Source organism: Streptomyces luteolus (assembly GCF_029968015.1).
In the GTDB taxonomy this organism is placed as follows: Bacteria; Actinomycetota; Actinomycetes; order Streptomycetales; family Streptomycetaceae; genus Streptomyces; species Streptomyces luteolus.
Map to the genome: position 1 here is coordinate 1 of NZ_JASCIS010000004.1, position 55,056 is coordinate 55,056.

A 55,056-nucleotide genomic window follows, 5' to 3' on the forward strand; every position below is an offset into this window, starting at 1 on the left:
CTTAGAGGTTGTCTCACGTGGCGCTCGGCTGATGCGGCATGATGCTGCCCCGTGAGGGTTGATCAGTCTCGACGGCTCGTTCCGGACGAACTCTGGGAGCTGACAGCTCCGTTGCTGCCGAAGTTCACGTCGCGTCCGCAGGGCGGTGGTACTGCTCCGGTGGATGAGCGGGCGGTGTTCACCGCTGGTGTGTACGTGCTGACGAGCGGGTCTGGCGATATCTGCCGGAGTCTTTTGGCGCCTCGTCGGCCACCGCGCACCGCCGGTTCACTGCGTGGACCGAGGCCGGGCTGTGGCGGCGACTGCACCGGGCGGCGCTCGACGAGCTCGGTGCCAGAGGTGAGCTGGACGGGACGTCCGCGATCGTCGATGCCGCGTCGGTGCGGGCGAAAAGGGGGGCTCGCTGACCGGGCCGAATCCGGTCGATCGCGGCAAGAAGGGCAGCAAACTGCATGTGCTGTCCGAGGCTCAGGGCCTGCCGTTGGCCGTCGCTGTGTCAGGTGCGAACCTGCATGCCAGTCAGGCGTTCAAACCGCTGATCCTGGGCATACCTGCCATCCGCTCCCGGCGCGGACCATGCCGGAGACGACCGGTCAAGATCCGTGCGGACAAGGCATATCACTCCGCCGAACACCTCCGGTGGCTCCGCGGCCGGATCCCGCGGATTGCCCGGCCCGCCATCGAGTCCGGCGAGCGGCTCGGCCGACACCGCTGGAAGATCGAGCGGTCCATAGCTGGGCTCTTCGGCTACCGCCGCCTCGCCGTCCGGTACGAACGAAAGGGCAGCCACTTCCTTGCCTTCCTCGGCCTCGCCGCAGCCCTCACCTGCTACAAGAGACTCGCGAAGCTCGCTACGTGAGACACCCCCTTAATTCAGCCCCTCCCACATACCCAGCGGCCCGCCGGCCCAGCTCTCCGGGCCACGTCACATCGTCCACGCGGCCCGGAGGGGAAACCAAGGGAGGAAGCCTTCGGCGGCGCGGGCAGGTCAGTCGATGTCTCCCAAGGCACGAGCCACGTCGATGGTCCGGTGAGAGAACCCGGACTCGTTGTCGTACCACCCCATGACCTTCACCATGGAACCCCGCTGGTTGTCGCCGATGACCATGGTGAGTGGGGCGTCGAAGGTACAGGAGGCCGCGGTGCCGACGATGTCGGTGGAAACCAGCGGGTCCTCGCTGTAAACGAGGACGTCCTTGAGCGCACCGCCGGCCGCTTCCGCGAAGGCCGCGTTGACTTCCTCCACCGTGATGGAGCGTTCGAGTTCGACAGTCAGGTCGACGATCGAGCCGTCGATGACGGGCACCCGCACGGACAGACCGTCCATGAGTCCTGCGAGTTCGGGCAGGACCACGCCGATGGCCCGGGCGGCGCCTGTGGTGGTGGGGATGATGTTGTTGGCGGCGGACCGGGCGCGGCGGAAGTCGCGGTGCGGTGCGTCGTGCAGGCGTTGGTCGCTGGTGTAGGCGTGTGAGGTGTTCATCAGCCCGCGCCGGACACCGAAGTGCTGATGTAGCACCTGGGCAAGGGGGGCCGCGCAGTTGGTGGTGCAGGAGGCGTTCGAGACGATCTTGTGCGAGTCGTCCAGGAGGCCGTCGTTGATGCCGTAAACGACGGTGAAGTCGGCGTTCGTGGCCGGCGCGGAGATCAGGACGCGTCGCGCGCCTGCGTCGAGGTGCGCCGCGGCTGCGTTGCCGTCCGTGAAGACGCCGGTGGACTCGACGACGACGTCCACGTTCAGATCCGCCCAGGGAAGGTCGGCCGGGTTCTTCTCGCGCAGGACCGGGATCCTGCGCTCACCGATGACTAGTTTGCCGTCCAGGACGTCGACCGGCTCTTCCAGCCGACCATGGACGGAGTCGTAGCGCAGCAGATTGGCCAGGAGCTCGGGATCCGTCAGGTCGTTGACGGCGACGATTTCGATGTCCGGACGATTGAGCGCGACGCGGGTGACCGTCCGTCCGATACGGCCGAATCCGTTGATGGCGATGCGGGTTGCCATGGTGATGGTGCTCCTTGTGTCAGGAGGTCAGGCAGCGGTGCGCGCCTTTGTGTTACGCCAGGAGGACAGGGCGAGCAGGGCCGCGGCGAGGAAGGCTGCCGAGGCGATGAGCGCCGAGATGTGCAGGCCGGGGAGCAGGCCCCCGCCCGCGGTGAGGGAGGCGAAGAGGGCGACGCCGAGCGAGTTGCCGATCTGGCGTGCCACGTTGAACACCGCCGACGCCACACCCGCGTTCTCGGCGGGGGCGGCCTGCACGATGGCGGCGGTGGCCGCCGGGACCGTGCTCGGGGTGGCGAGGCCGGTCGCGATGAGGGCGGGCAGCAGCATCCAGTACGGGGTGTCGGGGCCGACGAGTAGCCAGCCGATGAACCCGGCGGACCCGAGTAGCAGGGCGCCGGTCATCGGTACGTACGGGCCGTAGCGGGCAGTCAGCCGGCCGGACAGGGGGGCCGCGACGACGGCCATGCACACCGTCGGCAGTAGGGCCAGACCGGCGCCGAGTGCGTCGTAGCCGCGCTCGTTCTGCAGGTAGAGCGTGGACAGGTAGAGCATGCCGTAGTAACCGAGGTTGAGCAGGACACCCACCGCGGCGGTGGAGGAGAAGCCGGGGGAGCGGAAGAGGGACAGGGGCAGCAGCGGCGGCTTCTGCGCGTTGCCGCGTGCCTCCATCTGCCGCTCGGCCAGGACGAACAGGATCAGCGTGACCACGGCGAGGGCCCCGGCGCCCAGCACCACGGGCGATGTCCAGCCCTGGGTGCCAGCCTCGTTGAGCATGCCCGCAAGCGCCAGCACGGCGACGATGCCCAGGACCTGGCCGAGGGGGTCCAAGCCGCGTGCCCCAGCCCGGCCTGCGGGTGCGGGAACGTGCTTGCGGGTGAGCCAGACGGCCAGCAGCGCGACGGGCGCGTTGAGCCAGAAGGCGGCGCGCCAGTTCAGGCCCGCCACCAGCAGACCGCCCACAAGGGGGCCTGCCGCGAATGCGACGCCCGAGATGCCGGCCCAGATGCCGAGGGCTTTGGCCCGCGCCGCCGGGGCCGGGTAGGCCGCGGTCAGCAGTGCCAGCGAGGTGGGTACCAGCAGGGCGCCGCCGGCACCCTGCGCCAGGCGCGAGGCGATGAGGGCCGCCGGGGTGGTGGCCAGGGCGCAGCCGACCGAGGAGAGTGCGAAGACGCCCAGGCCGGTGAGGAACACCTTCCGGTGCCCGAGCCGGTCACCGAATCCGCCGCCCATCAGCAGCAGACCGCCGAAGACGGCGCTGTAGCCGTCGACGACCCAGGCCATCTCGGAGACCCCCGCATGGACCGAGTCACGGACGACGGGGATGGCGACGGTGACGACGGTGACGTCCAGCATCACCAGGAAATAACCCAGACTGAGGGCGATGAGTGGGGGCCATGAGAGTCGGTCGGTCGCGGGGGGCGGCGCCGCATTCGCCGTTGCTGTTCCGGTCGTTGTGCTCATGCGGGATATCGTTGCCCTTCGATAGTTAGTGGTTGACCAAAGTGTGCTTGTATGGCGGGCATGGACGAAATCGCAGACCGAGCCGAGGACCGCGCCGCGGATCAAGCCGCCACGGACAGGACCGAGCCGGAACTGGCGCGCGCCGCACGCCTGCTGGCCAGCCCTTCCAGAGCCCGGATGCTCAAGGCACTGTCCGACGGTCGGCCGCTGGCGGTCACGGTCCTGGCGGCCGAGGCCGGCGTCAGCGTGCCCACGGCGAGCGTGCACCTTACGCAACTGGCCGAGGCCGGGCTCGTACACGCCGAACACATGGGACGGCACCGCTACTTCCGCCTGGCCAGTGCCGATGTCGCCGCTGCACTTGAGGCGTTGGCCGTCATCGCGCCGCCCGATCCCGCTCCGATGACCACCCTGCGTGCCCACAGCAGGAACCACGCGCTGCGACGGTCGCGCACCTGTTATGACCACCTCGCGGGGTCCCTGGGTGTGGCGCTCATGGGCGCCTTCCTCGATCAGGGGCTGCTGCGGGAGAAGAGTGATTCCGTGTCCGCTTCCCGCCCCGACCAGCCCGCCGCCTACGGCAGGCAGGCGAACTATCACCTGACTTCCCGAGGGAGCGAGCGATTTGCCGGGTTCGGTATCGACGTGGCCGAGTTGGTCCGCGGGCGGCGCCCTGCGGTGCGTTACTGCGTCGACTGGAGCGAGCGGCGCCATCATCTCGCTGGCGCTCTGGGAGCCGGGCTGGCTGCCCGCTTCTTCGATCTCGACTGGCTGCGCTACGGCATCTCGCCCCGCGTTGTCCATCTCACCGACGTCGGCAAGGATGGGGTGCGGAACGTTTTCGCGATCGACATCGCAGACTGAGCCCGAAACGGTGATGGGCGGGCCGGGAGACCCGCCCATCACCTCCTGGCGGCCCAGCTGCATTGTCCACGGCCGGGTCAGCCGACCTCGCGGGACACCGTGGGTGCCTCCCGCACCCCGAGCGCGGTGACGCCGGTCTCGGTTCGTACCCGGTGCACGCTGCCCGGGTCCTCGATGATCAGGTCGCCGACCGTGTAGCGGTCTCCGTTGTCGTTGATGAGCTCTCCGTCGAGGATGAACATCAGCTCGTAGCCGAGGTGTTCGTGCAGGTCACCGTGTGCGCCCGGGCCGAAGCGCACCAGGAACGCAGTCGCGCCTTGCGGTGCCTGGGTGGCGTACAACGGCCGTATCTGCACCCCCGCCCGGCCCGGCTCGTCCCAGCCGTACCAACCGAGGGCCTCGCGTCCCTCGGCCGTGAGCAGGCTGCGGAGCACCATGACGGTGCGCTGCTGGTGGGGTTCGGTCTGCGCTGCGAGCGTATCCCTCATACTGGAGCTCCTTGTTCTGATGCGGGGACGGTCTCTGCCGCGACCGTTACGGATATGGGTGCCGTGGCGACAGAGGTGGCCTTCGGCGCCACGTCGAGGGCCGCGGCGGCGACGGTGTCGGCATCGCGGATGAACTCGTTCCACGGCCCGGGGCGGCCACTGCCAACCAGCGTGAACCAGCGGGTGTGCTCGGTCGGCAGGCCCAGGACGGTCAGCCCGGTGTCCGGGCGGCCCTCGGCGGTCAACGGGTGGAACGAGGCGCGGGTGACAGCCACACCGCCGGTACGGAAGGCCGTCTCTCCCCCGCCGTTGACGAACTCCGTCCATACCCCGCGCCGGAGCAGGTTGACGGCGAGCGGGGATGGGTCGAGCGTCACGTCCGGGTTGGGGACGCGCGCGTCGATCAGGACGTCCGCGCGGATGGCCGAACCCGGGACGGCGCCGGAGGAGAGGACGAAGGAATCCGCCCCGGCGTCTGCGGTGAAGCGGGTCTCAGGCCCGACGACACGTAGCAGTCCGGCCTCAATGAGGGACATGGCGTAGCGCACTCGGATCCGCGGCGGTCCGGCCGCAAGGAAGGAGTGGCGCGGCGCGAAGTCGGCCAGGAAGCCACGATGGGCCTGCGGGTGGAACCCGGCGAAGTCCATCAGCTCGCGGATGACCCAGCGGGTGTCGCGCAGTACATCGAGGGAGGTCTTCAGGGCGTCGTCCACATTGCCGCGTTCGGCGTGCTCGAGATCGAGCCGCATCGCGTCGACCAGCGCCCGGTCGAAGTCGTCCACGCCGGTGAACGTCCGCCCCTCGAAGGGACGGCTGAGCTGCCACAGGTCTGGTGCCGTCGAAGTGTCCTGTACGCCGTACCGTTCCGCGAGTGCGAGTACGTCCGGCACGCCCTGCATCGACCGAGCGATGACCTCGTCGCGGAAGGCGTCCACCCGCTCCGGAGCCTCGAGGAGCAGTACCGCGGTGAAGTACGTCAGATGGATCTCGGCCAGCAGCCAAGGCAGCACGTCCCGGTCGAAGTCCAGGGGCGCGCCGGTGCTGTGCGCCCGGACGGTGTCCGGAGTGAACAGGGTGCTGCCGGACTTGTAGGCGGCCGTCTTCTGGTTGCGGCCGCGGGCCGGCAGCGGCACTCCGCTACGGGAGCCGACGACCATCCGGGGCTCGTCGCCGCTCGGCTCATAGCGGACCTCGCCATCCGGGCCCTCGATGAACTTGCCGCCGCGCCCGACGGTGAGCGCGTACATGATGTCGTAGAAGGACAGGCCGATGCCCACGATCCCGACGGTGGCCGTGGCGGGGATTTCGTCCAGCGGCATGTCGGCCGGGGAGTCGCCCCGTATGTAGCGCAGGTGCGGGCGGATGGCGGCAAATTCGGCGAGCTCGTGGTGCGCGCTGGCGAGGGCGGGTGTCGGGTGTCCCGTGGTGAGCACGACCCGGTCGGCTCTTAGCCAGCTACCGTCGGAGAGTCGGAGGGTGTACCCGACGGGGCTCGGCACGAGGTCTTCGACGGTGGCGGTGATGCGGTGCAGCGTCGCCGACGGCGGCAGACATGCCTCCGAGACGTCCACCACGTGGCGCATGTACTGCCCGTGAAGAGCGCGCGGGGCGTAGGCGTTGGGGTCGGCGTTCTCGGGATCGTGCTGCTCCCACCACTGAGCCAGCGACGGACCGGCGCCCGGGCGGGTGAGGCCGTCGTCCGGTGGTCCGGAGAACATGGTGACCTCGCCGCAGACGGTGTTCATCAGAAACCAGTCGGGCTGGTCGGAGCGCCAGATCCGGCCGCAGCCGACCTCCACGGCGTCCACCAGGAAGATGTCTGTCCTGCGGGGCGCGCCGTCGGCCAGCCGTGCGGCCAACCGCTCCAGTACCCCCACTCCCCGTGGGCCGCTGCCGACTATGACGATGCGATGTGAGTCTTCCACCACGTGGAACCTTTCGGCTTTTCGTCCGAGATGCAGCCCGGGCCCCTGGATCTTTTGGAATCAAGGGCCCGGGCAGGCTCCAAGGGATTCTGGGTGAACCCTCGAAGGGAAACGCGAATATCTACTCGCGGCGAGCAGGCTAGCGGAATTCCGGCAGGTGGATCAAACAACTTTATTCATGCCGTCATGAGTCTGATTCATGGAAATAGCGGAGGCTTCCGGGTGGCAGCTATTCTTACGCTGTACGTACTTGATTCGCCACAGGTGAAATCAGTCATTCGACTCCAGCAATAGTGGAGACACATCGTGGGACGCCCCGCACTCATTCTCATGGACCTCATCAACGACGTCGTCCACCCCGACGGCAGCTACGCCCAGGAGGGCTACGCGGAGCAGGTCGCCTCCCGTGGCGTACTCGAGCGAGCCGCCGCCGCGGCGGACCTCGCCCGGGAACAGGACATCCCGGTCATACACGTGACCGTCGGCTTCTCCTCCGGCTATCCCGAATGGCCCGCCGGCTCTCCCGTGTTCGCGCCGTGCCGCGACGAGAAGCGTCTTCAGCTCGGCGCATGGGGTACCGAACAGCATGAACGAGTGCGGCCGCGCCCCGATGAAGTGCTGATCGCCAAGCACCGGCTGAGCCCCTTCCACGGCACCCCGCTGGATGTCGTCCTGCGCGCCCAGGGCGTGGACCGGCTGCTGCTGGGCGGGGTGTCCACCGACCTCGTGGTGATGTCGGCGGCTCGTGACGCGCACGACCGAGACTTCCACGTAGAGATCCTGGAGGACGCCACTGCCGCCGCTAATACCGAGCTGCACCAGGCCGCAGTTAGGCTCCTGGCTCGTACTGCCACCGTGACCGGCGTCGCCCAGGCCCTGTCCCACTGACCGCCATCGCACGAGGAGCGCCCATGGGTTCGACCCTGGCCGAAAAGGTATGGAACGCGCATGTCGTCCCCTCTGGCGACAGCGGCGAGGACCTGCTGTACATCGATCTGCACCTGCTGCACGAGGTCAACACCCCGCAGGCGTTTGACGGCCTGCGGGCCTCCGGGCGGCGGGTTCGGCGCCCTGACCTGACGCTGGGCACCGAGGACCACAACATCCCCACCATCGCCGTCGACAAGCCCATCAAGGACCCGGTCGCCCGCCGCCAGTCCGAGCTGATGCGCAAGAACTGTGCCGACTTTGACATCCCGCTGCTGCGCATAGGCGACCCTAAGCAGGGCATCGTCCACGTCATCGGCCCGGAACTCGGCCTGACCCGCCCCGGCATGACGATCGTGTGCTGCGACTCGCACACCACCACCCAGGGGGCCTTCGGCGCGCTCGCTTTCGGCATCGGGACCAGCCAGGTCGAGCACGTGCTGGCCACCCAGACCCTCGCGATGAAGCGCCCCCGCGACATGGCCGTCACCGTGAACGGCACCTTGCGCCCCGGTGTGACGGCGAAGGACCTGGTCCTCGCACTCATCGCCGAGATCGGAACCGCGGGCGGCCAGGGCCACATCGTGGAGTACCGAGGCACCGCCATCGACGCCCTGTCGATGGAAGGACGGATGACCCTGTGCAACATGACGGTCGAGGCGGGCTCGCGCGCCGGGATGATCGCCCCCGACGCCACGACGCTGGAGTACCTCGCCACACGCCCGGGCATGCCGCAGGGCGCCGCCTGGGACGCGGAGGCTGAGCACTGGAAGGGACTGCGCAGCGATCCCGACGCGGTGTTCGACAAGGGGATCGTCCTGGACGGTGACGCCGTGTCCCCGTTCGTGTCGTGGGGCACGAACCCAGCCCAGAGCGTGCCGCTGAACGGCTTGGTCCCGGCCCCCGACGCCTTCGCCACCGAGTCGGAGCGCGCGGCGGCCCGCCACGCCTTGGAGTACATGGCACTGACCCCCGGGATGGCGATGCGGGATGTGCCGGTGGACTCAGTGTTCGTCGGCTCCTGCACCAACGGCCGGATCGAGGATCTGCGCGCCGTCGCGCAGACCCTCGACGGCCGCAAGGTGGCCGACGGAGTCCGGATGATGATCGTGCCGGGGTCGGCGAGCGTACGCCGACAAGCGGTCGCGGAGGGACTGGCCGACGTGTTCGACCGGGCGGGCGCGGACTTCCGGGCCGGCGCCGGCTGCTCGATGTGCGCGGCCCTCAACGAGGACCGGCTGCGCCCCGGGGAGCGGGCCGCCTCAACCAACAACCGCAACTTCGAGGGCCGACAGGGCCGCGGGTCGCGGACCCACATCGTCTCACCGGCGGTCGCCGCCGCCACCGCCGTGTCCGGGCGGCTGGCAGCCCCCGACGACCTGTAAGGAGGTTGCCTTGGAGAAGTTCACCGTCCATCACGGAACCGCAGTGCCACTGCGGCGCAGCGACGTCGACACCGACCAGATCATCCCGGTGCGGTTCCTTAACCACTCCGAGCGCACGGGACATGCCGACTCGCTGTTCGCCGACTGGCGCACGGATCCCGACTTTGTGCTCAACCAGCCCCAGTACCAGGGCGCCAGTGTGCTGATCGCGGGCAACGACTTCGGCACTGGCTCCTCCCGCGAGTACGCGGTGTGGGCCCTGCTGAACTATGGCTTCCGCGCCGTGGTCGCACCGCGCTTCGGCGACATCTTTCACGGCAACGCCCTGATGAACGGCCTGCTTCCGGTCATCCTGCCCGAGGGGACAGTCGAGCGGCTGTGGAACGAGGTCACCGATGAGCCGACCCGTCAGTTCACCATCGACCTCACGCAGTCCCACCTGAGCTGCGGGCAAATCAACGCCTCCTTCCACGTAGAGGAGGGGGCCAGGCGCCGGCTGCTGTCGGGCCTCGACCTCATCGCCGACACCCTGCGGCACGAGGACTCCATTGCCTCTTACGAGAGAACACGCCGGTCGGCCATGCCGACGACGTCGCTCTGAAGTCCGGCAAGAGCCCGCAGTTCGTTGATCCGCCGCCCGGCGACCTGCCGGGCGGCGGCGGCAAACGCCCGCACCCGGCCGTCGTCGCCCTCCTCAGCTTGGGTACTGATGGACAGCTGACGCGAGCGGCCGGGAACCAGCTCCAGGATCTGCAGATCGGGCAGCACCGTCGGCAGGACGGTGTCCGGCAGGATCGTCGCGCCCAGCCCCTCACCGACCATGCACAGCACGGTGTTCAGGTCGCGTATGTGGTGTGAGACCACCAACTCTCCGTCCGCTTCGCGCAGGGCGCGCAGTATCGCCGCCTCGGGGTCCCAGGAAGGAATGATCAGCGGAAGGCGCGCCACCTGCCCGTATGCCACGGATCGGGCGCCGGCGAGCGGATGGTCCCGGGCTACCAGGGCGTACAGCGTCTCGCGCACCAAGGGCGCCGTGGCTACCCCGGGCGGCGTGGAGTAGGTGATGCCCACGTCCACCGCGCCGGCCCGCAGCCAGCGGCATATCTGCTTGTCGTCGGACTCTCTAACTGTGATGGAGGGCTCCCGGCCCGTGGCAGCGAGCTCCGCCATCAGTCGCGGCAGCAGTTGCGAGGCGAAGCTAGGCACTGTCGCTACCCGCAGCGGACTGTCGGCGGTCCGGGCGCTACGTGCCCGCACCGCCACCAGTTCAGCGTGGTGGACCACAGCCCGGGCATGCTGCAGGGCCCTTCTGCCCTCGGGGGTGAGCAGGACCCCGCTGCGCTCGCGTTGCAGCAGCGTCACCCCGAGTTCTTTCTCCAACGCCGCCACCGCGTGACTCACCGCCGACTGACTGGTGCCGAGCCGCAGCCCGGCCCGGGTAAAGCTTTCCGTCTCAGCCACGGCAACGAAAGCTGAACACTGTGACAGTTTCACCAGGTCTCCTCAGAACAAATTCCAGGCGCCTTAAGCGAAGTTCTTCATGCAAAGGGCTCATGGCGCGGCGGCCACAGTAATCACAGTGTGACGACATCGGGTTGCGGCGTCCGCGAATGAAGGAGCGGTGCCCGAAATTCCTCCACCTTCCTGATGGGTGGCTCCACCTTTTGATGAGGTCCGTTGACGACCGCATTGGGCTCGTCGAATATTTCTTCCCGAATCCCCCACGTGGCCGTTGTCGGCATATACGCGTGGTGACTCTCGATCAGGATCAGGAAGCGAGCGATGCGCCCCATCCATGCGCTGGACAAGTCGGAACACGACGAGCTGTACAACCTCCTAGACTCCATTGGGAAGCATCCATACGAGGACTACCCGGCCTTCTCACAGGCGATCACGGACCTGATCGACCAGGGTCGCGTCCCCGCCTTCTTCACCGAGGTTTGCGGCCGCATCAAGGGTGAGCGCCACTCCGGTGTCTCGCAGGCGCACGTCCTGCGTAACGTTCCCATCGATGCCGAAGTGCCGGTCCTCGATCACGACGACCCGGTCAGTGACAAGCACAAGAAGAAGAAGACCTTCGTGGGTGAGGCGCTGCTGGAGCTGTTCAACCAGCTCGTCGGAGCGCCGCTGCTCACCTACGCCCGCAACAACGGCGACTTCTTCACCGACGTCGTCGCATACAATCGCTTCGACGGAATGTTCAGCGGTTACAGTGACAGCGAGCTCTACTTCCACAACGACCGCACGGCCCACCCGGTCCGCGCCGACTACATCTCCCTGCTGGGCATGCGCTGCCCCGATGATGTCATCTACACCGGGTATGTCGACGGCACGGCGCTGCTGGAACACCTCGACGAGGACACGCAGAAGACGCTGCGTCAGCCCTACTTCGTCACTGGCTTCGACGTCTTCTCTCGGGAGTTCAACCCGGCGCTGACCGAGTCCGAGAAGCACGCGATCATCTACAACCATCACAGCTTCCGGTACATGGACACCGCGACAACCGTCGCCCCTGACGCTCCCGTTGAGGCCCGGGACGCGCTCATCGCGGTCAAGGACGCGCTCGCGAAGGCCACCAAGCAGCGCCACCGCATCCTCACCGGCGACTTGTTCGTACTGGCCAACCAGGACGGCATGCACAGCCGGGAGAAGATCGAGATCCACGACCCAGTGAAGGCCAAGTCCCGCTGGCTCCTCAAGACGTACGCCTTCCGCGACGACGACACCGCCGACTCCTACGCCGAGGCGTGGGTCGACGGCGTACGGGGCCGCGTAGCCCACTGACACCGGACACGTCCGGAAGCCCCTGGGCGTCAGCACCTCGTCCCGCGCCGCCCGCGCATCATCCCCGTGCGGGCGGCGCCGCCTCATCTTCGTGCGCTACCGACAGGAGAACCCCTGTGCCCGTCTCTCGCGTGGCCTCCCGCTTCGCTGGGATCGAGAAATCCCCGACCTACGCAATCCTCGACCTAGCCTCGGAACTGCGTGCCCAGGGCGAGTCGATCCTCGACCTCAACGGCGGTGAGCCCGACTTCGACACACCTAGCCACATCACCGCCGAGGCCACGCAGACGCTGAACAGCGGCTTCACCCACTACACGCCCAGTCGTGGCCTGCCCGCGCTTCTGACAGCCATCGGGGACAAGCTGCTGAAGGACAACGGCGTGGCCGTGGACCCAGCCCGCCAGATCATCGTCACCCCCTCGGCCAAGCACGCCCTGTTCCTCTCGGTCATGACGCTGCTCGGCCCGGGTGATGAGCTGCTGATTCCCACGCCAAGCTGGGTCAGCTACCCCGCCATGGTCCGCCTCGCCGCCGCGGAACCGGTTTTCGCCCCGCTGAGCGCGGACAACGGTTTCCGTATCACCCGGGAGCTTCTGGAGGAGCGCCTCACCCCGCGTACACGCGCGCTCCTGATCAACAACCCGAACAACCCGACCGGCAATGTCCTCACCACCGCCGAGGCCGAGGCCGTTGCGGATGTCGCCCGGGATCACGACCTGTTCGTCATCACGGACGAGATCTACGAGAAGGTTCGCTTCCGCGGCGAACATGTCAGCATCGCGGCGTTGCCCGGCATGGCCGACCGCACCGTCACGGTCAATGGCTTCTCCAAGGGCTACGCCATGACCGGCTGGCGCCTCGGCTATGTAGCAGCACCTGAGGACGTGTCGGCCCAAATGCTGAAGGTGCAGCAGCACACCGTGGGCTGCGCCGGCTCCTTCGTGCAGCGGGGTGGGATCAGCGCGCTGACCGGCCCCCAGGAACCCATCGACAGGATGCGAACGGCCTACGAGTCCCGCCGGGACCTCCTAGTGGAGGGCCTCTCCAGCATCCCCGGCTTCGTCTGCCCGAGCCCGGACGCCGCCCTCTACGCCTTCTGCGACATCAGCGGCACCGGGTTTGCCGACCCCACGGCCTTTACGACCTGGCTACTGCGTGAAGCCAAAGTGGCGGCTACGCCCGGCTCAGCATTCGGCCCTGGCGGCGAGCGGCACATCCGGATGGCCTTCGCCACGGATGAGGAGACACTCGGCGAAGCCGTGGATCGGATCAAGAGGGCTATGGCACGGCAGTAATGATCCTCGTCGGAATGGCCCTCGGCCGGTGTGGATACACCGGCCGAGGGCCATTCCGTAGTGGGGGTTGTGCCGTCTACCGCGGGCCTGGACCTGCCGATCAACACGGACCTACGAGACGCGCGGGCCGAGGCGACGGTGATGGTGACGGAACTCGCGCGCGACTTCCACGACACCGACGTCGAGGTGAACTGGGATCCGTCCCCAGGAGCGCCCTGGTCATGGACCGCCCAAGTCACCCTCGCCGCCGAAAACGAACCTCCTTCGCCGGACACCGAAGGCCAAAACGGCAAGCTCAGGCAACCATCCTGAGCCGTCCCATCGCCTCCTGCGCAGGCGGCTCCATGTCCACATCAGCGAAAGGGACCCGCACAGGGCACCTGCTTGCCCTACACGGGCCCGGCTCTCCAGGCCCTACGCGGCCTCAGTGGGCTGCACGCCATCGAAGAGAGCAGAGAGAATCCCCCGCTGCTCCGAACTCGGCGCCGGTGCCGACTCCAGCTCGGAAGCGATCCAGCCGTCCACGCTGACCTTGGCAGGGCCGTCCCAATGGTGCTCCGTCTGTGCTGTCATCACAGCACCTCCCCGGCCGCGTGAAGGGCACCCAGCAGAGCGTCGACCAGCTCCTTGTCACGCCTTTGGGTCAGTTGGTCCCGAGCGGCGGCGGGGGAGAGCCAAAGGAGCCGGGACACCTCCCGGTTCGGGACGAAGGTGCCGCGAGCGGCCTCGGCCGCCCAATAGCGGACCTCCTTGGGGCGACCCTCCACCCGGTACCGGACGGTGGGCAGCTCGGGGCCCAGCTCACACGTCATGCCGGTCTCTTCCAGCACTTCCCGGACGGCGCCGTCCCGGGCGTCTTCGCGGTGCTTCAGTTTGCCTTTCGGGTGGGACCAATCTGCCCACTTCGGTCGATACACCAGGGCAAGCTCGATGCCGTCGCCGGAGTGCGAGCGACGCCACAGCAGGCAGCCTGCCGCATGGATCGTTGAGTCAGGCATGACGATACTCCGGGCTGAAACCGGCTCTGAACTGCGGTTTTGTTGACCGTTGCTTGTGATCATACGGGTCGTCGTACTTCGGCCGGTGGACCAGGCACACCTGAAGCCCGGAGGGCGACTGCCGCCACAGCACGCAGCCTGCCGCGAGGATCGGGGGCGGGGCCGGGGTCATGGGGTGCTCACGGCGCGGTCCGGGGAGGCGTTCCGGCGCCAGACCGCCTGGAAGGCGAAGCGGGCCGCCTCCACGTCGTGGCGCTGGTCGGCGTGGAGCACGCCGAGTGCGTACGCGGTGGCCGGGGCGATGCGCGGGGTGCGGGCGGCGGAGGCCGCGGCCGTGGCGGCCTCGGCGGCGTCGCGGTGGCGGTCGAGCGCCTGGCCCGCGCCGATCAGGCGGACGTCGTGGCCGGGTTCAAGGCCGATGGCCTCCTGGGCGTACCGGTGCAGCCGGAGCAGCAGCCGTACCTGGTGCCAGGGCGTGTCCTGGGACTCGGGGGCGGCGTCGGTGCCGAGGCCGTGCAGGAGCGCCTCGGCGTTGTACGGATGTCCGGCCCGTACGAGCGGAAGGGCCGCTACCGCTTCGTTCAGGCGGGCCTCGACGTCCGCCGCGAACGGCGCGAGCGGGTGGCCGGACGCGTCCCGGCGCAACGGCACCTCGCTGGCGAGCACGGCGACCGCGTCCGCGACCGCGTGGAAACGGGACGAGCCGAGCGCCTGCAGGGCCGTGGAGTGGGCGCGGGTCCTGGCCAGGGTGAGCTGACGCTCGACCAGCGCGCCCGCCTTGGCCGCGCCGACGGTCAGGCCGCCGTTCTGGGTGGGTACGGCGGGGGCGCGCCCCACGACCGGGCCCGCCGGGGAGAGCCGGTGCAGGGCGCCGATGAGCCGGTCGAGGCGGGCCGCGTGGGCGTGCTCGCGCGCCAGCGTGCCGGAGAGCCAGGCGAGTTCGGCGCGCAGCTGGTCCGACCACTCGGCGTCGAGCAGCGGCCGGAAGGTGTGCAGGGTGCCGCTGATCCGGCGGGCCGCGGCGCGCAGGGCGAGGGCGGGTTCGGCGGCCTCCTCCGTACTGCTCTCCCGGTGCTGGCGCAGGGCGCGCAGGAATTCCGTGGCCTGCGCGCGCAGATAGCGCGCGAGCACCTCCCCGGCCACGGGAGCCCCGGCCGCGGGGGCCCCGGCCACAGAGGCCCCGGCCACGGGAGCCCCGGCCGCGGGGGCCCCGGCCACAGAGGCCCCGGCCACGGGAGCCCCGGCCGCGGGGGCCCCGGCCACAGAGGCCCCGGCCGCGGAAGCCCTGGCCACGGAGGCCTTGGCCGTGGGGGTGTCGCTGTCAGGGTGTCGCTGAGCCACGCCGGCGCCTCCGGGCGTCAATGAGCATCTCCTGTACGTTCCGCAGCGGCTGGCCCGCTGCTTCCCCGCTGTCGGCGATCGCCTGCCGGGTCCAGTCGCCGTCCGGGCCGAGGTGCCAGGAGGCGGTGGAGTCGGACATGCCGGTCTCCAGAAGGCGGTTGAGGGCCGCGCGGTGGGCCGGGTCCGTGACCCTGACCAGCGCCTCGATACGGCGGTCGAGGTTGCGGTGCATCATGTCGGCGCTGCCGATCCACACCTCGGGTTCGCCGCCGTTGCCGAAGGCGAACACCCGGGAGTGTTCGAGGAAGCGGCCGAGGACGGACCGGACCCGGATGTTCTCCGAGAGCCCGGTGACGCCGGGGCGGATCGCGCAGATCCCGCGGACCCAGATGTCGACCGGTACGCCCGCCGTCGAGGCCCGGTAGAGCGCGTCGATGACGGCCTCGTCGACCATCGAGTTGACCTTGATGCGGACATGGGCGGGGCGGCCCGCGCGGTGGTGCTGGACCTCCTTCTCGATCCGGGAGACCAGTCCGTCGCGCAGGGACCTGGGGGCGACCAGGAGGCGGCGGTAGGTCTCGCGGCGCGAGTAGCCGGAGAGCCGGTTGAAGAGGTCGGAGAGGTCCGCGCCGACCTGCTGGTCGGCGGTGAGCAGCCCGAGGTCCTCGTACAGGCGGGCCGTCTTCGGGTGGTAGTTGCCGGTGCCGACGTGGCTGTAGCGGCGCAGCGTCTCGCCCTCCTGGCGGACCACGAGCGACAGCTTGCAGTGCGTCTTCAGGCCGACGAGCCCGTACACGACATGGCAGCCGGCCTCCTCCAGCTTGCGGGCCCACTTGATGTTGGCCTGCTCGTCGAAGCGGGCCTTGATCTCGACCAGGACGAGGACCTGCTTGCCGGACTCGGCGGCGTCGATGAGGGCGTCCACTATCGGGGAGTCGCCCGAAGTCCGGTACAGGGTCTGCTTGATGGCGAGGACGTCCGGGTCGGCGGCGGCCTGTTCCAGGAAGGCCTGTACGGAGGTGGAGAACGAGTCGTACGGGTGGTGCAGGAGCACGTCGCGCTCGCGCAGGGCCGCGAAGATGTCGGGCGCGGAGGCCGATTCGACCTCGGCGAGGTCGCGGTGGGTGCCCGCGACGAACTTCGGGTACTTCAGCTCGGGCCGGTCGAGGCCCGCTATGCCGAAGAGGCCGGTGAGGTCGAGCGGCCCCGGCAGCGGGTAGACCTCGGCCTCGGAGATCTTCAGCTCGCGGATGAGCAGGTCGAGGATGTGCCGGTCGATGGACTCCTCGACCTCCAGGCGCACGGGCGGGCCGAAGCGGCGCCGCATGAGCTCCTTCTCCAGGGCCTTGAGGAGGTTCTCGGCGTCGTCCTCCTCCACCTCCAGGTCCTCGTTCCTGGTGACCCGGAACATGTGGTGGGCCTCCACCTCCATGCCGGGGAACAGCTCTTCCAGGTGCGCGGGGGCGGCGATGACGTCCTCGACGGGGACGTACCGGCCGGGCGATGCCTCCAGGAAGCGGCTGAGCAGCGGCGGGACCTTGACGCGGGCGAAGTGCCGGTGCCCGCTGACCGGGTTGCGCACGACGACGGCCAGGTTGAGGGAGAGGCCCGAGATGTACGGGAAGGGGTGCGCCGGGTCGACAGCCAGCGGGGTCAGTACGGGGAAGATCCGCTGCCGGAACAGGGTGAAGAGGCGGGCCTGCTCCTTCTCGGTGAGCTCCGCCCAGCGGATGATCCCGATGCCCTCGTCGGCGAGCGAGGGCGCGACGTCCTCCTGGAAGCAGGCGGCGTGCCGGGCCATGAGCTCGCGGGTGCGGGTCCAGATCAGGTCGAGGACCTCGCGGGGCTGCAGTCCGGAGGCGGAGCGGGTGGCGACGCCGGTGGCGATACGGCGCTTCAGTCCGGCCACGCGGACCATGAAGAACTCGTCCAGGTTGGACGCGAAGATCGCCAGGAAGTTGGCGCGCTCCAGGAGGGGGGTGTGCGGGTCCTCGGCGAGCTCGAGCACCCGCTCGTTGAACGCGAGCCAGCTGCGCTCCCGGTCCAGGAACCGCCCCTGCGGCAGCTCGGCGCCGGCCCCGCTCTCGACGTACCGCTCGTACCCCTCGTACGTGTCGAGGTCGGCGTCGATGTCCGGTTCCAGGTCGGAGACGGCGGCGGCGACGGTGTGCGGGCGGTGGGCCGCGATGGAACCAACTGACGGCTGGACGTTCTGGGCGTTCTGGGCGTGCTGAGCAGCTGCCTGTGCGCTGGCCTTGTTCATGAAGCCATTGTTCCGCGTGGCGGCGGTTCCGGGCGCGCCGAACAGCCCCGTTCTGGGAGACGGGATCTCGGGGTCGGGTACGGCGGGCTGCATTCCGTGAGCGTCGCAAGGCTGCCTGAACCGTTGGTTACGGCGACATGACGTGGGGGACATCGGCGAGCGACCCCAAGGCGTCCGTGCGTGCCCCGGGGTCGCCCGCCGATGTGTGGCTCAGGGCGTGCGGCGCCGCAGTACCAGGAACGCGGCCCAGACGGCGGCCGCCGCGAGGGCGAGGACGATGCCGGTCTCGATGAACTGGGTGTACCAGAAGTGGGAACGCGGGTGGTAGTCGAGGAACCAGCCCGTGATCCGGGTGTCTGAGGGGCACGAGAAGTGTGCCATCTGGTCCGGGATGCACGCGCGGGCGACGAAGCGCTCGCCTGCGGCGTTGGTGACGCCGGAGTCGGTCATGAAGGCGCCGCGCGGCAGGGCCTTGATCCAGAGCGGCTCCATGGTGGTCGTGGGCCCGGAGGCCTGGGTGACCGGCACGAGCTGCCAGCGCAGGCTGCCGAGGAGCGCGAGCACGGCGCCGGTGACGAGGCCGGTGAGCGAGGCGGCGAGCAGGGTGCGGCGCACGAGCAGCCCGGTCAGGGTGCCGACGGCCACGGCGAACAGGCAGTACGCGACGAGGACGGGGCCGCTCGCCTCGTACATGCCGCGGTCGGCCCAGTGCATGTTCGAGCTGCCGAGCAGGTCGGCGGCGCCGAAGCGGAAGACGGCCATGAGGGTGAGGGCGACGGCGGCGCCGATCGCCGCGGCCGTGGTCAGCCGGGAGGCGAGCCAGCGGACGGGCGTGACGGACTGCGTCCAGGCCAGCTTGTGGGCGCCGGACTCCAGCTCGCGGGCGACGAACGGGCCGGCGACGAAGACGCCGACGGCGAGCGGCAGCAGCAGCAGGGCGTGCGAGGCCTTCAGCATGGCCTCCCGGAGCAGGTACTCCCCGTCGGGGAAGCCGAGGAAGGTGGCTTCGCAGGGGCCGGACCCGCAGTCCGAGACGGGCGGGTAGGCGCCCGCGCCCCAGCGCAGGAAGGCGGTCACGGCGGCGGCGAGGAGTACGGCGCCGAGCAGGGTGCGCAGGGCGGTGCGGTGCAGGCGCAGCTCCACCCAGCGGGGGCCCTTGAGGGTGGCTGTACTCACCGCGCCACCTTCCGCTCGGCCTCGGGCGTCAGGAGCGCGGGGGTTCCGGGGGAGCGGAGATGGGCGAGCAACAGGTCCTCCAGGGACGGTTCCTGGGCCTCCCAGTCGGCGGCTATCGGGCCGTCGGGGCGGATCAGGGCAGTGGTGCCGCGCCCGGTCGCGCGGGACTCGACGACGGTGTGCGGGGCGAGTTCGGCGGCGGGACGGCGGCCGGTGACCAGACAGTGCGCGGCGACCAGGTCGTCGATGGGGCCGCCGAGGCGGATCCGGCCGCCGGAGACGAGCAGCAGGTGGTCGCAGGAGTCGGCCAGCTCGCCGACGATGTGCGAGGACATCACGACGGTGGTGCCGTGCTCGGCGGCCTGGGCCATCAGGGTGCCCATGAGCTGGTGCCGGGCGAGCGGGTCGAGGTCGGCCATCGGCTCGTCGAGGAGCAGCAGTTCGGCCCGCTTGCCGAGGGCGAGGGCGAGCGCGACGCGGGTGCGCTGCCCGCCCGAGAGCGTACGGACCCGTGCGGCCGGGTCCAACTCCCCTTCTTCTACGACACGTTGGGCGAACTCGGCGTCCCATCGGTCGGGGTTGAGCTCGGCGCCGAGGCGGAGCGTGTCGGCGATGCTGAGCTGCGGGTGGAGCGGCTTGTCCTGGGCGACGTACGCGATCCGGGCGCGGGCGGCGGCCGGGGTGGTGCCGAGGACGGTGAGGCGGCCCGCGGTGGGGCGGGCGAGCCCGGCCGCGAGGGCGAGGAGCGTGGACTTGCCCGCGCCGTTCGGGCCGACGACCGCGCAGATCCGGCCGGTGGGCAGCCGGAAGGAGCAGTCGTCGAGCGCCGGGCCGCGGCGCCCGTACGTCTTGCCCAGTGCGGCCGCCTCGATGGCGCTTCCGGTCATGCGGGGTCTCCCTTGGCTGTGCGCTTCGGTCGGGTGGGCCGGTCCGTCGGCTGCTGCGTGAACTGCTCTTCGAGTACGGCCGTGAACAGGGCTGCCACGTCGTCCCGTTCGAGCCCCGCGGCGCGGGCGCGCTCGGCCCAGCGGCTGAGTTCGCCGTGCAGCGGGGAGTCGGCGGGTGCGGAGCCCAGTGACTTCGTCACGAAGGTGCCGAGGCCGCGGCGGGCCTCGACCAGGCCCTCGCGTTCCAGTTCGCGGTAGGCCTTCAGCACCGTGTTCGGGTTGATGGCCGTGGCCTCGACGACCTCGCGGGCCGTGGGCAGCTTGTCGCCCGGTTCCAACAGGCCGAGGCGCAGGGCCTGTTTGGTCTGCTGCACGAGTTGGACGTACGTGGCGACACCGCTGCGCCGGTCGATCCGGTAGGCGAACACGTCTGCTCAACCCCCTTTCACTAATCAAGTAGTGAAAGGGTGATCCAAAGAAGGGGCGGCGTCAAGGGCTGAAACCCTCGATGCCGCCCCAGCGCTCTTTCAGCGGAGCTGAGTTGCCAGGAGGCTCACGTCTCCGTGCGGTACATCAGGTCCGTCTCGTGCGTGCTGAAGCCGAGCCGCTCGTAGACCGAGACGGCCGCCTTGTTGTCCGCGTCCACGTACAGCATCGCCGTCGGAAGGCCCGCGGCCGCCAGGTGGCGCAGGCCGATCGCAGTGAGCGCCTTGCCGAGGCCGGTGCCCTGGGCGGCGGGGCGGACGCCCACCACGTACACCTCACCGAGGCCCTCCGGCGCGTGCACCTTCGTCCAGTGGAAGCCGAGCAGCTCGCCCTCGGCGTTCTCGGCCAGGAAGAAGCCCGCCGGGTCGAACCAGGGCTCGGCCTTGCGGTCGTCGAGGTCGCGCTGGGTGAGCGAGCCCTGCTCGGGGTGGTGCGCGAAGGCCTCCGCGTTGGCCGCGAGCCACTCCGCGTCGTCCTGCCCGGGCTCGAAGGTGCGTACGGTCACGCCCGCGGGCAGGGCCGGCTCGGCGATCGCATCGGGGCTCAACGGGCGCCGCATCTGCCGCAGTTCACGGAAGAGCGTGAGGCCGAGGACCTGCGCGAGATGCCGGGCCGCGGCGTGCCCGCCGTGCGCCCAGACCCGCAGCCGCTTGCCGGAGGAGGCGAGCAGCGCGGTGCCGAGGGCGCGGCCGTGGCCGTGGCCGCGGTGCCCCGGGTGGACCACGAGTTCACCGGCCGGGGCCTCGACCGGGTCGGTGTCCTCCAGCTGGGCGTACCCCACGAGCTGGCCGCCGACGTCGAGCAGGAGGTGCCGCACGCCGTCGCGCGGGCCCCCGCGCAGCTGCAGCCGGCCCTGCTCGGACACGGCCTGCTGGCCGTCGGCGCGGGCGGCGTCGGCGAGCAGCGCGAGCACGGCGTCGGCCTGTTCCTCGGTGAGCGCGTCGAGGGTCTGGATCGAACGCGGCGGGACCGCGGGAGCTGCGTCTGTCATGCCCTTGAGCGTACGTCGATTCGCGCCGGTAACCCCATGGGCGTGTCCGCGACCCGGCGGCGGTACCGCCGCTACGGGCCCTGGCAGGTCGGTCGGGCGACCCCGGGGGCAACCTGCTCGTAACCCGCCACCCCTGTTGCGCTACGCGCGTTGACTCTAGGCTGCACGCTCGACCGTGCGGACTGTGAAGGGGAACAGATGTCAGGCAGAGCTCAACGGCGCCGTGTCGGGGGCCGGTTGGTGGTGGGCGTCGTGGCGCTCGGCGCGAGCGCCGGAGTGCTCGCGGCGGCGCTGCCCGCGGGCGCCGAGGGGGCGCGCGGGACGGACCGGGGGCGCACGGTGGACGTGCAACTGCTCTCGTTCAACGACCTGCACGGAAACCTGGAGCCGCCCGCCGGTTCCTCGGGCCAGGTGACCGAGCGCCAGGCGGACGGCAGCGAGCAGAAGATCGACGCGGGCGGGGTCGAGTACCTCGCGACGTCGCTGCGCGAGGCGCGCGAGGGCCACCGCTACAGCGCGACCGTCGCGGCCGGTGACCTGATCGGCGGCTCGCCGCTGCTCTCCGGCCTGTTCCACGACGAGCCGACCGTCGAGGCGCTCAACAAGCTGGACCTCGACGTCAGCAGCGTCGGCAACCACGAGTTCGACGAGGGCCGCGCCGAGCTGCGGCGCATCCAGCGCGGCGGCTGCCACCCGAAGGACGGCTGCTACGAGGACGGCAAGACGTTCGAGGGCGCGGACTTCCCGTACCTCACGGCGAACGTGACGGACGAGAAGACCGGCAAGCCGCTCCTGAAGCCGTACACCGTGTGGAAGAAGAACGGGGTGAAGATCGGCTTCATCGGCCTCACCCTGGAGGGCACCCCGGACATCGTCTCCGCCGAGGGCATCAAGGGCCTGAAATTCCACGACGAGATCGAGACGCTCGACAAGTACGCCAAGGAGCTGGACCAGCAGGGCGTGAAGTCGATCGTGGCGCTCGTCCACGAAGGCGGCGAGCCGGCCTCGCAGGCGTACAACTACGACTGCGACAGCCCCGGCCCCGGCGACGGCGTCTCCGGGCCGATCACCGAGATAGCCAAGGGCGTCACGCCCAAGGTGGACGCCTTCGTCACGGGCCACACCCACCAGGCGTACGTGTGCAGCATCCCGGACCCTGCGGGCAAGCCGCGCCTGGTCACCTCGGCCTCGTCGTACGGGAAGCTCTACACCGACACGACCCTGACCTACGACCGCAAGACCAAGGACATCGTGCGCGCGGGCGTGAAGTCCGCGAACAAGGTCGTACGCCGGGACGTGCCCAAGGCCGCCGACATGACCTCGCTGATCGAGCGCTGGAACAAGCTGGCCGCGCCGATCGCGAGCAAGCCGGTGGGCTACATCTCCGGTGACATCCCGGGCCGCGGCGCGGGCACGCCCGAGCAGCCGCTCGGCGACCTGATCGCGGACGCCCAGCTCGCGCACGCCAAGTCCCTCGACGACAAGGCCGTGCTCACCCTGATGAACCCGGGCGGCATCCGCTCCGACCTCGTCCACAAGGCGAGCGGCAGCGAGGGCGACGGGGTGGTGACCTACGGCGAGGCCTTCACGGTGCAGCCGTTCAGCAACACCGTGAACCTGGTCGACCTCACCGGCGCCCAGCTGGTCACCGCGCTGAAGCAGCAGGTCAGCGGCGCGAACGAGGCCTCCCCGAAGATCCTTCAGGTTTCGGAGGGCCTCACGTACACGCTCGACATGACCAAGGCGGGCGCGGACCGCGTCGTCACCGACACGATCCGCCTGAACGGCAAGCCTCTGGACGAGTCCGCCACCTACCGGGTCGCCCTGAATTCCTTCCTCGCGGGCGGCGGCGACGGCTTCACCGAGCTCGGCAAGGGCAAGAACCCGCTGGTCGGCAGCGACGACCTGAAGGCGTTCAACGACTACCTGGCCGCCCACTCCTCGGCGGACCAGCCCATCGCACCGCCGAAGGCGGACCGCATCACGGTCGTGAAGTGACGCATTTCCTCCCTTACCCGTAGTAGGGGCTTGCTGTGGGGGGTGGCTCGCGTGGTCAGATGTGCCGATGCGCACCACCCCCCACCGCATATCCACACAACATCCAGACAGCGTTTACGAAAACAGGTCCGGCGAGGGCTACGAGAACAGGTCTGGCGAGGGCTACGAGAACAGGTCCGGCGACGTCTACGACAACAGGTCTGGCGACGGCTACGACAACAGGTCCGGCGACGTCTACGAGAATCCGTACGACGAGCTGGCCGCCCTCGCGGGCAACCCGCTGGACGAGTTCCTGCACGAGGAGCCGGACGACGACGAGGACTGGGCGCCGCCCAACCACCGCCGCTCCGGCCGCCGGAAACGCAACCGCTTCGCCGGGCTCCCGCTCGCCGCGAAGATGGTCGTCCTGCTCGTGGTGGCCGCCGCCTTCCTCGGCCTCGGTGACCGCTGGGCGCTTCTCTACACCGAGCACGAGGCCGCCGCGAAGCTCAAGGACGCGATGCACCTCAGCGCCGCCCCCGAGGTCGACATCGACGGCTTCCCCTTCCTCACCCAGGCCCTCGACGAACGCCTGGACACGGTCCGCATCACCGTCCCTGACGTGGCCGCCGACCGCGTCTCCCTCGCCAAGGTCGGAGCCACCGCCCACGACGTACGGATCAAGGGCGGCCTGCTTGACTTCAAGGGCGCCGAGATCGGCTCCATGGACGGCGAGGTGCTGCTCTCCTTCGACGACCTGAACCGTGAACTGGGCGCCTCCCAGGTCACGTTCACCGCCCGCGGCCACGACCGGGTGATCGCCCGCGGCACCCTGCCCGTCGCCGGGCACGATCTGCGGGTGGCCGCCGAGGCCCGCATCCAGCGCAGCGGCGACCACGGCATCGCGACCCGGATCGGCGGCATGCGCCTCGACATCGGCGACCTGGCCACGTACCGCCCCGGCACCGGGCCGGACGAGGGCCTCCACCTGAGCCGCAAGTCCGCGGCCCAGCTCCGGCACGAGACGGACAAGCTGAAGGCCCTCTTCCGGGTCGACGCGGTCGTCGAGCGGCTCGGCGTGCCCGACTCCGCGGTCCGCGCCGCGCTGCGCAACGAGCGGAAGCTCGCCGAACTCACCGGCTCCCCGCACTTCGTCCAGAAGCTGATGAAGCTCAACCTGATCGACGTGGCGATGGGCCACCCCTGGCTCCTGAAGAAGCTCGGCCTCGACCCGGCCCTCCTCGACGGCCTCACCGAACTCACCCGCCCCGCACTCGCCGACCGCCTCTCCCTCGGCTTCCAGCTCCCGAAACTGCCGGGCACCGGGGATGTACGGCTGCGCGACGTGAAGGTCGAGAAGGACGGGATCCGGGTGCGGCTCAGCGGGGTGGGGCTGACGTTCGACAAGAACCCGTAGTGACGAGTAACTAGTCCGTTCCGGCCAGGAATGCGCGTACGGCGTCGGCGAACTCCTCGGGCTTGCGGATATGCACCCAGTGGTCGCAGTCGAACGTGACGAGCGTGGTGTGCGCCCGCCGCTCCACCATGGCACGGGCCTGCGCGGTCGGCAGCACCTGGCTGCGCAGGCCGTGTACGAGCAGGGCGGGGTGGGTGGTGCCCAGCCACTGGTCCCAGTGGTCGCCCAGCACGTGCCGGTCCGAGTCGATCATGTCCTCCGGGTGGCAGCCGAGCCGCCAGCCCTCCCCGGCGGGCCGGAACCCGGGTTCGAGTAGCGGCGCCAACTCCCCGCAGGCGGCGCGGAGTTCCTCGCGCGTGGGCGCGGTGTACGGCAGTCCGCGCAGGATGGCGAGGGGCGGTGGTTCGACGACGGGTAGCTGGGCCGGGCCGTCGACGTTCACCAGGGCCCGTACCGTCTCCGGGGCCTGCGCGGCGAGGTGGCAGGCGTTGACCGCGCCGAGGGAGTGCCCGAGTGCGACGGCGGGGTTGAGCCCCAGGTGCGCGATGAGGGCGAGCAGATCGTCCACGTACCCCGCCCGGTCGTAGCGGTCCGCGCGGTCCGAGTCACCGTGGCCGCGCTGGTCCGGGGCGATCAACCGCCACGCGCCTTGCGGGGAGCACGCGTCGGCGCCGAGGGCTTCGGCGCTGAGGGCTTTGGTGTCGAGGGCTTCGGCGAGTGGGGCGAACTCGGCGCCCTCCCCGAGGTGGCCGTGGAGCGCGAGCAGCGGACGGCCATCTGCGGGGCCGAACTCCAGCCAGAAGAGCCGCCGTTGGCCGGGCAGGGTGAGATACGAGCGGCGCGGCGCGGAGGAGGCCATGCCCCCACCGTACGTTTGTCACTTACGTATCTGTTACGCATCTGTCGCCACACAGCCTCCTGTGCTTGCCTGCTCGGCATGACCACGACCATGAACCGACGGGGATTCCTTACGGCAGCGGCGGTCCTCTCCGCCGCAGGACTGCTCGGCTACGCGGGCACGGCACCCGCGCACGCCCGCACTCTGGGCACTCAGGACTGGATGGGCGGCCTCGGCGACGGAACCGCCCTGCGCACCCTCACCATCCCGGGCACGCACGACTCGGGGGCGCGTTTCGGCGGCCCCTGGACGGAGTGCCAGAACACGACGATCGCCGAGCAGCTCGCCTCCGGCATCCGCTTCCTGGACGTCCGCTGCCGCGCGATCGACGGCTCGTTCGCCATCCACCACGGCGCGTTCTACCAGGAGTTGATGTTCGGCGACGTCCTGATCGCCTGCCGCGACTTCCTCACCGCGCACCCGTCGGAGACGGTCCTGATGCGCGTCAAGCAGGAGTACTCGGAGGTGCCGGACGCGGAGTTCGGTGCGATCTTCACGGACTACCTGGATGTACGAGGCTGGCGCTCGCTGTTCGTCGTCGGCGACGCACTGCCCACGCTCGGGCAGGCCCGCGGCAAGGTGGTGCTGCTCGCGGACAACGGCGGCCTGCCGGGAGGGATCCGCTGGGGAGACGGGTCCGCGTTCGTCATCCAGGACGACTACATGGCGGAGCCCTTCGCCAAGTGGCCGCAGATAGAGGCCCACTTCCGGAAGGCGGCCACGGAACCCGGCCCCTGCTACATCAACTTCGTCTCGACCGCCGCGGCCCTCCCACCCCGCTGGAACGCGGACCGCCTGAACCCCCAGGTACACGAACTGCTTGACGGTCCGGGTGCCGAATGGCGGGGCTTGGGCATAGTCCCGATGGACTACCCGAACACGAGATCAGGCCTGGTCGAGACCTTGATCCGGCACAACGGCGCCTGAACTCGCCGGGATCCGGCCTCCCCGGCTCACCGCGATCCGCAGCACCTCGCGCAACGACTCCACGGCCCGGGCGAGCGCAAACCGCACAGCACGCTCCCCGGCCACGGAGTCGTCAAGCACGGCCCGCGCTCCCGCCAACACAGCCTCTCCACACTCCAGTTGCTCCTCCTCGATGTCGTCCGCGAGCCGACTGAGGGTGCTGTGCGGGTCATCGGAGCTGAGATAACAGGGCTTGCCGTCCTCCGAACTCCAGGGCAGCAGCCGCAGACGCAGATCGATGTCACTCACCGCCGCCCGACCTCCATCCCGTGGATACGACGCGGCCCCATGTCGAAGCCGAGGACCGCGAGCCGCAACTCCATCCGTCGGCGAGTGCGCCGCCCGAGCGGCAGGCCTCCGACCCGATGCCGCCCACGCGGCGGCAGAAGCAGGCTGAGCACGAGCAACAGGCACAGCAAAAGGGCGCGTTGAACCACGGCAGACTCCAGGCAGGGGAATGTTCGCTGAGCGGTGATTACCGTTCGTGTCTCGATGATTACGGCAAAGCCCTACGCTGCAACAGGGGTCCACCGTTGCCTGCTGAAGGGGCAACACCTGGCAACGGCAAGGGGGTTGTATGTCTGAATTGCTCGATATGGAAGGTCGATCGGGGCGTGAAACGCTGGCGCGGACCTTGAGAGGCCTGCGCGAGAAGGCCGGTATCTCACTCGGAAAACTGGCCGACGACACGGCCTACGACAAGAGCTACCTCTCCCGCCTGGAGTCCGGCCAACGCTTCTCGAAGCTGGGCGTGATGGAGGAACTCGACCTCTACTACGGCTGCGGTGACCTGCTGGTTTCCCGCTGGAAGGCGGCGAAGCGGGAGGTCTTCAAGGACGAGTTCAAGGGGTTCATGGACCTGGAGGAGACCGCCCGGGTGATGTGGAAGTACACGCCTGGTATTCCCGGTCTTCTCCAGTCCGAGGGCTTCGCTCAGGAGGTGTTGTCTGGGCCTCAGGCAACACCTGAGCCGGAAGGCTGGGTGGAGGAGCAGGTTGCGGCCCGCCTCGGACGGCAGCAGCTACTGAAACAAGAGCCCAGGCCGTACGTTCGCGTCATCATCGACGAATACGCCTTCAGGCGCCCAACTGCATGCGCGGAGGCCTGGGTAGAGCAGCTCCTGCACATCGAGAGCGCAGCACGGTGGCCGAATATCGTGATCCAAGTGCTCCCGTTCAAGGCGGGATTGCACCACTACATGAGCGATTCACTGACGTTACTGTGGCAGGAGGACGGGAGCGCTGTTGCCTACGTGGAGGGCAACACCAGTGGCGTGCTGATCAAGGACAACGCCGGTGTTCTGAACCGGCGCCTGTCCTACGATCGTCTCAGAGACCTGGCGCTGTCCCCGTCGGACTCACTCGCGTTCATGCGGGACGTCATAGAGGAGCACCGATCATGAAGAACACCCTCGACCTCAGCAACGCCGCGTGGCGCAAGTCGTCGTACAGCGCGGGCGGCGACAACAACTGCCTCGAAGTCGCAGACGGCTACCCCGGCGCCGTCCCGGTCCGCGACAGCAAGCGCCCCGAGGGCCCGGCGCTGGTGTTTCCGACGGACGCCTGGTCCGCGTTCATCGAGGAGCACCGGTCATGAAGCGGCCCCTCGACCTCAGCAACGCCGTGTGGCGCAAGTCGTCGTACAGCGCGGGCGGCGACAACAACTGCCTGGAGGTCGCAGACGGCTACCCCGGCGCAGTCCCGGTCCGCGACAGCAAGCGCCCCGAGGGCCCGGCGCTGGTGTTTCCGGCAGGGGCCTGGTCGGCATTTGTCGGCGCCGTACGGGCGGACCGCTAGCGCCGCCGGACCGTTCACGCCGTCGTCGGGTCCCCCGGCGGAGGCGTGGGCGCCCCCGGGAGGCGGATCACCGCCATCGTGCCCGGGCCGCCGTCCGGTGCGGGGCGCAGCTCCGCGGCGCCCCCGGCCTGCTGCACCGTCCGCGCCACGATCGACAACCCGAGCCCCGAGCCCGGCAGGCTGCGTGCCGAGGGCGATCTCCAGAACCGGTCGAAGACATGCGGGAGTTCGTCCTCCGGAATCCCCGGCCCACGGTCCCGCACGGTCAACTCGCCCCGGTCCAGGCGTACGTCGATCCGGCCGCCCGGTGGGCTGAACTTCACCGCGTTGTCGAGCACGTTCACGACCGCCCGCTCAAGCGCGGGCGCCTCCGCCCGTACGTACCAGGGCGCCAGCTGCCCCTCGATGGTCAGCTCGGGCCCCCGCAGCCGCGCCCGGTCTATCGCCGTCCGCACCACCGTGTGCAGCGCGACCACCTCGACCTTGCCCGAGCGGCCGCTCTCGTCCGGTCTGGACAGCTCCTGCAAGTCGCCGATCAGCGCGGACAGTTCCGTCATCTGCGCCTTCACGGAGGCGAGCAGCGCCTTGCGGTCCTCGGCCGGGATGGCCCGCCCGGTCTCCTCACTGCGGGCGAGCAGCTCGATGTTCGTACGCAGCGACGTCAGCGGCGTCCGCAGCTCGTGCCCCGCGTCGGCGATCAGCTGCGCCTGGCGCTCCTGCGAGTTGGCCAGGGCCGCGGTCATGGCGTTGAACGATCTGGACAGGCGGGCGATCTCGTCGTCCCCGTCCGCGGGGATGCGGACCGTCAAGTCCTCCGTACGCGCCACGTGCTCCACCGTGCCGGTGAGCTCGTCCACGGGCCGCAGACCCGTACGCGCCACCCACAGCCCGGCCGCACCGGCCCCGACGACACCGACTCCTGCGACCAGGGCAAGGACCAGGGTGAGGTCGCTGAGCGTGTCGTTCACCTCGGTGAGGGGGCGGGCGACGGAGACGGCGCCCTTGTAGCCCTCCAGCGGGTAGGTCAGGACGCGGTATTCCGTACCGGCCTCCGACTTGGTGTTGTGCAGAGCCTGCGGCGAGCGGCCGTCGGCCACCGCGATGTCGCTGCCTGCCACCTCGACACCGCTGCCGATGAGCGTGCAGGTGACCCCCTGCGGGTCGATGACCTGGATCGACAGCTTGAACGGGTTCACCTCCTCCGGCAGCGAGGGGCCCTGTGCACGGCACCGTGTCCCTTCCAGCTGCTGCAGCACCGTGGTGCTCGACACCCGGTTCTGCTGCAGGGAGTTGTCGAGGGAGTCGTACAACGCGCCCCGCACGATGAACCAGCAGGCGCCCGCGCTCGCCGCCACCGCGATCGCGACCGCCGCGGCCACGAGCAGGGCGAGGCGGGAGCGCAGCGGAAGCGAGCGCAGGCGCGCCACGGCACCGTTCATTCCGCCCCGCCCGCCCGCAGCACGTACCCCACACCCCGCACCGTGTGCACCAGGCGCGGCTCGCCGGCCGCCTCGGTCTTGCGGCGCAGGTACATCACGTACACATCGAGGGAGTTGGAGCTCGGCTCGAAGTCGAAGCCCCAGACGGCCTTCAGGATCTGCTCGCGGGTCAGCACCTGGCGCGGGTGCGCGAGGAACATCTCCAGGAGCGTGAACTCCGTACGCGTCAGCTCCACCGTCCGGCCGCCGCGCACCACTTCGCGCGTCGCCAGATTCATCCGCAGGTCGCCGAAGTCCAGGACGTCGGTGTCCTCGCCGTCCTGCGTGCCGAGCGTCGCCGCGTACGAACTGCGGCGCAGGAGCGCGCGGATACGGGCGAAGAGCTCGTCCAGCTCGAAGGGTTTGACGAGGTAGTCGTCGGCGCCGGCGTCGAGTCCCGTGACGCGGTCGCCGACCGTGTCACGGGCCGTGAGCATCAGGATCGGGGTGGTGGAACCGGTGGCGCGGAGTCTGCGGGCGGCGGTCAGGCCGTCCATGCGGGGCATCTGGATGTCGAGCACGATCAGGTCGGGCTGTGTGGCCGCGGCCTTCTCCACGGCCTCCAGGCCGTCCGCGGCGACATCCGTCCCGTACCCCTCGAACGCGAGGCTGCGCTGCAGGGCCTCGCGCACGGCGGGCTCGTCGTCGACGATCAGAATGCGCTGCTGGGCGGCTTCGGCGGGGCTCATGGGTGTCGGGTCCTCACGGGGTGTGCGGGGTCTGCCGGTGTCGTGCCGTCAGCCTCGCACGGAGTCGCGATGCTTGCGTCGGCCTGTGGAAAACCCCGTGCGTCGGCCTGTGGAAAACTCTTCGCGACGCGCCTTCTTCCCGTTCCCACCTGCGGCGACGCGAACTTCGGGCGCTCGCGTCGACCGGCCCGGTGGGTGCAGCAGGCCCGCGACGGCGAGCGCGAAGCCGGTGTCCGCGGGCCGCCCCCAGCCGATCGCCGCGGCCACGGCGTGCCGGACATGGTTCACGGGAACGGTGACCGGGCGGGTCGTACGGGACATGGGGTGCCTCCTGTGCGGTGCGGCGGTGCGGCGGTGCGGTGGTCCGGGGGTGCGGCGATGCGGCGGGTGGGCCAGTGGCGTCGGCGGCGCGCGTCAGTCCATCGACCCGGCGCGCAGCTTCGCCAGGTCGGCCTTGACCGTGTCGATCGGGATGGCGAAGCCGAGCCCCACCGAGCCCGAGCTGGACCCGCTGCCCGAACTCGGCGAGTACATCGCGGAGTTGATGCCGATGATCTCGCCGTTCATGTCGATGAGCGCGCCGCCGGAGTTGCCCGGGTTGAGCGAGGCGTCGGTCTGCAGCGCCTTGTACGTGGTCTTGGAGGAGCCGGTGTCGCCGTTGAACTGCCGCCCCTCGAACTCGAACGGCCACTGCCCGCCGCCCTGACCCGGTTCCTGGCCCTGCCGCTGGTCCTGCCCGCCGTCCTTGGACACGGTCACGTCGCGGTCCTTGGCCGAGATGATGCCGCTGGTCACGGTGCCGGTGAGGCCCTCGGGCGAGCCGATCGCGACGACCTGGTCGCCGACGTTGACGTCGTCCGAGTCGCCGAGCGTCGCCTTTTCGAGCCCGGACGCGCCGCGCACCTTGATCAGCGCCAGGTCCTTGTCGGCGTCGGTGCCGACGACCTCGGCGGTGTGCGTCCTGCCGTCGTTGGTGCGCACCTTGACCGTGGAGGCGCCGGAGACGACGTGGTTGTTGGTGATGATCTCGCCGTCGGAGGTGATGATCACGCCCGAGCCGGTGGACTCCCCGGAGGGCGTCTCGGCCTGGATCTCCACGATGCTGTCGCTCACCGCGTTCGCGACCCCGCTCACGCTGCCCTTGCCGCCGGCCGCCGCGTTGGTGCCGTTCACCCCGGTCGTCGCCGCGGCCGCGGTCTTCCCCCACAGCTCCTGCGCGGCGTACGCGGTACCGCCGCCCACCGCCGCCGCCCCGAGCGCCACGGCGGCGAGCAGCGCGACCGGCCCCCTGGCCCGCCGACGCGTCCGGCCGCGGTCCGCGGGGGCGGGGTCGTACGGGGGCGGCGGCGGGTACGTGCCGTACGCGCCGTCAGGGGACCCGGCGCTCGCGAAGGCCGGCTGCTGCTCGGGGTGCTCGCCGCTGTGGCGGAAGGTTTCGGTCATGCATCCGAGCTTCACCGGCCAGCATGAGAACCGTCTGAGTACGCCCTGAGAAGCCCGGCAGAACCCTGTATGCCCGATATAAAAGGCGCCGGCAGAGCCTCGGAACTAGTTGCAGCCGCAGGAGCGCCGTACGACCAGGCGCGAGGGGAAGAGCCGCAGCCGCTCCCGGCGGGAGCCGCTGACCCGCAGCGAGTCGTCGAGCAGCAGGTCGACGGCGGCGCGCGCCATGGCGGGGCGGTCCGAGGCGACGGTGGTGAGCGGCGGATCGGTGAGCGCCGCCTCCTTCACGTCGTCGAACCCGGCGACGGCCAGCTCGCCCGGCACGTCGATCCGCAGCTCACGCGCGGCGCGCAGCACGCCGATGGCCTGGTCGTCGGTGGCGCAGGCGATCGCGGTGGGCCGGTCGGGCGCGGACAGGATCCGCAGCGCGATCTCGTACGCGTCGTAGCGGTTGTACGGCGCCTCGAAGAGGCGGCCCTCGGTGGGGATCCCGGCCTCGGCCATCGCGCGGCGCCAGCCCTCGATGTGGTCGGCCACCGGGTCGCCGATCGTGGGCGTCGACTCCGTGATGCCCAGGCACGCGACGTACGCGTGACCGTGCTCCAGGAGGTGGCGGGTGGTGAGCTGGGCGCCGCCGATGTCGTCCGTGACGACCGCGACGTCCTCGATGGCCTCGGGCCGCCGGTGCAGCAGCACCACGCGCGCGTCCCAGGCGTCGATCTCGGCGGCCGCGTGCTCGCTCGGGCCCTGGCTGACCAGGATCAGGCCGGAGACGCGCATTCCGAGAAACGCCCGCAGATAGTGCACCTCGCGCTCGTCGAGGTAGTCGGAGTTGCCGACCAGGACCATCTTTCCGCGCTCGGCCGCGGCCTGTTCCACCGCGTGGGCCATCTCGGCGAAGAACGGCTGCCGCGCGTCCGGCACGATCATGCCTATGAGGTCGGTCCGCCGCGAGGCCATGGCCTGGGCGACCCGGTCGGGCCGGTATCCCAGTTCCTTGATCGCGGCGAGCACCCGCTCGCGCGTGGCCGGGGCGACCGGCCGGGGTCCGTTGTTGATGACGTAGCTGACGACCGCGGTCGACGTCCCCGCCAGTCTTGCCACATCGTCACGCGTCACCTTGGCCACGCACGAAGTCTACGCGGGGAGAGCTAACTCCTTGCAGGTCGCGTACCGGCTTCCACCGGCCGTTCGGCGTCCCTCCGGGTGACAGATGCCGCAGAAGCCGCATCCCTGCCCGTCGAGCGCGGGGTCTGAGGGCCCTCGGCCTTCGGACGGGCCTCCCTGGCCTTCTCGGCGTCCGCCTTCCGCTCGACCTTCTCCGGCGTCACGAAGCGGTAGCCCACGTTGCGCACGGTGCCGATCAGCGACTCGTGCTCGGGGCCGAGCTTGGCGCGCAGGCGCCGTACGTGCACGTCCACGGTGCGCGTACCGCCGAAGTAGTCGTAGCCCCAGACCTCCTGGAGCAGCTGCGCGCGCGTGAAGACCCGGCCGGGGTGCTGCGCCAGGTACTTCAGGAGCTCGAACTCCTTGAAGGTCAGGTCGAGCACGCGGCCCTTGAGCTTCGCGCTGTACGTCGCCTCGTCCACGGAGAGGTCGCCGTTGCGGATCTCCATGGGGGAGTCGTCGCCGGTGATCTCCTTGCGGCCCATCGCGAGCCGCAGCCGGGCCTCGACCTCGGCCGGTCCCGCGGTGTCCAGGAGCACGTCGTCGATGCCCCAGTCGGCGGTGACGGCCGCGAGGCCGCCCTCGGTCACGACCAGCACGAGCGGGCAGCCGGGGCCCGTGGAGCGGAGCAGCTGGCAGAGGCTGCGCACCTGCGGCAGGTCACGGCGGCCGTCGATCAGGATGACGTCGGCACCGGGGGTGTCGACGAGTGCGGGGCCCTCGGCGGGGGCCACGCGCACGTTGTGCAGGAGCAGGCCGAGAGCGGGGAGAACCTCCGTCGACGGCTGAAGTGCGTTGGTCAGGAGCAGCAGAGAGCTCATCGCGACCCACCTGCCCGGGTCGGGTGACTGTCGTGCACGGTTTGCTCGCCCATTACGTCGGTTCCTCCTCGGTCCCTGCGCTGGGGGCATCTCCCACGCCGTGTGAGGCAGTGGGGGAGTTGCGGCACTGCTTCGAACGCGCACAGCCGGTGGTACTGGTGCGGCACCCGCGCCCTGGGTCCCGCCGCTCTTCCGCTCCGGTACTGCGAACCGTCCCGAAAGCACGAAAGGACCCGGGGGCTGCGCTGCCCAGGTCCTTCACACAGGAGAATAGCCCACATGAGCAACGGATCGGCAGGGCGTGTGACGCGAACTACTTCGTGGCGGTCCCGTCGGGCGGGCACGGAGCGCGCCGACGGAGGCACGCTCCGTACCACTCTGCGGGCCGCCGACGGCGTCCCCGTGGACGCCCTCTACGAGCCCGGCCCGCAAGGCGTCGAGGGCCCGGCGATCGTCCTCGCGCACGGCTTCACCGGTGATCTGGAACGCCCGCACGTGCGCCGCGCGGCGGCGGTTCTCGCCCGGTACGCGAGTGTCGTCACGTTCACCTTCAGGGGGCACGGGAAGTCGGGCGGTACGTCGACGGTGGGCGACCGCGAGGTGCTCGACCTGACGGCGGCGGTGTCCTGGGCGCGCGGCCTCGGTCACGCGCGCGTGGTGACGGTCGGCTTCTCGATGGGCGGTTCGGTGGTGCTGCGGCACGCGGCCCTGCACCGCGCGGAGGCCGCCGCCGAACCCGGCGAGGGGCGTACGGACGCGTACGCCGACGCGGTCGTCGCCGTGAGCGCCCCCGCGCGCTGGTACTACCGCGGTACGGCCCCGATGCGCCGACTGCACTGGCTGGTCACCCGGCGGTCGGGGCGGGTGGTGGGCCGGCATGTCCTGCGCACCCGGATCCACCCCCGCGAGTGGGACCCGGTGCCGCTCTCGCCGGTCGAGGCGGTCCCGCTGATCGCGCCGACGCCGCTCCTGATCGTGCACGGCGACCGCGACCCGTACTTCCCGCTCGACCATCCGCGGATGCTCGCCGACGCCGCGGGCGGCTCCGCCGAGTTGTGGCTCGAACCCGGGATGGGGCACGCGGAGAACGCGGCCGGTGAGGAGCTGCTCGTCCGGATCGCGGGCTGGGCCACGAGGTTTTCCACAGGCTGCTCGGGCCGGGACGCCGAGCACGGATACTGAGTCGTAGCAACGAAAGGAGCGCCCGCCATGGCCAACGGCACCATCCGCTACTGGGCGGCCGCCAAGTCCGCCGCCGGTCTCGCCCACGAGCCGTACGACGCGGTGACACTCGCCGAGGCGCTGGACGCCGCCCGCGAGCGACACCCCGGCGAACTCGTCCGCGTCCTGCAGCGATGCTCGTTCCTGGTCGACGGTGACCCGGTGGGGACCCGTGCCCATGAGACGGTGGCGCTTGCCGAGGGCGGCACGGTCGAGGTGCTCCCGCCGTTCGCAGGAGGGTGAGCCGCACGCGATGAGTCAGCAGCCGTATGAGCCGTACGAGTCGTACGACCCGTATCAGCAGCAGCCGCAGCAGCAGTACGAGGAGGTGCGCGGCCACACCCAGACGTTCCAGGGGCAGACCTGGGACACGGGGACGGCGCACCAGCACCCTCAGTACGAGCAGTACGAGCACCCCCCGTATGCGCAGTACGAGCAGTACCAGCACCAACCGCAACAGGCGCCCGAGTACCAGCAGCAACCGCAGGCACCCGCCACCGACACCCACACCGCCTACCTGCCCCCGCAGGGGCAGCAGGGGCAGCCCGCGCCGACCGGAGCAGCCCCGGTCGCCCCGGCCACCGCACCCGCCGCACCCGCCGCGGACGCGGATGAGCCGCGGCTGACCTACGCCCAGCGGGCCCGGCTCGAAGGGCGTTCGCCGATCATCGAGCCCGGTCTGAAGCCCGCCGGACTCACCGCCCTGCTCGCGCTGCTCCTTGCGGGCGGCGCGGCCCTCGGCTCGTACGGACTACTGGTGCCGCTGCTGCTGCTGCAGGCGCTGACGGCGGCCGGCTGGTTCCGGCTGAACGGCATGTGGCCCGCGCGGCAGGGCATCGCGCTCGCCTTCCTCGGCGGGGTCGTCGCGGACGCGCTGGTGCTGATCGCCGGCCGGGAGTACGCGCCGGGGGCGATCCTCGGCACCTGCGGCGTCTGGGTGCTGCTCACGCTCGTGCTGCAACTGCGCAGCCACGCGGGCGCGGACGAGCGGATGTACGGACTGATGGCCACGGTCTCCTCGGCCGCGCTCACGATCCTCGCGGGCGGCACCCTCGCCGCGGCGCCCGAGGCGGTCTCGGCCGGCGCGGTGGCGGTGGCCGTCGCGGTGGTGGCCCGTGCGCTGCCGCTGCCCGGTGCGGCCTCCGTCGTGGTGGCGGTGCTGGCCGCGGCGGGCGCGGGCATCGCGGTGGGCGGGATGACCGACATCGGGGCGGCGGGTGCGCTGCTCGGCGCCGGTGCCGGGGTGTGCGCGCTGGTCGGCCTGCGGGTGGCGAGCTACGACTACCCGTCGCGGTTCGTGCACATGACCGCAGGGGTGGCCCTGCCCCTGACGGCCGCGGTGCCGGCGCTCTACCTCCTGGGCCGGGTCGTGGCCTAGTCAGGAGTCGTGGCCTGGTCAGGAGACGAACGGGCCCGAACTGCCCCGGTTGTCACAGCTCTTCGACAGGTCCCCCGTCGCGCTTCCACCTGGAACCCGCGGCGGGGGACCGGTCGTTTAGGCTCGCGAACGTCCGTACCGGCGGGGGAATTTCATGGGGGGAAGCACCGAACCATGCGTGCACTGCGAATACTTCTCATCATTGTGGTCGTGCTCGGCGGTCTCTTCGTCGCGGCCGACCGGATCGCCGTCGGCTACGCGGAGGACAAAGTCGCCGAGAAGCTGCGCAGCAGCGAGGGCCTGCAGAAGGACCCGGAGGTGGAGATCGAGGGCTTCCCGTTCCTGACCCAGGTACTCGGCGGCGAGCTGGACGACGTGGCGATCGGGATCGACGACCTGGAGGCGTCCAGCGGCGCCGGGAAGGTCAGGATCGCCGAGCTGGACGCGCAGATGCACGGCGTCGCGTTCTCCTCCGACTACAGCTCCGCGACCGCCGCCCAGGCCACGGGCTCCGCGCGGATCTCGTACGACGAACTGCTCAAGGCCGCCGAGGTCGAGCCGGTCGAGGTCGCTCCCGGTGTGACGGCGAAGGTGGTCGGCCTCTCCGACGGCGGCGACGGCAAGATCAAGGTGTCGGTCCAGGCGACCGTCCTCGGCCAGACCCTGCCGGAGCCCGTCGAGGTCGTCAGCTCGGCGAAGGTGGAGGGCGGCAAGACCGTGCAGGTGCACGCGGACAAGCTGCCGAAGCTGGGCGCCGTGCCGGTCGCCGAGGAGCGGATGCGGCGGATCACCGATTTCCAGCAGGTGGTCGACGGACTGCCCGCGGGCATCGAGCTGGACAAGGTGGAGGCGGAGAAGGACGGCGTGCGGATCACTGTGACGGGGTCGGACGTGAAGCTGGCGGGCTAGGGCGCGGCTTCCGGAGGACGGCCCGCACCGTCGGCTCGCGTACCGTCGATCGCCCTGCGGGCTCGTCCTCAAGCGCCGGACGGGCTGGATTTCGCCCTGCGGGCTCGTCCTCAAGCTCCCCCAGCTACCGCTGGGAGGTGCCCCCAGGACCGGCTGAAATCGCCCCGTGCCCGCAATGCGAGACAGCCCCGTCCGGAAATCAGTCGTCACGCGGACCCCGCCGCCCCGGATCCCCCTCACACGGGCCCCGGGGCGGCTTTCGTATCGCCATAAGGACGATCGCGTCTCATGATGCGACACGCCGGTGACACGGCCGCCGATCCCTCCCTACGATCGGGGCCATGAAGCGACAGGCGGATCTCACGAAGCGGCGGGCAGTCGACCTGTGCCGCGTCGCCGCCATGCTCTGTCGCCCCGTCTGAGCGGGAGCTCCAGCTCCCGTATCCCCCCGGGCCCTCCGACGTCGAACCGGCGTCCCACCGGGCCGCCCCGTGCCACGTACGCCGCGCCGCCGCCGCGTACCCGTGCCCCGCACGCACCACCCCTCGCGCATCCCCGCAACTGCCCCGGAGGAGAACAAGCATGAGCCGCAGCGACGTCCTGGTCGACGCCGACTGGGTCGAGGCCAACCTCGACAACCCGCAGGTCGTCCTCGTCGAGGTCGACGAGGACACCTCGGCGTACGACAAGAACCACATCAAGAACGCGATCCGTATCGACTGGACCAAGGACCTGCAGGACCCGGTCCGTCGTGACTTCATCGACCAGGAGGGCTTCGAGAAGCTCCTGTCGGCGAAGGGCATCGCCAACGACTCCACCGTCGTGCTCTACGGCGGCAACAACAACTGGTTCGCGTCCTACGCCTACTGGTACTTCAAGCTCTACGGCCACCAGGACGTGAAGCTCCTCGACGGCGGCCGCAAGAAGTGGGAGCTCGACTCCCGCGACCTGGTCGACGGCTCCGAGGTCCCGAGCCGCCCGGCCACCGCGTACAAGGCCAAGGCGCAGGACACCTCGATCCGTGCCTTCCGCGACGACGCCGTGAACGCGATCGGCTCGCAGAACCTCGTCGACGTCCGCTCGCCCGACGAGTTCTCCGGCAAGCTCCTCGCCCCGGCCCACCTCCCGCAGGAGCAGTCGCAGCGCCCCGGCCACGTGCCGAGCGCCCGCAACATCCCGTGGTCGAAGAACGCCAACGACGACGGCACGTTCAAGTCGGACGACGAGCTCAAGAAGCTCTACGAGGACGAGCAGGTGGACCTCGCCAAGGACGCCATCGCGTACTGCCGCATCGGTGAGCGCTCGGCCCTGACCTGGTTCGTCCTGCACGAGCTGCTCGGCGTCGAGAACGTCAAGAACTACGACGGCTCGTGGACGGAGTACGGCTCCCTCGTGGGCGTCCCGATCGAGCTCGGCTCCAACTGAACCAGGAGGACAGTGACTTATGTGTGGAGCACAGGTCGGCGGCCCCGACGCCGCGACGATCAAGCCCGGTGAGACCACCATCCAGGGCCAGGTGACCCGCGACGGCGAGCCCGTCACCGGTTACGTGCGCCTCCTGGACTCGACCGGAGAGTTCACCGCCGAGGTCCCGACCTCCGCGACCGGACAGTTCCGCTTCTACGCGGCCGAGGGCACCTGGACCGTACGCGCCCTCGTGCCCGGCGGCACCGCCGACCGCACGGTCGTCGCGCAGACCGGAGGCCTCGCCGACGTCGCCATCGCCGTCTGACGTACGGCACCGCTTGAACGGCCGGAGGGCCGCACCCCTGGGGGTTGGACGCTTACCAGGACGCGGGTGCGGTCCTCCGGCTTCGCGCTGTCCGGGGGCCGGTGCGCGGTTCTACGCTGGAGGCATGTACGCGCGCCGGCGGCACGTCTACTTCGCCATGATGGGCACCTGCCTCGCCCTCTTCGTCCTGGCCTGGGCGGTCGTACGCCTGTGGTCGATCCCCGTCGCCGTCGGCATGTGCGTCGTCGCCATGGTCATCCCGCCGCTCGCCGCGATCGTCGCCAACCGGCGCGGCCCCGACGACCGCTGGTGGGACGACCCCTCCGGCGACCCGAAGTCCGACGAGTGGTGGGACGAGCTGGACGGCAAGCGGCGCGAGTAGGCGCGGCCCTGGCCGCCGAGGCGGTCCGAGAGCTCGCGGGGCCAACCTCACAGAGAACGGCAGGGGTGGGCCGACTAAGCTGGGGCGCGGCCCCGTCCTGCTAACACCGCTCATCGAGGAGCACCCCGTGCTTGAGGCATTCTTCTCAGCCCTGCTGGTTCTGGTCTGCGTCGGCGTTGTCGCGTTCGCCGGCCTGACCGTGAAGAAGCTCTACCAGGGTCAGCGCTGACCTTCCGCGTCCGCCGCGTACCGACCTCCGCTCCGACACAGATCGCCTGAGTTCCCCATGATCGAGATCCCGTCCGACCTCCACCCGGACCTCGTGCCCCTCACGTTCCTGCTCGGCAACTGGGCCGGCGCGGGCGTGCACGACTTCCCGGGCAGCGAGAAGTGCAACTTCGGCCAGGAAGTCAGCTTCAGCCACGACGGCCGGGACTTCCTCGAGTACCGCTCCCACACCTGGGTGCTCGACGCCGAGGGCAACAAGGTCAAGCCGCTGGAGTCCGAGTCCGGCTTCTGGCGGGTGAGCAAGGACCGCAAGGTCGAGGTCGTGATGGTCCGCGACGACGGCGTCGTCGAGGTCTGGTACGGCGAGCTGGCCGACAAGAAGCCGCAGATCGACCTGGCCACCGACGCCGTCGCCCGCACCGCGGCCTCCGGCCCGTACAGCGGTGGCAAGCGGCTCTACGGCTACGTGAACAGCGACCTGATGTGGGTCGGCGAGAAGCAGACGCCCGAGGTGCCGCTGCGGCCGTACATGTCGGCGCAGCTGAAGAAGGTCGTCTCGCCCGACGACGTCGCCGAGATGGCGCGGAACCTGGGCGACCTGCCGGACGACGGCATCGCGTTTTTCAAGTAGGCACAGCCTTCAAGCAGAGGCTCAGAGGGTTCTCAGACTCCTCTGAGACAGGGCCGGTACCTGTGAGCAGGTGACCGGCCCCACTCATGCCCCCGCCCGCGCCCGCGCCCGCGCCCTCCCCGTCCCCGCCCGCGCCCTCCTCGTCGCCGACGACCCGCGCCGCCGCGACCTCCTCACGCTCGCCCTGCGCCTGGCCGGGTACGACGTGTCCACGGCCCGCAGCCTCGACGAGGGCCGCTGCGGCGCCTGGTGGCCGGACGGCCTCGATCTGCTCGTCGTCGCGACCGGAGGGAGCCGCGGGGCGGGCCCGCCTACACTTGACCGCGTGGTGGACACCGACTGGAAGAGCGACCTCAGACAGCGCGGCTATCGGCTGACGCCGCAGCGCCAGCTTGTCCTCGAAGCCGTCGACGCCCTGGAGCACGCGACCCCCGACGACATCCTCGTTCAGGTCCGCAAGACCGCCTCCGGAGTCAACATCTCCACCGTGTACCGCACGCTGGAGCTCCTGGAGGAGCTGGGCCTGGTCAGCCACGCGCACCTCGGGCACGGGGCGCCCACGTACCACCTCGCCGACCGGCACCACCACATCCACCTGGTCTGCCGGGACTGCACCGGCGTCGTGGAGGCGGACGTCGAGGTCGCCGCCGAGTTCATCGAGAAGCTCCGTACGACTTTCGACTTCGACACCGACATGAAGCACTTCGCGATCTTCGGCCGCTGCGGCGACTGCACCAGATCGACGTCCCAGGTCGCGGAGACCCCCGGGGAAGCGGAGACCACCGGGGAAGCGGAGACCCCCGGGGAATAAGACAGGCTGTCAACGAGTCGTAGTCTGAGTGGATATGAAGAGCCCCCTGCTGTCCCTGCCCGGTGCCGTCCCCGCCGAAGGTGTCGACGAAGGAGTCGCCGCGCACTACGGCGAGCTCTACCGCGAACAGCGCGCCCTCGCCGACGGCACCGGCCTCGTCGACCTCTCGCACCGCGGGGTCATCACAGTCACCGGAGACGACCGGCTCAGCTGGCTGCACCTGCTGCTCACCCAGCACGTCAGCGACCTGCCCGCCGGCCAGGCCACGGAAGCGCTGATCCTCTCCGCCCACGGCCACATCGAGCACGCCCTCTACCTCGTCGACGACGGCACGACGACCTGGGCGCACATCGAGCCGGGCACGCGGGAGGCGCTGCTCGCGTACCTGGAGTCGATGAAGTTCTTCTACCGCGTCGAAGTCACCGACCGCACCGCGGAGTTCGCCGTCGTGCACCTCCCGGCCGGCTCCATCGCCCCGGTCCCGGACGGAGTCGTCGTACGCGAGACCGCGCACGGCCGGGACCTCTTCCTGCCGCGCGCCGACCTGGAGGCGTACGCGGAGGCGGGCGGCCCGGCGATCGGCGTCCTCGCGCACGAGGCGCTGCGCGTGGAGGCGCACCGCCCGCGCCTCGGCTTCGAGACCGACCACCGCACGATCCCGCACGAGCTGGGCTGGATCGGCACCGCCGTGCACCTCCAGAAGGGCTGCTACCGCGGCCAGGAGACCGTCGCCCGCGTCCACAACCTGGGCAAGCCGCCGCGCCGCCTGGTCTTCCTGCACCTGGACGGCAGCGAGGTCCACCTGCCGGGGCACGGTACGGAGGTCCGGCTCGCCGCCGACGGCCCGGACGGGCGGAAGATCGGCTTCGTCACGACCTCGGCCCGCCACCACGAGCTGGGCCCGATCGCCCTCGCGCTGGTGAAGCGGAACGTACCCGTGGACGCGGAGCTGCTCGTCGGTACGACCGCGGCGGCTCAGGAAGTCGTGGTCGAGCCGTAGAAGTCGTGGTCGAGCCGTAGTCGAGCCCCGGTCGAGCCCTGGTCGTACGGCTGGCGCTACATCTCACGGCCGGCGCTACATCTCAAGCAGCACCGTGAACGGGCCGTCGTTCGTCAGGGACACCCGCATCTGGGCCCCGAACCGGCCCGTCGCCACGGTCGCGCCGAGCGCCCGCAGTTGCGCCACCACCTCGTCGACCAGCGGCTCCGCCGTGTCGCCCGGGGCCGCCGCGTTCCAGGTCGGGCGGCGGCCCTTGCGGGCGTCGCCGTAGAGCGTGAACTGGCTGATCACGAGCAGCGGGGCGTCGATGTTGCTGCAGGACTTCTCGCCGTCGAGCATCCGCAACGACCAGAGTTTGCGGGCCAGTTGGGCCGCTTTCTCCTTGGTGTCCTCATGTGTCACACCGACCAGGACACACAGCCCCTCGCCGGTGATCTCCCCGACGGTCTCTCCCTCTACGACGACACTCGCGCCGTCCACCCTCTGCACCACCGCACGCATACCGTCCATGATGCCGTGCGCCCCCGGGCCGGTGAGCGGCCGCCCGTCCGGTCCCGCTCTCGCGCGTACTTCCGGCCCCGCTCTCGCGCGTACTTTCGGACCGTTTCCGACATCTGCCACGTAATGCCATAGGGCTATCCGGGGCCGATCGAGTGCACTCCGCCCCAACTCGGGCACGAAGGGTGGCATTCTGCTGCCCAGCGGCGCGCCTGTGGCGCCCCGCACCGGTCGAGGGGACGGTCAACAGCATGAACAGCACGTCGAGCACGGCGGGGCAGCCGCCGGGGCCCGCACCGACGGCATGTGCCGGTGCGAGCGCGCCCCGCCCGCCCGCACAGCGCACCGGGGACCGCCTTCCCGAGCTGCCCGAACACGATCTGGCGGTGCTCCGGCTGCCCGAGGTCCGGGCCCTGCGCCGCACCTCGCAGCAGGACGAGGCCGACCTCAGCTACGTCCGCCGGCTGCTCCAGGGGCGGATCGACATCCTGAGGGCCGAGCTGGCCCGGCGCCGGGACCCGGCCGTGCCGGCGCCCGACCCGGACATGGTGGCCCGGCTCTCCGAAATCCTCACGGACACGCCCTCGCGGCACCGCTCGTCGGCCCGGCACGTCACGGTCGGCACCCCGCACGGCGAGGAGTACCGCGGTCTGGCCGCCGAGATGCTCGGCGAGGTCGAGCTGTCCGACCTGGACGCCCGCACCGACGACGAGCTGCACGCCGCGATGGGCCGCCTGGTCCGGTACGAGCAGCAGGTCTCCCACCGCCGCCAGCTGCTCCAGCACACGGCCGACGATTGCAGTGCCGAAATCGCCCGCAGGTACCGTGAAGGGGAAGCACAAGTAGACGACCTGCTCGCCTGACCACCAGCACCCCGGTGGGCCAGGGGCGGGACCACCGGAAGGCATCCACCCACGATGACGGCATCCGCCAGCGCCAGCACCCCTTCGCAGCCCGCCATATCCCCGGTCCTCGCCGAGGTCGTGCGCTCCGGTTTCGTCGAGGGACGGCACCGGGGATCGCTGGTCGTCCTCGCCGCCGACGGCAGCGTGGAGCGCGCCGTAGGTGACGTCTCCACCCCCGTCTTCCCCCGCTCGGCGAACAAGCCGATGCAGGCCGCCGCCATCCTGCGGGCCGGGCTCGACCTCTCCGGCGAGCGGCTCGCCCTCGCCTCCGCCAGCCACTCCGGCGAGCCCTTCCACCTCGACCTGGTCCGTACGATGATCGGCGAGTTCGGCCTCACCGAGTCGGCCCTGCAGTGCCCGCCCGACCTGCCCTTCGACCCGGTCGAGTCGGAGACCTACCTGGCCGGCGGCTCCGTACGGGACCGGGTCACGATGAACTGCTCCGGCAAGCACGCCGCGATGATCGCCGCCTGCGCCGCGCAGGGCTGGGACCAGGAGTCGTACCTCGACCCGGAGCACCCGTTGCAGCGGCTGGTCGGCGAGGTCATCGAGGAGACCGCGGGCGAGCCCGTCGCCGCCACCGGTACGGACGGCTGCGGCGCCCCGCTGATGGCGATCAGCCTCACCGGCCTCGCCCGCGCCTTCCGGCACTTCGTACTCGCCGAGCCCGGCACGCCGGAGCGCCGGGTCGCGGACGCGATGCGGGCCCACCCCGAGTACGTCGCGGGCACCCGCCGCCCGGACACCTGGCTGATGCGCGAGGTGCCCGGCGTCCTGTCGAAGATGGGCGCCGAGGCCGTGCAGGCGGTGGCCCTGCCGGACGGCCGCGCGCTCGCGTTCAAGGTCGACGACGGCGCGATCCGCGCCCTCGGCCCGATCCTCGCCCGCGCCCTCGGCCTCCTCGGCGTGGATACCCCGGCCCTGGCCCGGATCGGCGCGGCCCCGCTGCTCGGCGGAGGCCATGAGGTGGGCGAGATCCGCGCGGCGTTCTGAGCCTCCCGCCTGCGGAAAACCCCGATGCGGCAGGCCCGGCCCGCGGCCTACGGTGACCGGATGACCGTAGCCGTACGCCTCCTCGCCGAAGCTGACTTCCCGGACTGGATGCGCGCCCTCAACACCGGGTTCCTGCGCACCCCGACCTGCTCCGCAGCGGAGATCGAGGACCACAGGGCGTCCGTGGACCTGAGCCGGACGCGGGGCGCGTTCGAGGACGGGCGGTGTGTGGCGACGTACCGCTCGTTCGCGCAGCGCCTGACCGCCGTCGGGGGCGGAGAGGTGGCCGCCGGTGCCGTCTCGAACGTCACCGTCTCCCCGACGCACCGCCGTCGCGGACTGCTCAGCCGCATGATCACCGAGGACCTCGGCGCGGCGAAGGCGCGCGGCGAGGCGGTGGCGACGCTGATCGCCGCCGAGTACCCGATCTACGGCCGGTACGGCTTCGGCCAGGCCACGCGGATGGCCGAGTGGGAGATCGACGTACCGCGCACCGGGCTCGACCCGCGCTGGTCGGGGCCCGAGGACGGCGGCCGGATCGACCTCGTGGACGCCGCCGACGTACGCAAGGTGGGGCCCGCCCTCTACGAGCGGGTGCGGCGGGCGACGCCGGGTGCGGTGGACCGGGACGAGCGCTGGTGGCGGCTGTTCACCGGTGAGCTGCGCCCGGAGCGCTCGACCTGGAAGGACCCGTTCTTCGCCGTGTACCGCTCGGCCTCCGGCGAGGTGGACGGGCTGCTCGCGTACGTCTGCGACGCCAAGTGGGGCGACGGCAAGCAGCCGCGGAACACCGCCACCGTGGTCGAGCTGAGCGCCGCGACCCCGGCGGCCGAGCGCGCGCTGTGGCGGTACGTCTGCTCCGTGGACTGGATCGCGACGGTGCGCACCGGCCCGCGCGCGCCGGACGCCCTGGTCGCGGACCTCTTCCCGAACGCGCGCGCCGCCCGGATCGTCACACTCGGGGACTGGCTGTGGGTGCGCGTCCTGGATGTCGTACGGGCCCTGGAGGCGCGGACGTACGGAATGCCGGGCGCCCTCGTCGTCGAGGTGCGCGACCGGCATGGGTGGGCGGAGGGGCGGTACCGCCTTGAGGTCGGTGCGGACGGGCGCGGGACCTGCGTGCGGACCCGGGACGCGGCCGAAGTCGCCCTGGACGTGCGGGAGTTGGGTGCACTGTGGCTGGGGGACGAGTCCGCGGTGCGGCTCGCCGCGCTCGGTCGGCTGACCGAGGAACGGGCAGGCGCCGCCGCCGTTGCCGACGCGCTGCTGCGTACGCCCAGAAGTCCGTGGTGTCCGGATGTCTTCTGAGTCTGTCTGGTGTGTGCTGAGGGATGCAGGGTCTGTTCGACGCGTGCTGAGGGATACAGGGTCTGTTCGACGCGTGCTGAGGCGTACAGGGGCTGTCTGATGCGCGCCGAGGGGCTCAGGGTCTGTCTGATGCGTGCCGAGGTGCTCAGGTCAGTGCGGGGCCGGCGACCAGGACCGCGAGGACGACCGCGCCGAGCGAACTGCACGTGGCGTTCCTGGCCTTGATCCCGATGCTGAGCAGCAGCAGCCCTGCGATCCCCAGAGGGCCGTACTGCCACTCGACGAGCTGCTCGAAGCCGATCACGAACGCGGCTCCCAGGATGGCGATGACGGGCATGTGGATCCTCCTTCGGGTGGGAGGAGTTGGTGGTTAGGTGGTCCTTACTTGGTAAAGTTGGCTGCCAACTTCACTGTAGTTGTCCCCGATTGGTCGGCTTGGTTAAACAGTCTTCACAGAACTCCCCAGAGATAGTGGGGAGTTGTACCGTTTGGGGCGTGACCCAGGAGAGCGTTGCGGTGAACGGCAGAAAGCCCTCGCACAAGGACATAGCCGACGAACTCCGGCGGCGTATCCGCAGCGGAGCCGTAGCCGCGGGCAGCCGGATGCCGACCCAGGCCAAGCTGGCCGAGGAGTTCGGCGTCGAGCGCGGCGCGGTCCGGCAGGCCCTGGCGACCCTCGCGCAGGAGGGCCTGCTCGTGAACGTCTCCCGGGGCAGCCCGCCGGAGGTGGCCCTGCCGGGGCAGGACGAGGAGCCGCAGACCACGATGGTCGGCCTCGCCCCGCGCCTGGTCGACGCCTTCCAGACCGAGCGGGTGACCATCGACGCGGTCTGCCTGACCTCCGAGACGCTGATGATGGGCCTGAGCGAACCCCTGCGGCTGATCTACGAGGGCCGCATCCGCCCCGAGTCGATCACCCTGCGCGTCCTGCTCCCCAGCAGTCGCATCAACCTCGCCTTCCCCGTGCCCGCGGGCGAGCCGTCCGAGCACGCCGCCGCCGCGGACGAGGCCGTCGACGAACCGGTGCACAGCCGCTGGCTGGCCCAGCGCAACGCCCAGGGCCAGGTCCTGCGCCACAACCTCCGCGCCCTGCGCGCCAGTCACGGCATCGACGTGAAGGTGGAGTTCCGGGCCCTGCCGTTCACCCCGGCGATGAAGCTGTACCTCCTCAACGGCTCCGAGGCGTTGCTCGCGTACTACATGGTGACCAAGCGGGAGGAGGAGATCGACAGCGAGAAGATCCATATGTACGACGCGCTCGGCACCCAGTCGTTGCTGTTTTCCTTCGAGAGATCCGCGGGCCAGAGCGACGAGGCGTTCGTCGACGAGTCGCAGAAGTGGTTCGACGCGCTCTGGAACACCATCGCCCGTACCCTGACACTCTCTTAGTGACTTCCGAAACGGCGCCGGACGGGCGGGTGGGTCAAGTGATCGAGAACGCCCAGGACTTGCGGGTCGCACGGGACCTGCGGATCGCACAGGACCTGCGCGAGGTGATCACGCGGGCGGAGTGCGTTCTCTTCGACTTCGACGGCCCGATCTGCCGGCTCTACGCGAACCACGACGCCCAGACCGTCGTGGACAACCTCGTCGGCTGGCTCGCGGACCGGGGCGAGGTCGGACTGCTCACGGCGGATGAGCGGGACTCCGCCGACCCGCACGCCGTGCTGCGCGCCGTCCACCGCGCCCGCCCCGGCAGCCCCCTGGAGGCGGACCTGGAGGCGCGGCTCACCGAGGAGGAGCTGCACGCCGCGGCGCGCGCCTTCCCCACCCCGTACGTGGACCGGCTGATCCGCACCTGGCACGCCGGCGGCGCCCGGCTCGCCGTCGCCACCAACAACGCCCCCGAGGCCGCCCGCCACTACGTTCACGGGCGCGGTGTCGCCGACTGCTTCGGGCCGCACATCCACGGCCGCCGCACCGAACACGTCCACGCGCTGAAGCCCGACCCGGACTGCCTGCACCGCGCGCTCGGCTCCCTCGGCGCGCACCCGTCGAGGACGCTGATGATCGGCGACACCCCCGCGGACTGCCTGGCCGCGCGCGAGGCGGGCGTGGCGTTCCTGGGGTACGGGCAGGACGAGCTGCGCCAGAAGAAGCTGCGCTCGGCGGGTGCGGAGCACGTGGTGGACTCGCTCGGGACCGTGCTGAAGGCGGTGTGGGCGGGGGCGCTGCTGTGAGCCGGGACATTCCGTACGGGCGTACGAGGGGATCCTCCTCCGCACGGACAAGAGCCGCGGCCGCGCCCTGTCGTGGGTGATCGCGGTAGTAGCGTGAATCGCCTCTGACACCGTCTGGCGCCTCTGGCACGTCTGACTTACGTCTGACCCGTCTGACCTGTCTGACACTTCTGACACTTCTGACCACCACCGGCATCGCCTCGGCGAGAGAGCGGAGCATGTCCTCAGCCGAACCGGCCGCCGAGCGGGCCGGGCACGCCCCTGGCACCCTGCTCGGCGGCGACCACCGCATCGCGGGACCGCTCACCGGCCACCACCACGAGACCTACGTCCTGCGGCTGCCGGGGGAGGACGGCCGGTGGAAGATCCGCGAGCCCCGGTCCGGGGTGCTCCACGCCGACCGGCGGTGCTTCCACTCCGAGGAGGACGTGATCTGCGGGCTCGCCGAGATCCCCGTCGAGCTTCCGGTGCCCGAGGTGCGCGAGGTCGGCGGCTGTCGGCTGCAACGCTTCGTCGAGGGCGTCACGCTCGCCACGCTGACCGGCGCGCAGGGCCGGGTGCCCGAGCGGTACGTCGATCAACTCATGCCTGTCTTCGGCGGGTTGGGGTCCGTGCGGCCGGGCCTGCTGAACGTGGAGCGGAGCTGCCATCCGGCCGACCGCGCCGAGGACGGCGACACCACGTACTTCCTCGGCCGCCTCGTGCACTTCGCCGAGCACCGCGTGTACCGCGCGCGGCACGCCACGTACGGCTCCCTCTTCACCGCGCTCGGCGTGCCCGACGAGGCGCTCCGCCGGTACGCCGAGCGCCTCGGCATGCTCGCGCCCCGCCCGTTCTGCCTGCTCCACGGGGACCTGCACCGGGAGAACCTCATCGTCGACGGGAACGACCGACTCTGGGTGATCGACTGGGAGTTGGCGATGCTGGGCGATCCGCTCTACGACCTGGCGACCCACCTGTACCTGACGCGGTACCCGCCCGACCAGGAGCGGAGCGTCGTAGAGCGCTGGTGCACGGAGATCGAGCGGGTCCTGCCGGGCGGGTCGAAGGGGTACGAGGACGACCTGCCGCGGCTGCGCGCGTTCAAGTGCGTCCAGTCCGTCTACACGGATGTGGTCCGTACGGCCATGACGCTCTCGGAACGCCCCGAGGACCCCGCGGCGTGCGCCCGGGCGGCGGCGAAGCTGGTCCGTGTTCTGCACGCGGCCCGGGCGCCCCTCGAACTCCCTTCGGCGCCCGACGCGCCGGGCGCCGAGGCGGCACTGCTGGAGTGGCTGGGGCGCTCCGGGCTACGCGAGCACCCGGCGCCGGAACAGTAGCCCGGCCGCCGCCACCGCGACCGCCGTGATGCCCGCGCACCAGGCAAGCGCCACCCAGCCCGTGGCGCCGATCGGGTGGCCGAGGAGCAGGCCGCGTACCGCCTCGATGACCTGGGTGACCGGCTGGTGCGTGGCGAACCCCTGGAGCCAGGACGGCATGGTGTCCGTGGGGACGAACGCGCTGCTCGGGTACGGCAGGAAGCTGATGAAGAACGTGAAGCCGCCGGCCGCCTCCGGGGACCTGACGAGCAGTCCGACGGCCGCGGACAGCCAGGACAGCGCGGTGATGTAGGCGACGAGCAGCCCGACGGCGGCGAGCCAGTCGGCTGGGCTCGCCGCCGGGCGGAAGCCGATCGCGAACGAGAGGGCGAAGACGAGGCTCGTCGCGAGCAGATTGCGGGCCGTGGAGGCCAGGACGTGCCCGGCGAGGATCGGGGTGCCGCCGATGTCGAGCGAGCGGAAGCGGTCGATGATGCCGCCCTTGAGGTCCTCGGTGACGGCCTGGGCGGTGCTGGCCGAGCCGAATCCGGCGCAGAGCAGCAGGACGCCGGGCACGACGTACGTCAGGGGTGCCGCTCCGCCGGGCGGCGCTTCCTAGGCCGTCGTCAACGGGTCCAGGTGTGCGTGCCGTTCTGTCGGCTCACGGCTCACGGCGCCCGTGCTCAGGCGTACGCCCCGAGCCCCGAGCGGAGTTGGCCGAAGCCGCGTTCTGCGGCCTCGACCGCGTCCGGGTAGATCGCGGCGGCGCGTTCTCCGGCCGCGATGCGGCGCCAGTTGGTCTCGGCCAGGACGCGCTGGACGGCCACGATCTGGCCGGCCGCGAGGCGCGCCCCGTCGTCGCCGCCGAGTGCGGTGGCGAGTGACTCCTCGGCGCGGGACTGGTACGCGTACAGGCGGGCCACCAAGGACGGCGTGCCGTAGACCAGGCCATGGAAGGCGAGCACCTCGGGCTCGTCGCTGAGGCCCGTCACGGGGTCGCGCAGCCGCAGGCCGGTCAGGAAGTGCCGGCGCAGCGCGTCCAGCGGGGGCTGCTGCGGGGCGCGTCCCATGACGACGCGGCTCGCCTCGTCCTCGTGGTCCGCGAGCCGGTGCAGGGCCAGGTCCTCCTTGGCCGGGAAGTACCGGAAGAGCGTCGGCTTGGAGATCTCCGCCGCCGCCGCGACCTCCGCCACCGACACCTTCTCGAAGCCCTTCTCCAGGAAGAGGGCGATCGCGGCGTCGGAGATCGCCTGGTAGGTCCGCTGCTTCTTGCGCTCACGCAGCCCGCTCTCGGTGTCGGCGGGCAGTACCGGGCGCGCGGGGGGAGGGGGCGTACGGCTCATGAGGACAGTGTACGCGGTGAAACGCATCTCGGTCACAAACGTTACTCGGTTACGTTATTCTCGCTCGTATGCGTGCCCTCGACCCTGACCCCGGACTCCGTGCCGACCCTGCCCCCGACCGCGTCCCAGACCACCTCCCCGACCATCTCTCCGAACACGCCCTCGACCGAGCCCTGCACGAGGAGCGGGCGTACCACGACGCCTGCCGCGACGCCCTCGCCGCGATGGTCGACGGCGCGCAGGAGCAGGTCGTCACCGGCGAGGACGTCTCCGCCTCGGGAGCCGACGCGGAAGTCCTGGGCCGCCGGTTCCGCGGCGACGCGAAGGCGATGCGTGAACTCCCGCCCGGGCCGCTGTTCTTCGGGCGCCTGGACTTCGCGTCGGGGGAGCGGGGCGCCGGAGACCACGCCGGGCAGAGCTACCACGTCGGCCGGCTGCGCATCACCGAGCACCCGGCGAGCCCGCCCCTCGTGGTGGACTGGCGGGCCCCCGTCGCCCGCGCCTTCTACCAGGCGGGCCCGCGCGACCCCCAGGGCGTGCGCGTCCGGCGCCGCTTCGGCTGGGCCCCGGGCAGCGCGGGGGAGCCGGGCGACCTCACCGGCCTGGAGGACGAACACCTTGGCGTCATGGACGAGCCGGAGCCGGGAAGTGACGGGCCCGGAGGGGCGGGGTCGGGAGGAACGGGGCCAGGAGGAACGGGGCGGGAAGGAACGGGGTCCGGAGGAGCCGGGCCCGGAGGAGCCGGGCGGCCCGGCAGTGCGATCCTCGCCGGTGAGATCGAGCGGCCCCGGGTCGGCCCCATGCGGGACATCGCCGCCACCATCCAGCCCGACCAGGACGACCTCGTACGCCGCGACCTCGGCACCTCCCTGTGCGTGCAGGGAGGCCCCGGCACCGGCAAGACCGCGGTCGGCCTGCACCGCGCCGCGTACCTGCTCTACACCCACCCGCAGCGCGTGCAGCGCAACGGGCTGCTCGTGCTCGGGCCCAACCGCACCTTCCTGTCGTACATCTCGGAGGTGCTGCCCTCGCTCGGCGAGGGCGGAGTGCGGCAGTCCACCGTCGTGGACGAGATCGCCACGCAGCCGGTGCGCGGCACGGACAGCGAGGGGACGGCGGTCGTCAAGCACGACGCCCGGATGGCACGGGTGCTGCGCAACGCCCTGTACGCGCGCGTGCGCCCGCCCGCCGACTCCCTCGCCGTACCGGACGGTTCGTACCGCTGGCGGATCGGGCGCGCGGAGTTGGAACGGATCGTGGAGGACGTACGGGCGGAGGAGCCGCCGTACGCCGTCGGACGTGAGCGGGTCAGGACGCGGGCCGTGCGGCTGGTCCAGGAGCAGGCCGAGCGCCGCTCGGGGGCGCGGCCGCAGACCTGGCTGCAGCGGATCGGCCGGTCCAGGCCGGTCGGTGCCTTCGTGGACGAGGTCTGGCCGAAGGTGGTACCCGAGCAGGTCGTGGCCGAACTCCTCGCCGACGCCGGGGTGTTGGGGCGGTCGGCCGACGGTGTCCTCGACGCGGAGGAGCAGCGACGGCTGCTGTGGCCGAGGGCGCCGCGTTCGTACCGGTCGGCCCGGTGGAGCGCGGCGGACCTGGTGCTGCTCGACGAGGTGGCCGGGCTGATCGAGCATCCGCGGGGCTACGGGCACGTCGTGGTGGACGAGGCGCAGGACCTGTCCCCGATGGAGTGCCGCGCGATCGCCCGCCGCTCCGCCTACGGTTCGCTGACCGTCCTCGGCGACCTGGCCCAGGGCACCACGCCGTGGGCCGCCCGCGCGTGGCCCGTACTCCTCGGGCATCTGGGGCGGCCCGATGCCGTACTGGCGCCGCTGACCGTCGGATTCCGGGTGCCCGCGGCGGTGGTCGAGGTGACGAACCGGCTGCTCGCCGCCCTGGACGTGGACGTTCCGCCCGCCCGGTCGCTGCGTGCGGACGGGCAGCTGCGCACCGCGGAAGCGGCGGACGGGGCCGGAGTGGTCGACGCGACGGTACGGCTCGTACGGGAGGCGCTCGGCCGGGAGGGCTCGGTCGGGGTGATCGCGCCCGACGCGGGCCCGGTGGGCGCGGCCGCCCTGCACACCGCACTCGCCGCCGCGGGCCTGGCACCGGCGCCCCCGGACCGACTCGGCGCCCGGCTCACGGTATTGCCCGCCTCCCTGGCCAAGGGTCTGGAGTACGACCACGTCGTCGCCGTCGAACCCGCGGCGGTGGTGGAGGCGGAGCGGCGGGGCCTGGAGCGGCTCTATGTGGTCCTGACCCGTGCGGTGTCCCGTCTGGATGTGGTGCACAGCCGCCCGTTGCCGTTCTGAAGGCTCCGCCCCGGCGGGCGTTAGGGTCCCGCCGTGACTCCACCCAGGCCCCGCGCCCTCCTGTTCCTCGACGTCGACGGCCCCCTCATCCCGTTCGGGGCGTCGTCGGCCGACCTGCCCGAGGGGTATCCGACGTACGAGGGCGGCACCCGGGAGGGCGGCGGGCATCCGTTGCTCGACCGGGCCGACCCCGCGCTCGGGCGCCGACTGGCCGATCTCGGCTGCGAGTTGGTGTGGGCGACGACCTGGGGCGAGGACGCCAATCACGTGCTCGCGCCGTGGCTCGGGCTGCCGGAGTCGCCCGTACTGCCGTGGCCGGACGAGGCGGACGGGGCGGACGGGGCAGACAGGGCGGACGGGGTGGATGAGGCGGGCGGGGCCTACGGGGTCTACGAGGAGGTGCCCGGGGCGGCGCGGGCGGTGCACTGGAAGACGCGGCCGATCGTCGAGTGGGCGGACGGGCGGCCCTTCGTGTGGGTGGACGACGAGATCGCGCCCGCCGACCGGGCGTGGGTCGACACGTACCACCGCGGGCCCGCCCTGCTGCACCGCGTCGACGCGCGGTACGGCCTGACGGAGGGGGACTTCGGCGTGATCCGGGGGTGGCTGGGGCGGCTGCGCCCTGGTTTCCGCGGCCGCGACTAGGCCGTACGCGTGGCTTGGGGCACTATTGCAAGCGCCTGCTTGCAATAGTTAGCGGACATGCTGCACCATCGACCCATGGCATCGCTCAACGTCGGCAACCTCGGTGAGTATCTGCGTGAGCAGCGGCGCAACGCGCAGCTGTCGTTGCGTCAACTCGCCGATGCCGCCGGGGTGTCCAACCCGTACCTCAGTCAGATCGAGCGTGGACTGCGCAAGCCGAGCGCCGAGGTCCTGCAGCAGGTCGCCAAGGCCCTGCGGATCTCAGCCGAGACGCTGTACGTGCAGGCCGGGATCCTCGACGAGCGTGACCGCGACGAAGTGGAGACGCGCGCCGCGATCCTCGCCGATCCGACCATCAACGAGCGGCAGAAGCAGGTGCTGCTGCAGATCTACGAGTCCTTCCGCAAGGAGAACGGATTCGAGATCAAAGAGGAGATGGGGACGACGGGGGAAACGGAGAAGGACGGGCCTGTCGGAACCGGAGAGCGCGGCGGGATAGGCGGGACAGGCGCGACAGGCGCGACAGCCGCGACAGCCGCGAGCGGCGACTCACCCGGGCGCGGCGCGGACACCGCCGCAGACGGCCCCCGCACGGCCGACGGCAGCACCACCATCGAACCCTCACCCTGACCGGAGGACCACCAGTCATGGCCATCACCGACGACATCCGCAAGACCTTCAGCGACCCCACCCCGTTCTACTTCGCGGCCGGTACGGCCGACCTCGCGGTGCAGCAGGCCAAGAGGGTCCCGGCGCTGATCGAGAAGCTGCAGGCCGAGGCCCCGGCCCGTTTCGAGGCCGTACGCTCCACGGACCCCAAGGAGGTCCAGGAGAAGGCCACGGCCCGCGCCAAGGAGGCGCAGGAGAGCCTGCAGGCCAAGGTCAGCGAGGTGCTCGGCAGCCTCGACACCGACATCAGGAAGTTCGGCGAGACCGCCCAGGGCCTGGCCCTCCGCGGCGTCGGCGTCGCCGCGGAGTACGCGGTGAAGGCCCGCGAGAAGTACGAGGAGGTCGCCGAGCACGGCGAGCAGGCCGTCAGGGTCTGGCGCGGTGAGGCGGCCGACGAGATCGAGGAGATCGCCGCCGCGGTCGAGCCGGACTCGAAGACCGAGACCAAGTCCGAGGCCAAGACCGAGGCCAAGTCCGAGACGGCTGGCGCGCAGTCCGTCGCGGTCGAGGACGAGTCGAAGTCGGCGGCCGCCAAGAAGCCGACGACGTCGTCCGCGTCGTCCGCGTCGTCCGCGTCGTCCGCGTCGTCCGCGTCGACCACGGCGTCCACGGCGTCCACGTCGACCACGTCGACCACGGCCAAGAAGGCCGCCCCCGCCAAGAAGACCATGGCGAAGAAGCCCACCCCGCC

57 protein-coding genes and 2 pseudogenes (1 of these 59 only partly in view) are annotated in these 55,056 nt (G+C 70.8%); 35 read left to right on the top strand and 24 right to left on the bottom strand.

Annotation, left to right across the window (positions count from 1 at the left end):
• Positions 1-51 precede the first annotated feature (51 nt).
• Positions 52-859: pseudogene (locus QIT00_RS04510) on the top strand (IS5 family transposase).
• Positions 860-988: 129 nt separating this feature from the next.
• Here the strand turns inward: QIT00_RS04510 and gap are convergent.
• Both gap and QIT00_RS04520 read right to left on the bottom strand, forming a co-directional pair.
• On the bottom strand, positions 989-2,002 hold the full coding sequence (gene gap, locus QIT00_RS04515) for a type I glyceraldehyde-3-phosphate dehydrogenase (RefSeq protein WP_282533760.1): 1,014 nt from the start codon (positions 2,000-2,002) through the stop codon (positions 989-991).
• Positions 2,003-2,029: 27 nt separating this feature from the next.
• On the bottom strand, positions 2,030-3,463 hold the full coding sequence (locus tag QIT00_RS04520; RefSeq protein WP_282533761.1) for an MFS transporter: 1,434 nt from the start codon (positions 3,461-3,463) through the stop codon (positions 2,030-2,032).
• Positions 3,464-3,523: 60 nt separating this feature from the next.
• Here QIT00_RS04520 and QIT00_RS04525 point away from each other — a divergent pair, with 60 nt between their 5' ends.
• Entirely contained in the window at positions 3,524-4,327 is an 804-nt protein-coding gene (locus tag QIT00_RS04525) for an ArsR/SmtB family transcription factor (RefSeq protein WP_282533762.1), read from the top strand.
• 77 nt (positions 4,328-4,404) lie between these two features.
• On the opposite strand, the gene QIT00_RS04530 is transcribed toward QIT00_RS04525, so the two are convergent.
• Together QIT00_RS04530 and QIT00_RS04535 are read right to left on the bottom strand one after the other, a co-directional pair.
• The gene (locus QIT00_RS04530; RefSeq protein ID WP_282533763.1) at positions 4,405-4,815 is read right to left on the bottom strand and encodes a cupin domain-containing protein; all 411 of its coding nucleotides are present in this window, start codon (positions 4,813-4,815) and stop codon (positions 4,405-4,407) included.
• Positions 4,812-6,740 carry an FAD/NAD(P)-binding protein gene (locus QIT00_RS04535; protein ID WP_282533764.1) on the bottom strand — a complete coding sequence of 643 codons (1,929 nt, stop codon included), beginning with the start codon at positions 6,738-6,740 and terminating at the stop codon, positions 4,812-4,814. The genes QIT00_RS04530 and QIT00_RS04535 overlap by 4 nt, the downstream gene beginning before the upstream one ends.
• Before the next feature lie 306 nt (positions 6,741-7,046).
• Between QIT00_RS04535 and QIT00_RS04540 the strand changes: the two genes are divergently transcribed.
• From QIT00_RS04540 to leuD, 3 genes are read left to right on the top strand one after another with little or no spacing between them, the layout of a single operon-like run.
• On the top strand, positions 7,047-7,628 hold the full coding sequence (locus tag QIT00_RS04540) for a cysteine hydrolase family protein (protein ID WP_282533765.1): 582 nt from the start codon (positions 7,047-7,049) through the stop codon (positions 7,626-7,628).
• Positions 7,629-7,651: 23 nt separating this feature from the next.
• On the top strand, positions 7,652-9,052 hold the full coding sequence (gene leuC, locus QIT00_RS04545) for a 3-isopropylmalate dehydratase large subunit (protein ID WP_282533766.1): 1,401 nt from the start codon (positions 7,652-7,654) through the stop codon (positions 9,050-9,052).
• A 10-nt stretch (positions 9,053-9,062) separates the two neighbouring features.
• On the top strand, positions 9,063-9,653 hold the full coding sequence (gene leuD, locus QIT00_RS04550) for a 3-isopropylmalate dehydratase small subunit (RefSeq protein WP_282533767.1): 591 nt from the start codon (positions 9,063-9,065) through the stop codon (positions 9,651-9,653).
• On the opposite strand, the gene QIT00_RS04555 is transcribed toward leuD, so the two are convergent.
• Positions 9,608-10,546 carry a LysR family transcriptional regulator gene (locus QIT00_RS04555; protein WP_282533768.1) on the bottom strand — a complete coding sequence of 313 codons (939 nt, stop codon included), beginning with the start codon at positions 10,544-10,546 and terminating at the stop codon, positions 9,608-9,610. The genes leuD and QIT00_RS04555 overlap by 46 nt on opposite strands.
• A gap of 288 nt (positions 10,547-10,834) precedes the next feature.
• Between QIT00_RS04555 and QIT00_RS04560 the strand changes: the two genes are divergently transcribed.
• The 3 genes from QIT00_RS04560 to QIT00_RS04570 all read left to right on the top strand — a co-directional run bounded on the left by QIT00_RS04560 (position 10,835) and on the right by QIT00_RS04570 (position 13,443).
• Positions 10,835-11,836 carry a TauD/TfdA family dioxygenase gene (locus QIT00_RS04560; RefSeq protein ID WP_282533769.1) on the top strand — a complete coding sequence of 334 codons (1,002 nt, stop codon included), beginning with the start codon at positions 10,835-10,837 and terminating at the stop codon, positions 11,834-11,836.
• A 116-nt stretch (positions 11,837-11,952) separates the two neighbouring features.
• On the top strand, positions 11,953-13,131 hold the full coding sequence (locus QIT00_RS04565; RefSeq protein WP_282533770.1) for a pyridoxal phosphate-dependent aminotransferase: 1,179 nt from the start codon (positions 11,953-11,955) through the stop codon (positions 13,129-13,131).
• Between the two features lie 141 nt (positions 13,132-13,272).
• Complete coding sequence (locus QIT00_RS04570; RefSeq protein ID WP_282533771.1) at positions 13,273-13,443, top strand: hypothetical protein; 171 nt, start codon at positions 13,273-13,275, stop codon at positions 13,441-13,443.
• 102 nt (positions 13,444-13,545) lie between these two features.
• Here the strand turns inward: QIT00_RS04570 and QIT00_RS04575 are convergent, their stop codons facing one another.
• From QIT00_RS04575 to mshD, 8 genes are all read right to left on the bottom strand, one after another.
• Positions 13,546-13,704 carry a hypothetical protein gene (locus QIT00_RS04575; protein ID WP_282533772.1) on the bottom strand — a complete coding sequence of 53 codons (159 nt, stop codon included), beginning with the start codon at positions 13,702-13,704 and terminating at the stop codon, positions 13,546-13,548.
• Positions 13,704-14,129 (bottom strand): NUDIX hydrolase, encoded by a 426-nt coding sequence (locus QIT00_RS04580; protein WP_282533773.1) that lies wholly within the window; start codon positions 14,127-14,129, stop codon positions 13,704-13,706. Before QIT00_RS04580 ends, QIT00_RS04575 begins: the two co-directional genes overlap by 1 nt.
• Before the next feature lie 168 nt (positions 14,130-14,297).
• On the bottom strand, positions 14,298-15,272 hold the full coding sequence (locus tag QIT00_RS04590) for a CHAD domain-containing protein (protein WP_349017158.1): 975 nt from the start codon (positions 15,270-15,272) through the stop codon (positions 14,298-14,300).
• A 178-nt stretch (positions 15,273-15,450) separates the two neighbouring features.
• Complete coding sequence (locus QIT00_RS04595; protein ID WP_408909721.1) at positions 15,451-17,826, bottom strand: RNA degradosome polyphosphate kinase; 2,376 nt, start codon at positions 17,824-17,826, stop codon at positions 15,451-15,453.
• Between the two features lie 117 nt (positions 17,827-17,943).
• On the bottom strand, positions 17,944-18,909 hold the full coding sequence (locus QIT00_RS04600) for an ABC transporter permease (protein ID WP_282533775.1): 966 nt from the start codon (positions 18,907-18,909) through the stop codon (positions 17,944-17,946).
• Positions 18,906-19,796, bottom strand: a complete 891-nt coding sequence (locus QIT00_RS04605; protein ID WP_282533776.1) for an ABC transporter ATP-binding protein — start codon at positions 19,794-19,796, stop codon at positions 18,906-18,908. Before QIT00_RS04605 ends, QIT00_RS04600 begins: the two co-directional genes overlap by 4 nt.
• The gene (locus QIT00_RS04610; protein ID WP_282533777.1) at positions 19,793-20,224 is read right to left on the bottom strand and encodes a GntR family transcriptional regulator; all 432 of its coding nucleotides are present in this window, start codon (positions 20,222-20,224) and stop codon (positions 19,793-19,795) included. The genes QIT00_RS04605 and QIT00_RS04610 overlap by 4 nt, the downstream gene beginning before the upstream one ends.
• Before the next feature lie 125 nt (positions 20,225-20,349).
• On the bottom strand, positions 20,350-21,273 hold the full coding sequence (gene mshD, locus QIT00_RS04615) for a mycothiol synthase (RefSeq protein ID WP_282533778.1): 924 nt from the start codon (positions 21,271-21,273) through the stop codon (positions 20,350-20,352).
• A 198-nt stretch (positions 21,274-21,471) separates the two neighbouring features.
• On the opposite strand from mshD, the gene QIT00_RS04620 reads away from it, so the two are divergent.
• Both QIT00_RS04620 and QIT00_RS04625 read left to right on the top strand, forming a co-directional pair.
• Positions 21,472-23,271, top strand: a complete 1,800-nt coding sequence (locus QIT00_RS04620) for a bifunctional metallophosphatase/5'-nucleotidase (protein WP_282533779.1) — start codon at positions 21,472-21,474, stop codon at positions 23,269-23,271.
• A 67-nt stretch (positions 23,272-23,338) separates the two neighbouring features.
• Positions 23,339-24,667: an LmeA family phospholipid-binding protein gene (locus tag QIT00_RS04625; RefSeq protein WP_282533780.1), complete on the top strand. Its 1,329-nt coding sequence runs from the start codon at positions 23,339-23,341 to the stop codon at positions 24,665-24,667.
• Between the two features lie 10 nt (positions 24,668-24,677).
• Here QIT00_RS04625 and QIT00_RS04630 read toward each other — a convergent pair whose 3' ends face one another.
• Positions 24,678-25,526: an alpha/beta fold hydrolase gene (locus QIT00_RS04630; protein ID WP_282533781.1), complete on the bottom strand. Its 849-nt coding sequence runs from the start codon at positions 25,524-25,526 to the stop codon at positions 24,678-24,680.
• A gap of 78 nt (positions 25,527-25,604) precedes the next feature.
• On the opposite strand from QIT00_RS04630, the gene QIT00_RS04635 reads away from it, so the two are divergent.
• Positions 25,605-26,492 (top strand): phosphatidylinositol-specific phospholipase C, encoded by an 888-nt coding sequence (locus QIT00_RS04635; RefSeq protein ID WP_282533782.1) that lies wholly within the window; start codon positions 25,605-25,607, stop codon positions 26,490-26,492.
• Here the strand turns inward: QIT00_RS04635 and QIT00_RS04640 are convergent.
• Positions 26,451-26,780, bottom strand: a complete 330-nt coding sequence (locus QIT00_RS04640) for a sulfatase (RefSeq protein ID WP_282533783.1) — start codon at positions 26,778-26,780, stop codon at positions 26,451-26,453. The two genes, QIT00_RS04635 and QIT00_RS04640, sit on opposite strands and share 42 nt — an antisense overlap.
• A gap of 328 nt (positions 26,781-27,108) precedes the next feature.
• Between QIT00_RS04640 and QIT00_RS04645 the strand changes: the two genes are divergently transcribed.
• Genes QIT00_RS04645 through QIT00_RS04655 form a run of 3 tightly spaced genes read left to right on the top strand, consistent with a single transcriptional unit; the run spans position 27,109 to position 28,327 of the window.
• Positions 27,109-27,933, top strand: coding sequence for a helix-turn-helix domain-containing protein (locus QIT00_RS04645; RefSeq protein ID WP_282533784.1), 825 nt, complete (start codon positions 27,109-27,111; stop codon positions 27,931-27,933).
• Positions 27,930-28,127, top strand: coding sequence for a DUF397 domain-containing protein (locus QIT00_RS04650; RefSeq protein WP_282533785.1), 198 nt, complete (start codon positions 27,930-27,932; stop codon positions 28,125-28,127). Before QIT00_RS04645 ends, QIT00_RS04650 begins: the two co-directional genes overlap by 4 nt.
• Positions 28,124-28,327, top strand: coding sequence for a DUF397 domain-containing protein (locus tag QIT00_RS04655; RefSeq protein WP_282533786.1), 204 nt, complete (start codon positions 28,124-28,126; stop codon positions 28,325-28,327). Before QIT00_RS04650 ends, QIT00_RS04655 begins: the two co-directional genes overlap by 4 nt.
• A gap of 14 nt (positions 28,328-28,341) precedes the next feature.
• Here the strand turns inward: QIT00_RS04655 and QIT00_RS04660 are convergent, their stop codons facing one another.
• The 5 genes from QIT00_RS04660 to QIT00_RS04680 all read right to left on the bottom strand — a co-directional run bounded on the left by QIT00_RS04660 (position 28,342) and on the right by QIT00_RS04680 (position 33,925).
• A complete protein-coding gene (locus QIT00_RS04660) occupies positions 28,342-29,766 on the bottom strand; it encodes a HAMP domain-containing sensor histidine kinase (RefSeq protein WP_282533787.1) in 1,425 nt (474 codons plus the stop codon).
• Positions 29,763-30,494 carry a response regulator transcription factor gene (locus tag QIT00_RS04665; protein ID WP_282533788.1) on the bottom strand — a complete coding sequence of 244 codons (732 nt, stop codon included), beginning with the start codon at positions 30,492-30,494 and terminating at the stop codon, positions 29,763-29,765. The genes QIT00_RS04660 and QIT00_RS04665 overlap by 4 nt, the downstream gene beginning before the upstream one ends.
• A gap of 414 nt (positions 30,495-30,908) precedes the next feature.
• Positions 30,909-31,937 carry a S1C family serine protease gene (locus QIT00_RS04670; RefSeq protein ID WP_282533789.1) on the bottom strand — a complete coding sequence of 343 codons (1,029 nt, stop codon included), beginning with the start codon at positions 31,935-31,937 and terminating at the stop codon, positions 30,909-30,911.
• A 105-nt stretch (positions 31,938-32,042) separates the two neighbouring features.
• On the bottom strand, positions 32,043-33,065 hold the full coding sequence (locus tag QIT00_RS04675; RefSeq protein WP_282533790.1) for a LacI family DNA-binding transcriptional regulator: 1,023 nt from the start codon (positions 33,063-33,065) through the stop codon (positions 32,043-32,045).
• A 23-nt stretch (positions 33,066-33,088) separates the two neighbouring features.
• On the bottom strand, positions 33,089-33,925 hold the full coding sequence (locus QIT00_RS04680; RefSeq protein ID WP_282533791.1) for a winged helix-turn-helix transcriptional regulator: 837 nt from the start codon (positions 33,923-33,925) through the stop codon (positions 33,089-33,091).
• Between the two features lie 279 nt (positions 33,926-34,204).
• Here QIT00_RS04680 and QIT00_RS04685 point away from each other — a divergent pair, with 279 nt between their 5' ends.
• From QIT00_RS04685 to ygfZ, 11 genes are all read left to right on the top strand, one after another.
• Positions 34,205-35,107, top strand: coding sequence for an alpha/beta hydrolase (locus QIT00_RS04685; protein WP_282533792.1), 903 nt, complete (start codon positions 34,205-34,207; stop codon positions 35,105-35,107).
• Between the two features lie 27 nt (positions 35,108-35,134).
• Positions 35,135-35,389, top strand: a complete 255-nt coding sequence (locus QIT00_RS04690; protein ID WP_282533793.1) for a MoaD/ThiS family protein — start codon at positions 35,135-35,137, stop codon at positions 35,387-35,389.
• A gap of 10 nt (positions 35,390-35,399) precedes the next feature.
• Positions 35,400-36,524, top strand: a complete 1,125-nt coding sequence (locus tag QIT00_RS04695) for a hypothetical protein (RefSeq protein WP_282533794.1) — start codon at positions 35,400-35,402, stop codon at positions 36,522-36,524.
• A 174-nt stretch (positions 36,525-36,698) separates the two neighbouring features.
• Positions 36,699-37,433: an LmeA family phospholipid-binding protein gene (locus QIT00_RS04700; protein WP_282533795.1), complete on the top strand. Its 735-nt coding sequence runs from the start codon at positions 36,699-36,701 to the stop codon at positions 37,431-37,433.
• A gap of 341 nt (positions 37,434-37,774) precedes the next feature.
• The gene (locus tag QIT00_RS38890; protein WP_351229977.1) at positions 37,775-37,855 is read left to right on the top strand and encodes an Ms5788A family Cys-rich leader peptide; all 81 of its coding nucleotides are present in this window, start codon (positions 37,775-37,777) and stop codon (positions 37,853-37,855) included.
• 160 nt (positions 37,856-38,015) lie between these two features.
• The gene (locus QIT00_RS04705) at positions 38,016-38,858 is read left to right on the top strand and encodes a sulfurtransferase (protein WP_282533796.1); all 843 of its coding nucleotides are present in this window, start codon (positions 38,016-38,018) and stop codon (positions 38,856-38,858) included.
• A gap of 19 nt (positions 38,859-38,877) precedes the next feature.
• Positions 38,878-39,165, top strand: coding sequence for a DUF1416 domain-containing protein (locus QIT00_RS04710; protein WP_282533797.1), 288 nt, complete (start codon positions 38,878-38,880; stop codon positions 39,163-39,165).
• A 124-nt stretch (positions 39,166-39,289) separates the two neighbouring features.
• Entirely contained in the window at positions 39,290-39,547 is a 258-nt protein-coding gene (locus QIT00_RS04715; RefSeq protein WP_282533798.1) for a DUF3099 domain-containing protein, read from the top strand.
• 286 nt (positions 39,548-39,833) lie between these two features.
• Complete coding sequence (locus QIT00_RS04720; RefSeq protein ID WP_282533799.1) at positions 39,834-40,406, top strand: FABP family protein; 573 nt, start codon at positions 39,834-39,836, stop codon at positions 40,404-40,406.
• Positions 40,407-40,731: 325 nt separating this feature from the next.
• On the top strand, positions 40,732-41,217 hold the full coding sequence (locus tag QIT00_RS04725) for a Fur family transcriptional regulator (RefSeq protein ID WP_282534030.1): 486 nt from the start codon (positions 40,732-40,734) through the stop codon (positions 41,215-41,217).
• A 34-nt stretch (positions 41,218-41,251) separates the two neighbouring features.
• Entirely contained in the window at positions 41,252-42,217 is a 966-nt protein-coding gene (gene ygfZ, locus QIT00_RS04730) for a CAF17-like 4Fe-4S cluster assembly/insertion protein YgfZ (RefSeq protein WP_282533800.1), read from the top strand.
• 75 nt (positions 42,218-42,292) lie between these two features.
• On the opposite strand, the gene dtd is transcribed toward ygfZ, so the two are convergent.
• Positions 42,293-42,718, bottom strand: coding sequence for a D-aminoacyl-tRNA deacylase (dtd, locus tag QIT00_RS04735; RefSeq protein WP_282533801.1), 426 nt, complete (start codon positions 42,716-42,718; stop codon positions 42,293-42,295).
• Between the two features lie 248 nt (positions 42,719-42,966).
• Between dtd and QIT00_RS04740 the strand changes: the two genes are divergently transcribed.
• The 3 genes from QIT00_RS04740 to QIT00_RS04750 are packed head-to-tail and all read left to right on the top strand — an operon-like array spanning position 42,967 to position 45,921.
• Complete coding sequence (locus QIT00_RS04740; protein ID WP_282533802.1) at positions 42,967-43,578, top strand: RsiG family protein; 612 nt, start codon at positions 42,967-42,969, stop codon at positions 43,576-43,578.
• A gap of 54 nt (positions 43,579-43,632) precedes the next feature.
• Entirely contained in the window at positions 43,633-44,613 is a 981-nt protein-coding gene (locus QIT00_RS04745; RefSeq protein WP_282533803.1) for an asparaginase, read from the top strand.
• A gap of 60 nt (positions 44,614-44,673) precedes the next feature.
• Complete coding sequence (locus tag QIT00_RS04750) at positions 44,674-45,921, top strand: GNAT family N-acetyltransferase (protein ID WP_282533804.1); 1,248 nt, start codon at positions 44,674-44,676, stop codon at positions 45,919-45,921.
• Between the two features lie 145 nt (positions 45,922-46,066).
• Here the strand turns inward: QIT00_RS04750 and QIT00_RS04755 are convergent, their stop codons facing one another.
• Positions 46,067-46,258: a hypothetical protein gene (locus tag QIT00_RS04755; protein ID WP_282533805.1), complete on the bottom strand. Its 192-nt coding sequence runs from the start codon at positions 46,256-46,258 to the stop codon at positions 46,067-46,069.
• Between the two features lie 158 nt (positions 46,259-46,416).
• On the opposite strand from QIT00_RS04755, the gene QIT00_RS04760 reads away from it, so the two are divergent.
• The 3 genes from QIT00_RS04760 (at position 46,417) to QIT00_RS04770 (ending at position 49,420) form a co-directional block, all read left to right on the top strand.
• Positions 46,417-47,310 carry a GntR family transcriptional regulator gene (locus tag QIT00_RS04760; RefSeq protein ID WP_282533806.1) on the top strand — a complete coding sequence of 298 codons (894 nt, stop codon included), beginning with the start codon at positions 46,417-46,419 and terminating at the stop codon, positions 47,308-47,310.
• On the top strand, positions 47,310-48,101 hold the full coding sequence (locus QIT00_RS04765) for an HAD family hydrolase (RefSeq protein WP_282533807.1): 792 nt from the start codon (positions 47,310-47,312) through the stop codon (positions 48,099-48,101). Before QIT00_RS04760 ends, QIT00_RS04765 begins: the two co-directional genes overlap by 1 nt.
• Positions 48,102-48,319: 218 nt before the next feature.
• Positions 48,320-49,420, top strand: a complete 1,101-nt coding sequence (locus QIT00_RS04770; protein ID WP_282533808.1) for an aminoglycoside phosphotransferase family protein — start codon at positions 48,320-48,322, stop codon at positions 49,418-49,420.
• Here QIT00_RS04770 and QIT00_RS04775 read toward each other — a convergent pair.
• Together QIT00_RS04775 and QIT00_RS04780 are read right to left on the bottom strand one after the other, a co-directional pair.
• Positions 49,391-49,981 (bottom strand): annotated as a pseudogene (locus QIT00_RS04775) (ABC transporter permease); the annotation flags it as partial. The gene QIT00_RS04770 and the pseudogene QIT00_RS04775 sit on opposite strands and share 30 nt — an antisense overlap.
• Before the next feature lie 101 nt (positions 49,982-50,082).
• Positions 50,083-50,742: a TetR/AcrR family transcriptional regulator gene (locus tag QIT00_RS04780; protein ID WP_282533809.1), complete on the bottom strand. Its 660-nt coding sequence runs from the start codon at positions 50,740-50,742 to the stop codon at positions 50,083-50,085.
• A 68-nt stretch (positions 50,743-50,810) separates the two neighbouring features.
• Between QIT00_RS04780 and QIT00_RS04785 the strand changes: the two genes are divergently transcribed.
• The 4 genes from QIT00_RS04785 to QIT00_RS04800 form a co-directional block, all read left to right on the top strand.
• Positions 50,811-53,051: a HelD family protein gene (locus QIT00_RS04785; protein ID WP_282533810.1), complete on the top strand. Its 2,241-nt coding sequence runs from the start codon at positions 50,811-50,813 to the stop codon at positions 53,049-53,051.
• 33 nt (positions 53,052-53,084) lie between these two features.
• A complete protein-coding gene (locus tag QIT00_RS04790; RefSeq protein ID WP_282533811.1) occupies positions 53,085-53,696 on the top strand; it encodes an HAD domain-containing protein in 612 nt (203 codons plus the stop codon).
• A 75-nt stretch (positions 53,697-53,771) separates the two neighbouring features.
• Positions 53,772-54,326, top strand: coding sequence for a helix-turn-helix domain-containing protein (locus QIT00_RS04795; protein ID WP_282533812.1), 555 nt, complete (start codon positions 53,772-53,774; stop codon positions 54,324-54,326).
• A 17-nt stretch (positions 54,327-54,343) separates the two neighbouring features.
• Positions 54,344-55,056 carry the 5' portion of a hypothetical protein gene (locus QIT00_RS04800; protein ID WP_282533813.1) on the top strand. 10 nt of this gene lie beyond the right edge of the window, so 713 of the gene's 723 nt are visible here — the first part of the coding sequence; it begins with the start codon at positions 54,344-54,346; its stop codon lies beyond the right edge, outside the window.

Bases quoted from the DNA above. Each gene is read 5' to 3' on its own strand.
- gap (WP_282533760.1), bottom strand. From the start codon at position 2,002: ATGGCAACCCGCATCGCCATCAACGGATTCGGCCGTATCGGACGGACG.
- QIT00_RS04520 (WP_282533761.1), bottom strand. From the start codon at position 3,463: ATGAGCACAACGACCGGAACAGCAACGGCGAATGCGGCGCCGCCCCCC.
- QIT00_RS04525 (WP_282533762.1), top strand. From the start codon at position 3,524: ATGGACGAAATCGCAGACCGAGCCGAGGACCGCGCCGCGGATCAAGCC.
- QIT00_RS04530 (WP_282533763.1), bottom strand. From the start codon at position 4,815: ATGAGGGATACGCTCGCAGCGCAGACCGAACCCCACCAGCAGCGCACC.
- leuC (WP_282533766.1), top strand. From the start codon at position 7,652: ATGGGTTCGACCCTGGCCGAAAAGGTATGGAACGCGCATGTCGTCCCC.
- QIT00_RS04560 (WP_282533769.1), top strand. From the start codon at position 10,835: ATGCGCCCCATCCATGCGCTGGACAAGTCGGAACACGACGAGCTGTAC.
- QIT00_RS04570 (WP_282533771.1), top strand. From the start codon at position 13,273: ATGGTGACGGAACTCGCGCGCGACTTCCACGACACCGACGTCGAGGTG.
- QIT00_RS04575 (WP_282533772.1), bottom strand. From the start codon at position 13,704: ATGACAGCACAGACGGAGCACCATTGGGACGGCCCTGCCAAGGTCAGC.
- QIT00_RS04580 (WP_282533773.1), bottom strand. From the start codon at position 14,129: ATGCCTGACTCAACGATCCATGCGGCAGGCTGCCTGCTGTGGCGTCGC.
- QIT00_RS04595 (WP_408909721.1), bottom strand. From the start codon at position 17,826: ATGCAGCCCGCCGTACCCGACCCCGAGATCCCGTCTCCCAGAACGGGG.
- QIT00_RS04605 (WP_282533776.1), bottom strand. From the start codon at position 19,796: ATGACCGGAAGCGCCATCGAGGCGGCCGCACTGGGCAAGACGTACGGG.
- mshD (WP_282533778.1), bottom strand. From the start codon at position 21,273: ATGACAGACGCAGCTCCCGCGGTCCCGCCGCGTTCGATCCAGACCCTC.
- QIT00_RS04620 (WP_282533779.1), top strand. From the start codon at position 21,472: ATGTCAGGCAGAGCTCAACGGCGCCGTGTCGGGGGCCGGTTGGTGGTG.
- QIT00_RS04625 (WP_282533780.1), top strand. From the start codon at position 23,339: ATGCGCACCACCCCCCACCGCATATCCACACAACATCCAGACAGCGTT.
- QIT00_RS04630 (WP_282533781.1), bottom strand. From the start codon at position 25,526: ATGGCCTCCTCCGCGCCGCGCCGCTCGTATCTCACCCTGCCCGGCCAA.
- QIT00_RS04635 (WP_282533782.1), top strand. From the start codon at position 25,605: ATGACCACGACCATGAACCGACGGGGATTCCTTACGGCAGCGGCGGTC.
- QIT00_RS04645 (WP_282533784.1), top strand. From the start codon at position 27,109: ATGTCTGAATTGCTCGATATGGAAGGTCGATCGGGGCGTGAAACGCTG.
- QIT00_RS04650 (WP_282533785.1), top strand. From the start codon at position 27,930: ATGAAGAACACCCTCGACCTCAGCAACGCCGCGTGGCGCAAGTCGTCG.
- QIT00_RS04655 (WP_282533786.1), top strand. From the start codon at position 28,124: ATGAAGCGGCCCCTCGACCTCAGCAACGCCGTGTGGCGCAAGTCGTCG.
- QIT00_RS04660 (WP_282533787.1), bottom strand. From the start codon at position 29,766: ATGAACGGTGCCGTGGCGCGCCTGCGCTCGCTTCCGCTGCGCTCCCGC.
- QIT00_RS04665 (WP_282533788.1), bottom strand. From the start codon at position 30,494: ATGAGCCCCGCCGAAGCCGCCCAGCAGCGCATTCTGATCGTCGACGAC.
- QIT00_RS04670 (WP_282533789.1), bottom strand. From the start codon at position 31,937: ATGACCGAAACCTTCCGCCACAGCGGCGAGCACCCCGAGCAGCAGCCG.
- QIT00_RS04680 (WP_282533791.1), bottom strand. From the start codon at position 33,925: ATGAGCTCTCTGCTGCTCCTGACCAACGCACTTCAGCCGTCGACGGAG.
- QIT00_RS04685 (WP_282533792.1), top strand. From the start codon at position 34,205: ATGAGCAACGGATCGGCAGGGCGTGTGACGCGAACTACTTCGTGGCGG.
- QIT00_RS04690 (WP_282533793.1), top strand. From the start codon at position 35,135: ATGGCCAACGGCACCATCCGCTACTGGGCGGCCGCCAAGTCCGCCGCC.
- QIT00_RS04695 (WP_282533794.1), top strand. From the start codon at position 35,400: ATGAGTCAGCAGCCGTATGAGCCGTACGAGTCGTACGACCCGTATCAG.
- QIT00_RS04700 (WP_282533795.1), top strand. From the start codon at position 36,699: ATGCGTGCACTGCGAATACTTCTCATCATTGTGGTCGTGCTCGGCGGT.
- QIT00_RS38890 (WP_351229977.1), top strand. From the start codon at position 37,775: ATGAAGCGACAGGCGGATCTCACGAAGCGGCGGGCAGTCGACCTGTGC.
- QIT00_RS04705 (WP_282533796.1), top strand. From the start codon at position 38,016: ATGAGCCGCAGCGACGTCCTGGTCGACGCCGACTGGGTCGAGGCCAAC.
- QIT00_RS04710 (WP_282533797.1), top strand. From the start codon at position 38,878: ATGTGTGGAGCACAGGTCGGCGGCCCCGACGCCGCGACGATCAAGCCC.
- QIT00_RS04715 (WP_282533798.1), top strand. From the start codon at position 39,290: ATGTACGCGCGCCGGCGGCACGTCTACTTCGCCATGATGGGCACCTGC.
- QIT00_RS04720 (WP_282533799.1), top strand. From the start codon at position 39,834: ATGATCGAGATCCCGTCCGACCTCCACCCGGACCTCGTGCCCCTCACG.
- ygfZ (WP_282533800.1), top strand. From the start codon at position 41,252: ATGAAGAGCCCCCTGCTGTCCCTGCCCGGTGCCGTCCCCGCCGAAGGT.
- dtd (WP_282533801.1), bottom strand. From the start codon at position 42,718: ATGCGTGCGGTGGTGCAGAGGGTGGACGGCGCGAGTGTCGTCGTAGAG.
- QIT00_RS04740 (WP_282533802.1), top strand. From the start codon at position 42,967: ATGAACAGCACGTCGAGCACGGCGGGGCAGCCGCCGGGGCCCGCACCG.
- QIT00_RS04745 (WP_282533803.1), top strand. From the start codon at position 43,633: ATGACGGCATCCGCCAGCGCCAGCACCCCTTCGCAGCCCGCCATATCC.
- QIT00_RS04750 (WP_282533804.1), top strand. From the start codon at position 44,674: ATGACCGTAGCCGTACGCCTCCTCGCCGAAGCTGACTTCCCGGACTGG.
- QIT00_RS04755 (WP_282533805.1), bottom strand. From the start codon at position 46,258: ATGCCCGTCATCGCCATCCTGGGAGCCGCGTTCGTGATCGGCTTCGAG.
- QIT00_RS04770 (WP_282533808.1), top strand. From the start codon at position 48,320: ATGTCCTCAGCCGAACCGGCCGCCGAGCGGGCCGGGCACGCCCCTGGC.
- QIT00_RS04780 (WP_282533809.1), bottom strand. From the start codon at position 50,742: ATGAGCCGTACGCCCCCTCCCCCCGCGCGCCCGGTACTGCCCGCCGAC.
- QIT00_RS04785 (WP_282533810.1), top strand. From the start codon at position 50,811: ATGCGTGCCCTCGACCCTGACCCCGGACTCCGTGCCGACCCTGCCCCC.
- QIT00_RS04795 (WP_282533812.1), top strand. From the start codon at position 53,772: ATGGCATCGCTCAACGTCGGCAACCTCGGTGAGTATCTGCGTGAGCAG.